At 67.8% G+C, this 56,755-nt stretch carries 55 protein-coding genes and 1 pseudogene (2 of these 56 running past the window's edge); 32 read left to right on the top strand and 24 right to left on the bottom strand.

Annotated features, from left to right (window positions below; genetic code table 11):
• From ABIB25_RS07445 to ABIB25_RS07435, 3 genes are all read right to left on the bottom strand, one after another.
• Positions 1 to 159: the start of an ABC transporter permease gene (locus ABIB25_RS07445; protein ID WP_354527793.1), read on the bottom strand. The gene continues 831 nt to the left of window position 1, outside the view; only the first 159 of its 990 coding nucleotides appear in the window; it begins with the start codon at positions 157 to 159; its stop codon lies off the left edge, out of view.
• A gap of 97 nt (positions 160 to 256) precedes the next feature.
• Entirely contained in the window at positions 257 to 2,002 is a 1,746-nt protein-coding gene (locus ABIB25_RS07440; protein WP_354527792.1) for an ABC transporter substrate-binding protein, read from the bottom strand.
• Positions 2,003 to 2,084: 82 nt separating this feature from the next.
• Complete coding sequence (locus ABIB25_RS07435; RefSeq protein WP_354527791.1) at positions 2,085 to 3,023, bottom strand: ROK family protein; 939 nt, start codon at positions 3,021 to 3,023, stop codon at positions 2,085 to 2,087.
• Positions 3,024 to 3,236: 213 nt separating this feature from the next.
• Between ABIB25_RS07435 and ABIB25_RS07430 the strand changes: the two genes are divergently transcribed.
• Positions 3,237 to 4,409: an ROK family transcriptional regulator gene (locus ABIB25_RS07430; protein ID WP_354527790.1), complete on the top strand. Its 1,173-nt coding sequence runs from the start codon at positions 3,237 to 3,239 to the stop codon at positions 4,407 to 4,409.
• On the opposite strand, the gene ABIB25_RS07425 is transcribed toward ABIB25_RS07430, so the two are convergent.
• A complete protein-coding gene (locus tag ABIB25_RS07425) occupies positions 4,369 to 5,643 on the bottom strand; it encodes a 6-phospho-beta-glucosidase (RefSeq protein WP_354527789.1) in 1,275 nt (424 codons plus the stop codon). The two genes, ABIB25_RS07430 and ABIB25_RS07425, sit on opposite strands and share 41 nt — an antisense overlap.
• Positions 5,644 to 5,656: 13 nt before the next feature.
• The gene (locus tag ABIB25_RS07420; RefSeq protein WP_354527788.1) at positions 5,657 to 7,024 is read right to left on the bottom strand and encodes an ROK family transcriptional regulator; all 1,368 of its coding nucleotides are present in this window, start codon (positions 7,022 to 7,024) and stop codon (positions 5,657 to 5,659) included.
• A 198-nt stretch (positions 7,025 to 7,222) separates the two neighbouring features.
• Here ABIB25_RS07420 and ABIB25_RS07415 point away from each other — a divergent pair, with 198 nt between their 5' ends.
• The gene (locus ABIB25_RS07415; RefSeq protein WP_354527787.1) at positions 7,223 to 8,206 is read left to right on the top strand and encodes an N-acetylglucosamine kinase; all 984 of its coding nucleotides are present in this window, start codon (positions 7,223 to 7,225) and stop codon (positions 8,204 to 8,206) included.
• A 161-nt stretch (positions 8,207 to 8,367) separates the two neighbouring features.
• Positions 8,368 to 9,336 carry a putative endonuclease domain-containing protein gene (locus ABIB25_RS07410; RefSeq protein WP_354527786.1) on the top strand — a complete coding sequence of 323 codons (969 nt, stop codon included), beginning with the start codon at positions 8,368 to 8,370 and terminating at the stop codon, positions 9,334 to 9,336.
• 64 nt (positions 9,337 to 9,400) lie between these two features.
• On the opposite strand, the gene ABIB25_RS07405 is transcribed toward ABIB25_RS07410, so the two are convergent.
• The 7 genes and pseudogenes from ABIB25_RS07405 to ABIB25_RS07375 form a co-directional block, all read right to left on the bottom strand.
• Positions 9,401 to 10,078, bottom strand: a complete 678-nt coding sequence (locus ABIB25_RS07405; protein WP_354527785.1) for a heme-binding beta-barrel domain-containing protein — start codon at positions 10,076 to 10,078, stop codon at positions 9,401 to 9,403.
• A gap of 288 nt (positions 10,079 to 10,366) precedes the next feature.
• Entirely contained in the window at positions 10,367 to 10,663 is a 297-nt protein-coding gene (locus ABIB25_RS07400; RefSeq protein ID WP_354527784.1) for a DUF1416 domain-containing protein, read from the bottom strand.
• A gap of 58 nt (positions 10,664 to 10,721) precedes the next feature.
• Positions 10,722 to 11,549, bottom strand: a complete 828-nt coding sequence (locus tag ABIB25_RS07395) for a sulfurtransferase (protein WP_354527783.1) — start codon at positions 11,547 to 11,549, stop codon at positions 10,722 to 10,724.
• Positions 11,550 to 11,734: 185 nt separating this feature from the next.
• Positions 11,735 to 11,830 (bottom strand): putative leader peptide, encoded by a 96-nt coding sequence (locus ABIB25_RS07390; RefSeq protein ID WP_354527782.1) that lies wholly within the window; start codon positions 11,828 to 11,830, stop codon positions 11,735 to 11,737.
• 97 nt (positions 11,831 to 11,927) lie between these two features.
• Complete coding sequence (locus tag ABIB25_RS07385) at positions 11,928 to 12,620, bottom strand: LmeA family phospholipid-binding protein (RefSeq protein WP_354527781.1); 693 nt, start codon at positions 12,618 to 12,620, stop codon at positions 11,928 to 11,930.
• 46 nt (positions 12,621 to 12,666) lie between these two features.
• Entirely contained in the window at positions 12,667 to 13,518 is an 852-nt protein-coding gene (locus ABIB25_RS07380) for an alpha/beta hydrolase family protein (RefSeq protein ID WP_354527780.1), read from the bottom strand.
• Between the two features lie 107 nt (positions 13,519 to 13,625).
• Positions 13,626 to 13,967, bottom strand: a pseudogene (locus tag ABIB25_RS07375) (winged helix-turn-helix transcriptional regulator); the annotation flags it as partial.
• A 68-nt stretch (positions 13,968 to 14,035) separates the two neighbouring features.
• On the opposite strand from ABIB25_RS07375, the gene ABIB25_RS07370 reads away from it, so the two are divergent.
• From ABIB25_RS07370 to pstB, 7 genes are all read left to right on the top strand, one after another.
• Positions 14,036 to 14,659: a malonic semialdehyde reductase gene (locus tag ABIB25_RS07370; RefSeq protein ID WP_354527778.1), complete on the top strand. Its 624-nt coding sequence runs from the start codon at positions 14,036 to 14,038 to the stop codon at positions 14,657 to 14,659.
• Positions 14,660 to 14,881: 222 nt separating this feature from the next.
• Positions 14,882 to 15,583: a winged helix-turn-helix transcriptional regulator gene (locus tag ABIB25_RS07365; protein WP_354527777.1), complete on the top strand. Its 702-nt coding sequence runs from the start codon at positions 14,882 to 14,884 to the stop codon at positions 15,581 to 15,583.
• Positions 15,580 to 16,467, top strand: coding sequence for a mycothiol synthase (gene mshD / locus ABIB25_RS07360; protein WP_354527776.1), 888 nt, complete (start codon positions 15,580 to 15,582; stop codon positions 16,465 to 16,467). Before ABIB25_RS07365 ends, mshD begins: the two co-directional genes overlap by 4 nt.
• Before the next feature lie 225 nt (positions 16,468 to 16,692).
• Entirely contained in the window at positions 16,693 to 17,985 is a 1,293-nt protein-coding gene (gene pstS, locus ABIB25_RS07355; protein ID WP_354527775.1) for a phosphate ABC transporter substrate-binding protein PstS, read from the top strand.
• 113 nt (positions 17,986 to 18,098) lie between these two features.
• Positions 18,099 to 19,262, top strand: coding sequence for a phosphate ABC transporter permease subunit PstC (gene pstC, locus ABIB25_RS07350; protein ID WP_354527774.1), 1,164 nt, complete (start codon positions 18,099 to 18,101; stop codon positions 19,260 to 19,262).
• Positions 19,262 to 20,335 (top strand): phosphate ABC transporter permease PstA, encoded by a 1,074-nt coding sequence (gene pstA / locus ABIB25_RS07345; RefSeq protein ID WP_354527773.1) that lies wholly within the window; start codon positions 19,262 to 19,264, stop codon positions 20,333 to 20,335. Before pstC ends, pstA begins: the two co-directional genes overlap by 1 nt.
• A 61-nt stretch (positions 20,336 to 20,396) precedes the next feature.
• Entirely contained in the window at positions 20,397 to 21,176 is a 780-nt protein-coding gene (gene pstB / locus ABIB25_RS07340; protein ID WP_354527772.1) for a phosphate ABC transporter ATP-binding protein PstB, read from the top strand.
• Between the two features lie 151 nt (positions 21,177 to 21,327).
• Here pstB and phoU read toward each other — a convergent pair whose 3' ends face one another.
• The 5 genes from phoU to dusB form a co-directional block, all read right to left on the bottom strand.
• On the bottom strand, positions 21,328 to 22,011 hold the full coding sequence (gene phoU / locus ABIB25_RS07335; RefSeq protein ID WP_354527771.1) for a phosphate signaling complex protein PhoU: 684 nt from the start codon (positions 22,009 to 22,011) through the stop codon (positions 21,328 to 21,330).
• A gap of 107 nt (positions 22,012 to 22,118) precedes the next feature.
• Complete coding sequence (locus tag ABIB25_RS07330) at positions 22,119 to 23,501, bottom strand: LCP family protein (protein WP_354527770.1); 1,383 nt, start codon at positions 23,499 to 23,501, stop codon at positions 22,119 to 22,121.
• Positions 23,498 to 26,071 (bottom strand): LCP family protein, encoded by a 2,574-nt coding sequence (locus ABIB25_RS07325; RefSeq protein WP_354527769.1) that lies wholly within the window; start codon positions 26,069 to 26,071, stop codon positions 23,498 to 23,500. The genes ABIB25_RS07330 and ABIB25_RS07325 overlap by 4 nt, the downstream gene beginning before the upstream one ends.
• A 255-nt stretch (positions 26,072 to 26,326) precedes the next feature.
• Positions 26,327 to 26,671: a hypothetical protein gene (locus tag ABIB25_RS07320; RefSeq protein WP_354527768.1), complete on the bottom strand. Its 345-nt coding sequence runs from the start codon at positions 26,669 to 26,671 to the stop codon at positions 26,327 to 26,329.
• A 247-nt stretch (positions 26,672 to 26,918) separates the two neighbouring features.
• Complete coding sequence (dusB, locus tag ABIB25_RS07315; RefSeq protein ID WP_502919761.1) at positions 26,919 to 28,127, bottom strand: tRNA dihydrouridine synthase DusB; 1,209 nt, start codon at positions 28,125 to 28,127, stop codon at positions 26,919 to 26,921.
• A gap of 76 nt (positions 28,128 to 28,203) precedes the next feature.
• Between dusB and ABIB25_RS07310 the strand changes: the two genes are divergently transcribed.
• Positions 28,204 to 28,737: a YbaK/EbsC family protein gene (locus ABIB25_RS07310; protein ID WP_502919760.1), complete on the top strand. Its 534-nt coding sequence runs from the start codon at positions 28,204 to 28,206 to the stop codon at positions 28,735 to 28,737.
• Positions 28,738 to 28,839: 102 nt separating this feature from the next.
• On the opposite strand, the gene ABIB25_RS07305 is transcribed toward ABIB25_RS07310, so the two are convergent.
• Together ABIB25_RS07305 and ABIB25_RS07300 are read right to left on the bottom strand one after the other, a co-directional pair.
• Positions 28,840 to 29,796 carry a TIGR03560 family F420-dependent LLM class oxidoreductase gene (locus ABIB25_RS07305; RefSeq protein WP_354527767.1) on the bottom strand — a complete coding sequence of 319 codons (957 nt, stop codon included), beginning with the start codon at positions 29,794 to 29,796 and terminating at the stop codon, positions 28,840 to 28,842.
• Between the two features lie 324 nt (positions 29,797 to 30,120).
• Entirely contained in the window at positions 30,121 to 30,462 is a 342-nt protein-coding gene (locus ABIB25_RS07300; RefSeq protein WP_354527766.1) for a hypothetical protein, read from the bottom strand.
• Between ABIB25_RS07300 and ABIB25_RS07295 the strand changes: the two genes are divergently transcribed.
• The 5 genes from ABIB25_RS07295 (at position 30,461) to ABIB25_RS07275 (ending at position 35,345) form a co-directional block, all read left to right on the top strand.
• Positions 30,461 to 31,453, top strand: a complete 993-nt coding sequence (locus tag ABIB25_RS07295) for an ABC transporter substrate-binding protein (protein ID WP_354527765.1) — start codon at positions 30,461 to 30,463, stop codon at positions 31,451 to 31,453. The genes ABIB25_RS07300 and ABIB25_RS07295 overlap by 2 nt on opposite strands.
• A 37-nt stretch (positions 31,454 to 31,490) precedes the next feature.
• A complete protein-coding gene (locus ABIB25_RS07290; RefSeq protein WP_354527764.1) occupies positions 31,491 to 32,402 on the top strand; it encodes an ABC transporter permease in 912 nt (303 codons plus the stop codon).
• On the top strand, positions 32,399 to 33,295 hold the full coding sequence (locus ABIB25_RS07285; protein WP_354527763.1) for an ABC transporter permease: 897 nt from the start codon (positions 32,399 to 32,401) through the stop codon (positions 33,293 to 33,295). Before ABIB25_RS07290 ends, ABIB25_RS07285 begins: the two co-directional genes overlap by 4 nt.
• Positions 33,296 to 33,459: 164 nt before the next feature.
• Positions 33,460 to 34,437 carry an ABC transporter ATP-binding protein gene (locus ABIB25_RS07280; RefSeq protein ID WP_354527762.1) on the top strand — a complete coding sequence of 326 codons (978 nt, stop codon included), beginning with the start codon at positions 33,460 to 33,462 and terminating at the stop codon, positions 34,435 to 34,437.
• A 125-nt stretch (positions 34,438 to 34,562) separates the two neighbouring features.
• The gene (locus tag ABIB25_RS07275; RefSeq protein ID WP_354527761.1) at positions 34,563 to 35,345 is read left to right on the top strand and encodes an inositol monophosphatase family protein; all 783 of its coding nucleotides are present in this window, start codon (positions 34,563 to 34,565) and stop codon (positions 35,343 to 35,345) included.
• A 7-nt stretch (positions 35,346 to 35,352) separates the two neighbouring features.
• Here the strand turns inward: ABIB25_RS07275 and ABIB25_RS07270 are convergent, their stop codons facing one another.
• Positions 35,353 to 35,913 carry a neutral zinc metallopeptidase gene (locus ABIB25_RS07270; RefSeq protein WP_354527760.1) on the bottom strand — a complete coding sequence of 187 codons (561 nt, stop codon included), beginning with the start codon at positions 35,911 to 35,913 and terminating at the stop codon, positions 35,353 to 35,355.
• A gap of 10 nt (positions 35,914 to 35,923) precedes the next feature.
• Here ABIB25_RS07270 and ABIB25_RS07265 point away from each other — a divergent pair, with 10 nt between their 5' ends.
• Positions 35,924 to 36,619, top strand: coding sequence for a hypothetical protein (locus tag ABIB25_RS07265; RefSeq protein ID WP_354527759.1), 696 nt, complete (start codon positions 35,924 to 35,926; stop codon positions 36,617 to 36,619).
• Positions 36,620 to 36,637: 18 nt separating this feature from the next.
• Here the strand turns inward: ABIB25_RS07265 and ABIB25_RS07260 are convergent, their stop codons facing one another.
• Positions 36,638 to 38,155: a glycoside hydrolase family 1 protein gene (locus ABIB25_RS07260; RefSeq protein ID WP_354527758.1), complete on the bottom strand. Its 1,518-nt coding sequence runs from the start codon at positions 38,153 to 38,155 to the stop codon at positions 36,638 to 36,640.
• A gap of 3 nt (positions 38,156 to 38,158) precedes the next feature.
• Positions 38,159 to 38,662, bottom strand: coding sequence for a SixA phosphatase family protein (locus tag ABIB25_RS07255; protein ID WP_354527757.1), 504 nt, complete (start codon positions 38,660 to 38,662; stop codon positions 38,159 to 38,161).
• Between the two features lie 250 nt (positions 38,663 to 38,912).
• On the opposite strand from ABIB25_RS07255, the gene ABIB25_RS07250 reads away from it, so the two are divergent.
• Positions 38,913 to 39,941, top strand: coding sequence for a sigma-70 family RNA polymerase sigma factor (locus tag ABIB25_RS07250; RefSeq protein WP_354527756.1), 1,029 nt, complete (start codon positions 38,913 to 38,915; stop codon positions 39,939 to 39,941).
• 6 nt (positions 39,942 to 39,947) lie between these two features.
• Here the strand turns inward: ABIB25_RS07250 and ABIB25_RS07245 are convergent, their stop codons facing one another.
• Positions 39,948 to 40,682, bottom strand: a complete 735-nt coding sequence (locus ABIB25_RS07245; RefSeq protein WP_354527755.1) for an ANTAR domain-containing protein — start codon at positions 40,680 to 40,682, stop codon at positions 39,948 to 39,950.
• A 245-nt stretch (positions 40,683 to 40,927) separates the two neighbouring features.
• Between ABIB25_RS07245 and ABIB25_RS07240 the strand changes: the two genes are divergently transcribed.
• The 7 genes from ABIB25_RS07240 to ABIB25_RS07210 all read left to right on the top strand — a co-directional run bounded on the left by ABIB25_RS07240 (position 40,928) and on the right by ABIB25_RS07210 (position 45,533).
• Positions 40,928 to 41,455, top strand: a complete 528-nt coding sequence (locus ABIB25_RS07240; RefSeq protein WP_354527754.1) for a septum formation family protein — start codon at positions 40,928 to 40,930, stop codon at positions 41,453 to 41,455.
• Positions 41,456 to 41,514: 59 nt separating this feature from the next.
• The gene (locus ABIB25_RS07235) at positions 41,515 to 41,904 is read left to right on the top strand and encodes a DUF4280 domain-containing protein (protein WP_354527753.1); all 390 of its coding nucleotides are present in this window, start codon (positions 41,515 to 41,517) and stop codon (positions 41,902 to 41,904) included.
• A gap of 380 nt (positions 41,905 to 42,284) precedes the next feature.
• A complete protein-coding gene (locus ABIB25_RS07230) occupies positions 42,285 to 43,850 on the top strand; it encodes a phage tail sheath family protein (RefSeq protein ID WP_354527752.1) in 1,566 nt (521 codons plus the stop codon).
• Positions 43,851 to 43,916: 66 nt separating this feature from the next.
• Positions 43,917 to 44,396: a phage tail protein gene (locus ABIB25_RS07225; protein ID WP_354527751.1), complete on the top strand. Its 480-nt coding sequence runs from the start codon at positions 43,917 to 43,919 to the stop codon at positions 44,394 to 44,396.
• Positions 44,393 to 44,884, top strand: coding sequence for a hypothetical protein (locus ABIB25_RS07220; RefSeq protein WP_354527750.1), 492 nt, complete (start codon positions 44,393 to 44,395; stop codon positions 44,882 to 44,884). The genes ABIB25_RS07225 and ABIB25_RS07220 overlap by 4 nt, the downstream gene beginning before the upstream one ends.
• Positions 44,885 to 44,890: 6 nt before the next feature.
• Positions 44,891 to 45,064 carry a DUF6760 family protein gene (locus ABIB25_RS07215; protein WP_354527749.1) on the top strand — a complete coding sequence of 58 codons (174 nt, stop codon included), beginning with the start codon at positions 44,891 to 44,893 and terminating at the stop codon, positions 45,062 to 45,064.
• On the top strand, positions 45,051 to 45,533 hold the full coding sequence (locus ABIB25_RS07210) for a phage tail protein (protein ID WP_354527748.1): 483 nt from the start codon (positions 45,051 to 45,053) through the stop codon (positions 45,531 to 45,533). The genes ABIB25_RS07215 and ABIB25_RS07210 overlap by 14 nt, the downstream gene beginning before the upstream one ends.
• A gap of 3,204 nt (positions 45,534 to 48,737) precedes the next feature.
• On the opposite strand, the gene ABIB25_RS07205 is transcribed toward ABIB25_RS07210, so the two are convergent.
• The gene (locus ABIB25_RS07205; RefSeq protein ID WP_354527747.1) at positions 48,738 to 48,995 is read right to left on the bottom strand and encodes a hypothetical protein; all 258 of its coding nucleotides are present in this window, start codon (positions 48,993 to 48,995) and stop codon (positions 48,738 to 48,740) included.
• Between the two features lie 685 nt (positions 48,996 to 49,680).
• Between ABIB25_RS07205 and ABIB25_RS07200 the strand changes: the two genes are divergently transcribed.
• From ABIB25_RS07200 to ABIB25_RS07170, 7 genes are all read left to right on the top strand, one after another.
• Entirely contained in the window at positions 49,681 to 50,403 is a 723-nt protein-coding gene (locus ABIB25_RS07200) for a hypothetical protein (RefSeq protein ID WP_354527746.1), read from the top strand.
• A 121-nt stretch (positions 50,404 to 50,524) separates the two neighbouring features.
• Entirely contained in the window at positions 50,525 to 51,184 is a 660-nt protein-coding gene (locus ABIB25_RS07195; protein WP_354527745.1) for a CIS tube protein, read from the top strand.
• 49 nt (positions 51,185 to 51,233) lie between these two features.
• The gene (locus ABIB25_RS07190) at positions 51,234 to 52,994 is read left to right on the top strand and encodes a phage baseplate assembly protein V (RefSeq protein ID WP_354527744.1); all 1,761 of its coding nucleotides are present in this window, start codon (positions 51,234 to 51,236) and stop codon (positions 52,992 to 52,994) included.
• A 57-nt stretch (positions 52,995 to 53,051) separates the two neighbouring features.
• Entirely contained in the window at positions 53,052 to 53,501 is a 450-nt protein-coding gene (locus ABIB25_RS07185; protein WP_354527743.1) for a GPW/gp25 family protein, read from the top strand.
• Positions 53,501 to 55,465 (top strand): putative baseplate assembly protein, encoded by a 1,965-nt coding sequence (locus ABIB25_RS07180; protein WP_354527742.1) that lies wholly within the window; start codon positions 53,501 to 53,503, stop codon positions 55,463 to 55,465. Before ABIB25_RS07185 ends, ABIB25_RS07180 begins: the two co-directional genes overlap by 1 nt.
• 46 nt (positions 55,466 to 55,511) lie before the next feature.
• Entirely contained in the window at positions 55,512 to 56,372 is an 861-nt protein-coding gene (locus ABIB25_RS07175; RefSeq protein WP_354527741.1) for a phage tail protein, read from the top strand.
• A protein-coding gene (locus ABIB25_RS07170; RefSeq protein WP_354527740.1) for a hypothetical protein crosses the window boundary here: on the top strand, positions 56,369 to 56,755 show its 5' portion. The gene runs 813 nt beyond the window's last position; the window shows 387 of its 1,200 coding nt (coding positions 1-387); the start codon lies at positions 56,369 to 56,371; its stop codon lies off the right edge, out of view. Before ABIB25_RS07175 ends, ABIB25_RS07170 begins: the two co-directional genes overlap by 4 nt.

The raw sequence follows: 56,755 nt of genomic DNA, 5'->3' as shown, positions 1-56,755 counted from the left end.
CATCTCCTGGAGCGCGGCGGGCGAGAGCTTGTCCTTCGTCCGGACGCGAAGGGCGTCCAGTGGACTGCCCGGCATGAAGCGCGGGATGAAGAAGTTCAGGGTCAGGGCGGCCCAGAGGGTGATCAGGAAGAAGCCGAGACGTCTCACCACATATCGCATGACGATGCCTCTCTTCCGCTCTCGGGGCCGCCACTGATCCTGCTGTTCATCCGTGCAAACTACCGGCGCGCCGGCAAACTACCGGCCCGTCGACGATTCAGTTCTGGGCCGACTTGGAATAGATGGTGGTCAGCACCTGACCGACGTCGGGCACGTTGAATGCGGCCGGCTGCGAGTAGGGGTTGTCCGGGGTCGGCCAGCCGTCGATGTCCTTGGTGTTGTACTGGAACCAGTCGACGTTCTCCGTCATCGGGATGACGGGTACGTCCTTGATCATCGCCAGGCTGATCTGCTTGATGATCGACACCTGGGTGGCGTCGTCCGCAGCCGGGTACTGGTCCATCAGCTTGTCGACGGCCGGGTTGCTGTAGCGCTCGAAGTTCGTCGCGGCGGTCTTGCCGATCGGGGCGGAGTTCTTCGAATACAGGATCTGCCGTAGTTCCTGGTACGGCGTCGGACCACCCGCACTCCCGTAGTAGGCCAGGTCGAAATCGCCGGTGTAGAGCTTGGTGTTGTAGCTCTGCTGGGCGAGATCCTCGACGGTGATGTTGATCCCGATCGGTGCCAGCTGCTGCTTGATGACAGCCAGCGAGGCATCCCAGTCGGTGTAGCCGGTGACCGTGATGACCGACAGGTTCAGCGGGTTGGACGGGGAGTACCCCGCCGTGGCCAGCAGGGCGGCGGCCTTGGTGGCGTTCGGCTTGTCGTAGCCGGCGGCTGTGACAGCTGCTGCGTCGTAGTACTTCTCGAAGGTCGGAAGGACGATACCGCTCTGGTTGGCGGCCGGCTGCTGGCCGTTCTCACCGATGGCCGCGACCTGGTTCCGGTCGAGGGCGAGGGCGATGGCCTGACGGACGGCCAGTTTGCTGGTGGCCGGGTGCGACGGGTCGTTGTTCGGGTAGAGCGAGACGTTGCTCGTCGGGGGCGACCAGGTGTGGTTGTCGGACGACTTCGCCAGGTAGAACGTCTTGATGCTGGGGATGAACTGGCTGCCCCACTGGGCTTTTCCGTTGGCGAGATCGAGGTTGGCCGGTCCGTTGTCCAGATAGGCGGGGTACTGCACCTTCTGGATGTACGGCTTGCCCGTCTGCCAATAAGTCGGATTGGCCAGGTACTGGATGTTGTTCGCCGAGCACGGGCTGACGGTGAACGGGCCGGTGCCGACCGGGTTGGGGTCGGCCCAGGTGTCCGGGGCGGCTGCGCCGGCGCCAGTGCCGAAGATGTGCTCGGGCACGATGCCGACCTGGTTCGCGAAGTTGAAGAAGTAGGTCGTGGCCGGCCCGGCGAACGTCATGGTGACCTGATTGCCCGCTGCCGTCACGCTTTTCATCCCGGCGCCGGTCCACAGGGCGTACAGGTCGGTGCCAGGGTACTTCTTGAGCAGGTTGAACGTGAAGGCCACGTCCTTGGCAGTGAACGCCTGGCCGTCGCTCCACTTCACACCCTGGCGGATGTCGAAGACGATCGACGTCTTGGTCGCGTTCCACTTGTAGGAGGTGGCCAGCATCGGCGTCTCGGCCTGGTTCTTGAGGACGTTGACGAAGACCAGCGGCTCGTAGACGAAACCGAGGGCCTGCTGGTTGACAGCGGGGTTGAACGGGTTGAACTGGCAGGACCAGGTCTGACCACCGACGTTGGCGATGGTCACCTCGCCGCCCTTCTTGTGCGCCGCGCCGGTGGCGGAACCGCTGGTCGCGGTCCCCGAACCGACAGCCGGCGTCCCGGCCCCGGCTGAGGCGGACGACGATCCGGTGCTGGTCGTGCCCGCCGTCGATGCGCTCGAACATCCAGCCGCGAACAGGCTGACCGCCAGGAGTACTGCGATTGATCCGCCACGCTTCATCTGGAACAACCCCTTTCTCTCTCGGAATGCAATTGCCCGGTTGGTTCCCGACCTCGGCGAGATCGTCGGTGCGACTGGAATTTCAGAGGCTGACCGCAGGCTCTGCGACCGTCACGGTCCGGCCTCGGGCGGCGGCCACCCCCAACGACATCGCACCGCGGAGTGGTGCGTCGAACGGGAACCGGGCCAGGGTCAGCTCCGGCGGGTAGGGCACCGCGGCGTCAAGGGCCCGACGCAGACCGCCGTGCAGCAGGTCCCACGCGGCGGTCATCCCGCCACCCACGACGATTCGTGCCGGGTCGATGGCGATGGTCAGATTGACCAGATGGAAGGCCAACTCCGCGACGAAGTCCGCGATCAGGTGGTCCCACCTGGGGTCGCCGACGGCCTCCGTGAAGACCTGCTCGGCACTCACGAGTCGACCGGCGATCGTCGAGGCCAGGTTGGCCAGGGCCATCCCGCTGACGGCCTCCTCCAGCATGATCCGCGCCCCGGAGGGCTGGGCGACATCGGCGAGATACCTTAGTCCGTAGCCGATCTCGCCGGAGGCACCGTGCCGCCCGGTGATCACTGTGCCGTCGGCAACGATGGCCACGGCCAGGCCGGTTCCGAGGTTGAGGTAGAGACCGGGGTCGCAGCCGACCAGGGCGCCGGTCTCGGATTCCGCCTGCGCCGCTGCCTTGACATCGGTGGCCAGGGCGATCGGGACACCGTCGAAGGCCCGGTTCAGTTCCAGGTCGAGACGGAGGCTGTCCCAACCGGGGATCGCCGGGGCGAGTTCGACCCCGCGGTCGCTGGGGATGCCGAAGGTGGAGACGCCGACGGCGACCAGCCGTGGACCACCCAGTGATCCGAGAAGAACCGAGGCTGCGGTGATTCCGCGATGGAGGTTCACCTGGGCACCGTCGAGCGGAGCAGTCGGGACGACGGTGTCGGCGAGCCGGTTGCCGTCGAGGTCGCACACGGCCGCGGCGATCTTGCTGCCACCGAAGTCGAGACCGAGAACGACGGGTCCTCGCATCGATCCGCCCATACCGTGCACGAGACCTCCCTTCCGGGTACTGTCCGAGTGGTTGTTAGTAAAGTAACCTACCGACCAGTTCGTGACAAGGGCTGGAGCGATGACGATCGAGAAACGTAGGTTGATCGGTGCCGTTGATCTCGCAGAGGAGAACGCAGGGTGAGACTTCCCCAGGCTGCCCGTCTGCCAGCCCGTCCGCAGTCCATCCGGGCGATGAACGAGACTCTGCTGCTCGGCGAGATCCGGTTGCAGCACAGCATTTCGCGGGCCGAGCTGGCGCGGACATGCAACCTGTCGAAGCCGACGGTCTCGGTGGCACTGGCCAACCTGGAACGGGCCGGCCTGGTCAGGGCGTCGGGGGTACGGACCGGTCTTCCGGGTCCGGCCGCCGTCCTCTACGAGATCGACCCGGAGGCGCGTTACGTGCTCGCCCTGGACGTCGGCCGCCAGTACCTGCGTGGGGCCATCGCCGATTTCTCCGGCGTGGTGGTGGCACGGTCGTCCGTGAAGGTCGGTGCCCGGACCGGCCACGCCCAGGTCACCGAGCTGATCGCGTTGGCCGACAGTCTCTGCGCCCGAGCGGGTATCGCCCGGGCGTCGATCGACCAGAGCGTCCTCGGGAGCCCGGGAGTGCACGATCCGCGTCGGGACGTGCTGACGCTGGCCGGAAAGCTGACCGGGTGGGACGCGCCGCTCCTCGCCGACCTGCGGGTGGCGTTCGGCGCCTCGCTGATGATCGAGAACGACGTGGACGCAGCAGCGCTGGCCGAGCAGGAGCACGGACACGGACGCGAGTTCGAGAGCTTCGGGTTCGTCTCGATCGGTACCGGAATCGGCATGGGCCTCGTGCTGGGCGGCCGCCTGCACCGGGGCCACCACGGCGCCGCCGGCGAGATCGGGTATCTCCCACTGGAACACGAGCCGAGTTCCAATGCTCTGGACGCGCGTCGGCGAGGTAGCCTCGAGGCTGCGGCATCCGCCGCCGGCATCGTGCGCTCGGCCCGCCACGCAGGGATGGCCGGCCCCCTCTCGGCGAGACGGGTGTTCGCCGCCGCGGCGGGGGGCGACGAGCGCGCGGTCCTGGTGATGGCCCAGGAAGCCACTCTGGTGGCCAAGGCGATCTGCTCCGTGGTGACTGTCGTCGACCCCGGATTGATCATCCTGGGCGGCGGTGTCGGACGGGCCGATGGCTTCCTGGAACTCGTGGCCGAGGAACTGGCCCACATCGCCCCGGTGCTGCCGGAGTTGCGGGTCAGCGCCCTTGGCGATGACGCCGTGACCGACGGCTGCCTGGCGGCCGGCGCGGACCGCGTGTGGGCCGCGGTCAACGCGGCGCTGTCCGACGTCAGCCAAGGGGGAAGAACGCCGGTAGGAATCGGCGGTTGACGGTCAGCAGCTCCTCCAGCAGCGGTTCGGCGATCTCCCACTGGCGCACCAGGGGGTGCGCCAGCATGGCCCGCTGCGCGACCTTTCGGTCACCGGTGACGGCTGCTTCCACGGCGAGGATCTCGTAGGCCGTCACCGACTGGACGAGGCCGAGCATCTCCGGCGGCAGGGCCGGTACCTCGGTCGGATGGACCCCGTCGCGATCGACGAACGCGGGCACCTCCACCACGGCGTCGTCGGGCAACCCGTCGATGACGCCGTCGTTCCGGACGTCGACGTAGTGGTGGGCGCCGTCGCCCGTGAGCAAACTGGTGACCAGCGCAGCCGCGGCTTCGCTGTAGTACGCGCCCCCGCGCTGCTCGAGCAGCGCGGGTTTCTCGTTCAGCAACGGGTCCCGGTACATCTCCAACAGCTCGGACTCGATGGCCTGCACGGCTTCTGCCCGGTGGCCGCCGGATTGCTGCTGGTTCCGGAACTCCTCGTCCGTGCAGTAGAAGTAGTGCAGGTAGTAGGACGGGATCGACCGGGTGGTGGCCAGCAGCGTGGCCGGCATGCGGACCTCAGTGGCCAGCTCGACGAGCGAATCCCCTTCCAGCATCGAGGGCAGGCGCTCCTCTCCGTCCAGCAACACCGATCGGATCCACGAGAGATGGTTCAGGCCCGCATGTCCCAGGCGGACCCGGTCCGGCTCGACACCGAAATCCTTGGCCAGCCGCCGCTGGAACCCGATGGCCACGTTGCAGAGCCCGACCGCCCGGTGCCCGGCGTGCTGCAGAGCTCTGGTGACGATGCCGACCGGGTTGGTGAAGTCGAGGATCCAGGTGTCCGGTCCGGCGAGCTCGCGGATCCGCTCGGCGATGCCGAGCACCACCGGCACGGTCCGAAGGGCCTTCGCGAACCCACCGGGGCCGGTCGTCTCCTGGCCGATGATGCCGTACTTGTTGGGCACGGTCTCGTCCGTCAGCCGGGCGGCCTGCCCGCCGATCCGCAGTTGGATCAGGACGGCCGCGGCTCCGGTGACCGCGGTGTCGAGATCGGTGGTGAGCAGCAGCTTTCCGGTGAAACCGGTGCGGGCCAGAATTCGCCCGGCGAGGCCGCCGACGATGTCAAGCCGTTCCTTGTCGATGTCGTACAGCACCAGTTCGGTGAGGCCGAGGACGTCCGCCCGACGGGCGAAACCCTCCACCAGTTCCGGGGTGTAGGTGCTGCCGCCGCCGACGACGGTGATCTTCACAGCTGTTCTCCTGTCACGTTCTCGGTGTTTCCGGGGCTGGGTGGGTGTTCTGACGACGGATGGCCGGTCGCGGCGCTGACTTCAGGAGCGGACGGTGCGGTCGGCCGGCGGTGTCGTAGGCGGCCGCCCGGGCGCGGTCAACGGCCATGGCCGTCGCGCCGATCAGGACGGCATCGGCGCCGAGGTGCGAGGTCTCGATGCGCGGCCGCAGTGGGGTGAGCTCGCCGAGGTGCTCGATCACCCGGCCCTGCAACAGGTCCCGGTTGGCCCCGATCGCTCCGCCGAGAATCACCAGAGGCGGATCCAGGATGGGGGCGAAACAGGCGATCGTGTAGGCGATGGAGTCCGCGGTGTCACGGACGATCGCCCTCGCGATCTCGGAGCCGGTCCGTGCGGCGTCGAACACGCCGCGCGGGGACACATCGCCGGTCATCCCGGCTTCCCGCGCCCGAGCCTCGATGTAGGCCGAACCGATGTGCTCGTCCAGTTGGGGGTGTGCGGCGCCGATGCGGCTGTGCCGGGTGGACGGCAGGTGTCCCACCTCGCCGGCCGCGCCGGCCCGGCCGCGGTGCAAGGCGCCGCCGATGACGATGCCGAGCCCGACGCCGTGGCCGAGGGCGAGAAGCACGAAGTCGTCGACGTCGATAGCCAGCCCAGCTGACCGCTCGGCCAGCGCGGCCAGGTTGACGTCGTTCTCCAGCATGACCGGATGGGACAGCGAGTCTGCCAGCGTCCGGCCGAGATCACCAGCGTCCGAGGGGATCCCGCCGGCATAGGTAAGGCTGAGACCGTCCGTCCCGACTGCTCCCGGCACTCCGACCACCGTCTGGGCGAGGTCGTCGGCCGACCGGCCGATCTGTGCCGCCGCGGTGTCGATCAGGTTCCTCACCTGATCGGCGAGATGGGGTGCACTCCGATCGAGGGCCTCTCGTCGGTGCGCTCGCACGACCCCGGTGATGTCCGCGATGTTGACCTTGATCCAGTCGTGACCGACGTCGACGCCCGCCGCGAACGCCGCTTCGGCGCGGACGCTGTAGAGCGTCGCCACCGGTCCCTTGCGGCCGGTCACCGTTCCGGTCTCCTGCACCCACCCGCGCGCGGTGAGGTTGGTCAGGGCCAGTGCGACGGTCGGCTTGGAAAGTCCGGTGCTGGCAGCGATGTCGGCCCGGGTGGCACTCCCGACGCGGTCGATCTGCTCGAGGACCGCTCGCTCGTTGATCGACCGCAACAGGCTCTGGTCCCCGGCTGGGAATTTCGAGAGGGACTTGTCGCCGTCGGGGACTGTTGGTGGGTCTTGGTTGCCGGCAGAGAACCGAGGGAGGGACTTGTCGCCGTCGGGGAGTGTCCGTCGGTCCTGGTCGCCGGCAGAGGTGCGCGCCATGACACCTCCTCGTCCGTCGACTATCATCAAAAAGGTAGGTTTCCTTTCTATTGCAGAATTGGTGAGCCCGCAAGTCGGAGGGTCGGTGACGTCAGCATCCCGGACGGGCCGGATGTGGCTGAAATGATGGTGTTGCAACGCCTTCCGACCGCCGGGCGACACCATGCCCGGCTCCCTCCTCGACGACAGGACCACGCGATGATGTTCGACGGCCCCACTGTCCTGGCCCTGGACGGCGGGAACAGCAAGACCGACGTCGCGCTGGTCACCGCGGCCGGCCGGATCCTGGCCCGGGCGCGGGGCGGCGGGTTCCGCCCGAACCAGGGCAAGGCGGCGGCGCTGGCCGTCATCGGGGGACTGGCAAGATCGGTGCTGGACGAGGTGGGTCTCGAACGTGCCACCCTGCTCTCGGCGTGTCTGGCCAACTCCGACCTCCCCCGGGAGGACGAGGAGTACGGAGGCTGGCTGTTCGGCCAGGGGCTGGCCGAGCGGGTCGAGGTCACCAATGACGTCTTTGCGTTGCTGCGCAGCGGAACCCGGGCCCGGGCCGCAGTCACGGTGGTGTGCGGCGCCGGGATGAACTGCGTCGGCGTCGCGCCGGACGGTTCGGTGGTGCGGTTTCTCGCATTGGGCACCTTCACCGGCGACTGGGGCGGCGGCGGAACCCTCGCCCGCGAGGCCATGTTCTGGGCCATGCGCGACGAGGACGGCCGGGGCGGACCGACCGGTCTGACCCGGGCCGTTGCCGAGCACTATGGACGCTCCTCGGCGCACGCGGTGGCGGAAGCGATGCACCTCGGCGAGATCGACGGCGGGCAACTCCACGAACTGGTTCCGGTGCTGTTCGCGGTCGCGACCGCAGGCGATCCGATGGCCCTCGCTGTCGTGCAGCGTCAGGCGGAGGAGGTCATTGCCTTCGCGATGGCCGCCCTGCGCCGGCTTGATCTGCTGGCGATCGACACCGAGCTGGTTCTCGGCGGGGGAGTCCTGGCGGCCCGCGAGCCCGTGCTGCTCGACCCGATCCTGTCCGCACTGTCCGCCCAGGCGCCACGCGCGCATGTCACGATCCCGGAGATCCGGCCCATCGTCGGGGCGGTCCTCCTCGGCCTGGAGCATCTCTCCGGTGGGGCTCCGGTTGCGGAGGCGACCGAGCGTCAGATCCGCGCCGACTTCGGCGACTGACGCCCGCAGCGTCCTGCGCCCGCCCGCTGCGTCCTGCACCCGCACCCGCTGCGTCCTGCAAAGTGCTCGCAATAGCGAGCACTTTGCAGGACGTTGTGGACGGCTGAGCGCCTTTGTGGATAGACCGGACCCGAAATCGCCGGATTGGCGATCATCGACCGATGGGAACGTCGGCACCTTGGCCCCGGGAGGCCACCGCCCTCTACCGGCACCGGCGTAGAACGTACGTCGCGCGCATCGCCCTTGGTCAGGGGGGATCGATCTCGCGCCGCCAGCTCTACCGGGCCGGGCTCACCCGTTCCGAGGTCTCCGCGGAGGTCAGATCGGGCCGCTGGCAGCGGCTGGGTCGTCAGACGATCGGCATCGGCGATCGGTCCGAACTGGGTCTGTGGTGGCGAGCGCTGCTCGAGGTCGGAGCCGATGGCGCGTTGGACGGTGTCACCGCCCTCGTAGCCGCGGGTCTGCGCAATTTCGAGGATGTCGTTCATGTCTCGGTGTCCAAGGGCACCCGCTATCGGCGGGCGGCCGGCGTCATCGTCCACGAGACGCGGCGTCGGCGGCCGGATGATCTGGTCGAGGGCACTCCACCCAGAGTGCGTCCGGAGATCGGGGCCGTTCGCGGCGCGCTCTGGGCCCGGTCCGATCGGCAGGCGGCGCTCGTGATCGCGATGTCTGTGCAGCAACGCCTGACGACCCCGGCCCCGCTGTGGGACGCGGTGGAGTCGGTCCGGCGGGATCGGCGGCGCACCCTGATCAGGTCCGTCACGGAGGACGTCCTGAATGGGGCGGAGTCGTTGGGGGAGTTGGACTTCGCCCGCATGTGCCGTCGCGCCGGCCTACCGGCTCCTGACCGCCAGGCGGTCCGGGCCCTTCCGGGTGGCAGGGCCTACTTGGACTGCCGCTTCGATCGCTACGCGGTGGTGGTCGAGATCGACGGCATCCACCATCTCGAACCCGACAACTGGATCGCCGATGCACTGCGGCAGAACGCGGTGACGATCGGTTCGGACAGCGTGCTGCGGATCCCCGTCATCGGCCTGCGGGTTCTGGGCGAGGAGTTCATGGAGCAGGTACGCCAGGCGCTGGTGTCGGCGGGTTGGTCGAAAACCCCGTTGCGTCCTGCAAAGTGATCGCAATAGCGAGCACCTTGCAGGACGCAAGCCTCGGTCAGCCCGGCGAGCCCGGCGAGCCGGGTCAGCCGGCGAGGCGCTCGAGGGCGGCGCTTGCGTGGGGGGACAGCTCGATGTCGGTGTGGGCGCGCTCCTCGACGTAGGCGAGGCGGCCGTCAGGGGTGATGCCGTACAGGCGGGTACTGCCGACGACGGGCGGGGCGGTCGGCGTACGCCAGGTCGCATCGGTGGACATGGCCCAGCTGGTCAGCGAGCGGGCCTGTCCGTAGAAGACCTCGATCCGGCCCTCGGCGTGGGCCAGCAGAAGTTCCACCGAGCCGTCGGGCTGCGGTCGCCAGAATCCGACCTCGCGAGCGGCGGGCCGACCCGGGCCGCCGTCGGCATCGAGCAGCCAGATCACCGACTCGTACTTCAGGAACGGCCGGCCGTCGTGGGAGATGATGATGCGTTGCCCGAACTGGGGCTCCTGCCGACCGGGTTCGTTGCCGAACGTCCCGGTGCCCTGCCAGACACCGACGAGCGGCAACAACGACAGGCAGGCGTGATCGATCTCGGGGCCGAGCCGGACGTTTGCGGTGTCAGGGGCAATCGGGACCGCTGGAATGGTGTCGAGGTTCAGTGTCCGGGTGTGCGCGGCTCGCTCGTCCGCGGCCTGCACGGCGGCATCTCCGCTCCCACGGACCACGTCGGGACCGCTCGAAGCAAGAGCTGGGTCAGTGCGGCCGTTGGACGGCTCGTTCACCGATCCTCGTGCAGCAGCCGGTACACCACGTAGAAGGCGAACCAGGTGATGACGGCGCCGACCACTACCAGCAGGGCGGTATAGAAGAATTCCAGCACGACACCACCATAACCCGGCAGTCCCGCGACCGAACCCGGGCAGGTCAGGCCGGCTGCGAATCACACCGGTTGCGCGCCAGAGCACCAATCGAGAATGACAGGGCCAACGAACGGCAGCGGCACCTGACGGTCGTCGTCCGACCACCAGGTGCCACGTCCAGCGAGCAACAGCCGACGAATGGACCAGCCGTCAGGCGACCTGGACGTCGATGTGGTGAATGCCGATCTGCGAGGTCACCGTCTCGGTCCCGTTGCCGGAGCGGGACAGCGCCCGGACGGTCCAGTCACCCGGGGCCGCGAAGAAGCGGTAGTAGCCCTCGGGTGAACTGACCACCTCGGCGGTGAATTCACCACTGCCGTCGAGCAGCCGGACGAACGCGCCGGCCACCGGGCCGTTGTCGCCGAACACGGTGCCCTGGATGATCGAGGCGTTGGTGGTGTCGACGCCCGCGGGCAGGTCGACGGTCTGGGTGGGGGATCCGCACATGGTGGTCTGGTCCTTCGAGTCGAGTCGGGTGGGTGAGCCGGCCGGGCAGGTGTGGCGGTCAGGAACCGATGGCGACGGGCACGCCGATCAGCGAGCCGTACTCGGTCCAGGAGCCGTCGTAGTTCTTGACGTTCTTCTTGCCCAGCAGCTCGGCCAGCACGAACCAGGTGTGGCTCGACCGCTCGCCGATGCGGCAGTAGGCGATGGTGTCCTTGCTGTCGTCGACACCGCTGTACAGCTCGGTCAATTCAGCATCGGAACGGAACGTGCCGTCCTCGTTCGCAGCCTTGGACCACGGCACGTTCACCGCGGTCGGGATGTGTCCGGCGCGCTGGGACTGCTCCTGCGGCAGGTGGGCCGGCGCCAGCAGCTTGCCGGAGAACTCGTCGGGGGAGCGGACGTCGACCAGGTTCTGCACACCGATCGCAGCCACCGTCTCGTCGCGGAACGCGCGGATCGAGAGGTCCTGATCCTTTGCCACGTAGACGGTCTCGACGCGGTCGGGGACCTCGGTGGTCAGCGCGCGACCGTCGAGTTCCCACTTCTTGCGGCCACCGTCGACCAGCTTGACGGCGTCGTGACCGTACAGCTTGAAATACCAGTAGGCGTAGGCGGCGAACCAGTTGTTGTTGCCTCCGTAGAGGACCACGATGTCGTCGTTGCTGATTCCCTTGCTGGACAACAACTTCTCGAAGCCGGCCTTGTCGACGAAGTCGCGACGCACCGGATCCTGCAGGTCCGTCTTCCAGTTCAGCTTGACGGCTCCGGCCAGGTGGCCGCCGTCGTAGGCCTTGGTGTCCTCGTCGACCTCGACGAAGACGAGGCCGGGGGTGGACAGATTCTGCTCTGCCCATTCGGTGGTGACGAGGGATTCCTCGCGGCTCATGATTGCTCCTTGTTTCGATGGCGGTGCACGTGGGTGGCGGTGCTGGGAGGGCTGGAGAGCGGTACCGGGAGCACGACTTGCGGGCTGCCGGCGGCCGGGCCGTCACGCAGCCGGAACCGAGCTGCCGTGACAGGAGGGCCGGGGTGCGGCGGCGGAACCGTGGCGCTGGCGGGAAGGTGAGACAACTACCGCTGCGCGCGAGGGCACCCGGTGACACAACACAGCGCGCTGCCGACCCGAACCAGGTCGACCGCTCGCCGGGAAGTCAGCATTGGGCCCATAACGCCCACGGTAGCAGCCGCGAGGTCCCCCCGGTTGCCGCGATCAGAGCAGGTTAGGACATCCGCCCGGCGCGAAGGGGCGCGAGAAGGCCTGGCTCTAGGCCACCGATCCGATCCGGATGTCGTTGGCCGATGCGGTCAGCACGAGGTTGGCCCCCGACGACACCAGGGTCGCGGCCTGTACCGCGAACGGGAGGTCCTTGAGTGGCAGTGCCAGCGACAGATTCCGGGTCAACTGCGCGATGTTCGGGACCGCTACACCGGCGGCGGTCAGATTCGTCGCGTCCAGTCGGAGCGTCCCGGCGGTGAAGGACGGCACCAGGGTCGCGGTGACCGGGACCCGCGTGCCCGCGATGTCCACCGTGGCCGCCACCCGGATCGCTCCGCCCGGTCCCTCGCTGATGGTCGCGCCGGACTGGGCCAGCGCCGCGGTGACCTGGGAATCGGGGATCACGCCCGTCACGTGTGCCTGCGCCGCCGTCAGATTGCTCGTGTCGCCCTTGACCGCGTCGCCGATGGGGAAGTTCACGTCGTACAGATCGATGGTGACGCCGATCCCGCTGATCGGGCCGGCGGTGACGTCGGACGAGGTCAGGGTGATGTTGGAGTACTTGCCCCGCAGCGCCTGCACCAGGAACGAGAAGCCGTGGATGTCGACGGACGGAGCGGTCGTACCCGTCTGGATCGCGATCGCCTCACCGGCCTTGGACTCGGCGAAGGCACGACCGCCGATGTCGATACCCACCACCACGATGATCAGGATGACGAGGAAGACCAACAGTTTTCGCACGGTTCCGATTGTCCATGCCGTACCCCCTCGGCGGAGGCGGTTCGGCTCAGACGGCAGCTGAGGGAGCGCTGAGAGCATGCGCCCAGCGGGCGATCCGCTCGATCAGATCGGGTCCGGAACCGGATTCGGCGTGGGCCATGCCGTCCTCGATCCACAATTCCGCGTGCCCGGCGCTCGCTGCCTTCAGTGCGAGAGCGTGCGCCGGGGAGAAGTAGTGGTCGGCGGTGCCGTGGACCAGCAGCAGCGGGGTGGAGTCGATGCGTTCGATCAGTTCGAGCGGTGTACCGGGGATGTCGGTCCACGCCTCGCCGAGCCGGACCCCGAGCAGCCGGCCGACCGTAGGCCCGAGCGGGTGTTCCAGCAGCCAGTGCACCCGGCGCATCGGCGCGCTGTCCCGGATGTACCAGCGTGACGGGCTGGAGACCGACACGACCGTGTCGGGGAGATGGTGTACGCCTTCGCCCGTTCGGCCGGCGAGGGCCGCGTGGCGGAGCGCGACCGACGCGCCCATCGAGAACCCGACCACGTGGACCGGACCGTGACCTTCTGATCGGGCCCAACCCACCGCGGCATCCAGATCCAGGATCTCGTCGCGGCCGACCGAGGCCAGCCCGCCCGACCGGCCGTGGCCCCGGAAGTCCAGTGCCACAACGGTTTCGAAACCCGCCAGAAGGTCGATGACGGCGCGGGTGGAGGGTTTCGCAGTCGAGTTGGTGAAGCCGTGACAGACCACGAAGACCGGCCCGGCGCCTTCGTTCCGGACGTGCGTCCCGGCATCGAGGCCGAAAGTGTCCCGACAGGGAACCCGTAACCCCCGCAGCGTCACGCCGTCGGAAGTGGTCACCGTCAGCGGACGGCCCGGATCGGCGAGCGGCGCCCGGGTGCGAGGTCCGAACATGCCAGGACGATTCAAAGCTCGGCGCGGACGGGTTCGGCGCGGACGGGCTCGGCGCGGACGGCGTCGGAAGAGACCGGCTCGGCCGAAACCGGCTCGGCCGGGACCGGCGGCAGGTTCTCGTTCGCCCAGGTGGTGAGTTCCCTCATGGCGGGCAGCAGAGCCTGACCGGCCTCGGTGAGCTGGTAGACGACCCCGACCGGCGGCCCGTCGTGCACCGTGCGCTGCACGACCCCGGCCTTGGCCAACTCGGTGAGCCGTTCGGAGAGCACTGAATCGCTGATGCCGGATACCGCCCGTCGCAGCTCGGAGAAGCCCGCCGGCCCGGCCGTCAGGGTTCCGAGAATGACGCCGTTCCAGCGCTTTCCGAGAAATCCGAAGGCCCGGGCCAGCGCTCCGTCGCAGGCTCGTGGCTCGTGGCACGGATCACTCGGGCTGGGCACGGTTCCCATCCTAGCGGAGTGCTAGGTTCGCCATGGTAGCTTCGATTTAACTAGTAGCAATGAGAAAGGAAGTCGCTATGACGCAAGTTGTCGCCAATCCGACCCGCGTGCACCTGGGGGCCCTCGACGACGCCGGGGTCTCCGCGCTGTTCACCGACGCCCGCACCGCCAACAGCTTCGACCGCACCCCGGTGACGGACGCCCAGCTCGAAAAGATCTGGGACCTGACGAAGTGGGCTCCGACTGCGGCCAACTTCCAGCCGCTGCGGGTGCTGTTCGTCCGCGGCGAGGCCCGCGCGCGCCTGGCCGTCCACATGGCCGACGGCAACAAGGAGAAGACCGCCGCTGCTCCCGCAGTGGCCGTGCTGGCCCTCGATTCGCGCTTCCACGAGCACATCCCCACCGTGATGCCGTTCAAGCCCGAGCTCAAGGACGTGTTCGAGGCCAATGAGGCCGCCCGCCTCGGCACCGCCGAGTTCAACTCCGCACTGCAGGCCGGCTATTTCGTGCTCGCAATCCGCGCGCTGGGTCTCGCCGCCGGTCCGATGAAAGGTTTCGACCCGGCCGGGATCGACGCCGAGTTCTTCCCGGACGGTCGGTGGCGCTCGATCTTGGTGGTGAACATCGGCCATCCTGCCGACGACGCGTACCACCCGCGCCAGCCCCGGCTGGATCACGACGACGTCATCGCCTGGGCCTGAGGGGGGCCGGCGCCGGAGCCCGAGCCCGAGGACGGAGCCGGAGGGCCGGAGCTTGAGCCTGGGCGTGAGCCTGAGCAGGTGCCTGGCCATGATCACCAGCGCGTGACCGGCGCGGGCGTCTTCGGGTACCCGTCTTGGTGAGAGCCCACACCTGCGGACGTTAGGATCAGCGGAGATTGGTGATGTGTACACCGGTGCCGGCTGAAGGCGAGGAAGCGATCCATGGATCTGCTGTTGCTCACCGCTGATCCTCTACCGACCACGGTGCTACCAGCGGTGGATCTGCTCCCGATCAAGGTCCGCGCCGCCGCCCCGGAGGCAGCCTCTCTGGTCACCTCCGGTCCGTACGATCTGGTCCTGCTCGATGCACGCCACGATCTGGCCGCCGCGCGGACCCTGTGTCGGCTGCTCGGGTCCGACGGATTGGCTGTCTCGATCCTGGCGATCGTCACCGAGGGCGGCATGGTCGCCATCGGCCCGGAGTGGGGCGTGGCGGACGTGGTGCTGGCCAGCGCCGGCCCGGCCGAGGTCCACGCCCGATTGCGGCTGCTGGAGTCCCGGACGAACTCGTCGGCGAACTCCGGCCTGATCAGCCTGGGTGAGCTGACCATCGAAGAGGACACCTACACCGCCCGTCTCCGCGGGAGGCCGCTGGAACTCACCTACAAGGAGTTCGAGTTGCTCAAGTTCTTGGCGCAGCATCCTGGTCGGGTGTTCACCAGGGAGCAGCTCGTCACCGAGGTCTGGGGATACGACTTCTTCGGCGGCACCCGAACGGTCGACGTGCACGTCCGTCGGCTGCGGGCCAAGCTCGGTCCGGAGCACGAGGCGCTGATCGGGACGGTGCGGAACGTCGGCTACAAGATGGTGCCGCCGGCCCGGTCCGCCCTCCGTGACGGGTCGAGCAGCACCTCCGGTCTGTGACCTGGATCAGCCGTCTGAGCCCCGACACCGCGAAAGCGGTGCGGGCGCTGGCCGAACGAACCGCTCGGTCGGATGGCACTGCACCGCTGTCCGGTCACATCCTCGAAGGTCTGTCGAGCCCTGGCGACTCCTACATCCTCGCGACGGTCGGAACACAGCTGATCGGTCTCGCGGTGTCCCACGCCGACGACCCGGTTGAGCTTTTCGTCGACCCGGCGCATCGTCGGGAAGGCCTCGGCACCGAGCTGCTGCACACGGCGCTGGCCCGGGCCGGTGCGGCGTGGGCGCACGGGGACCTACCGGCAGCCGCTGCCCTCGCTGCGAAAACAGGGCTGGTCAGGGCCCGCGAGCTCCTGCAGATGCGGCGCGAGCTCGACCCTGGCTGGGCTTCCGAACAGGTTGCCGCAGCGATGATCCCGGCGGGCGTCCGGCTGCGGACCTTCGTGCCGGGACAGGACGAGGAGCAGTTCCTGGGAGTCAATGCCCGAGCCTTCTCCTGGCACCCGGAGCAAGGTCGGCTGGACCTGGACGGGCTGCGGGCCGAGATGGCTCAGCCGTGGTTCGATCCGCTCGGCTTCTTCCTGGCCGTCGACGTGCACGACACGGTGCTCGGATTCCACTGGACCAAGGTGCACGTCGACACTCCGAACCCACTCGGTGAGGTGTACGTCCTCGGCGTGGATCCGGACGGGGTGCTGCTCGGCCGGCCCGTCCGGGGGTTGGGTGCACCGCTGACCGCAGCGGGTCTGCGCTACCTCGCCGAGCGCGGGCTTCAGGCAGTGATGCTCTACGTCGAGGGCCACAACGACCGGGCCCTTCGGCTCTACCAAGGCCTCGGATTCGAGACGTTCGCCACCGACGTCGTCTATCGCGCCCCTCGCTGAATCGCCTCTGGGCTGCTGTTTTGCTGCTCTAACCATCACCGGGGCACCGACCGCTCGCCCCCCGTTCACCTGGCGTTCATCCAGTCCGGCCCGAGTGTCCATCCGGCGCCCCTACCGTCCGAGATGCGTCACCGTCGTGATGCACCGTGCCGCCTTTGGTGTTCGTTCACCGAAAACGGCTGCCCGGATGACGATGAAGAAGTCCGAACCTCGAGAGGAAACAGCGTGCAGATCACGCGTACGAGTGGCCTGGTGGCGCTCCTTGCCGTCGGAGCACTCACCCTGAGTGCCTGTGGCAGTGACAGCAACACCGCCGCAACGCCGAGCACGAGCTCGTCGACCAGTTCCAGCGCAGCCGTCGTGGCCCCGTCCTCGACCGCGCCCTCCAGCAGTGCTCCCGCCATGTCGTCCGGGCCGGCCACCTCCGCCATGACGTCCGGGCCGGCCACCTCCGCCATGACGTCCGGGCCGGCCACGTCCGGTGCGATGACCTCCGGCGCCAGTTCCTCCGCCGCCCCCACCGGCGGCCTGACCTTCGCCGGCTCCGGCTTCACCTGCGCGACCGGCAGCCTCCGCTCGTCGGGCTCCACCGCGCAGGGCACGGTCATCGCGCAGTGGATCAAGGACTACAACGCCAAGTGCGGCGCCACCATCAACACCTACGGCGGTGGCGGCTCCGGCAAGGGCGTCACCGACTTCACCAGCAACCAGACCGACTTCGGCGGCAGCGACTCGGCCCTCAAGACCGCCCAGTTCGCCGATGCGAAGTCGAAGCGCTGCAACAACAACGACGCCATCGACCTCCCCATGGTCACCGGCCCGATCGCGCTGAGCTACAACCTGTCCGGTGTCAGCAAGCTGATCCTGACGCCCGCCGTCCTGGTCGGCATCTTCGGCGGCAAGATCACCAAGTGGAACGATGCGGCCATCGCCGCGATCAACCCGGGCACCACGCTGCCGGACCTGGCCATCGCCACCGTGCACCGAAGCGACAGCTCGGGCACCACGGACAACTTCACCAAGTACCTGACCGCCGCCGGCGGATGGACCTTCGAGGGTGGCAAGTCCTGGACCGCTCCGGGTGGCACCGGTTCCGCCGGCAGTGACGGCGTGGCGAAGTCGATCGGTTCGACCACCGGTGCCATCGGCTACGTCGAGTGGGGCTTCGCCCAGAGCAACAAGCTCTCGATCGCCGAGATCGACAACGGCGCCGGCGCCGTCGAACTGACCGCCGAGACCGCGGGCAAGGCCGTCGCCGCTGCCAAGATCGTCGGCACCGGCAAGGACCTGACCCTCAAGGTCGACTACGCGGCCAAGACCGCGGGTGCCTACCCCGTCATCCTGGTCACCTACGAGGTCGTCTGCTCCGCCGGCAACGGCGACAAGGCCGCACTGCTCAAGTCCTTCCTGGGCTACACGGCGACCGACGGTCAGACGTCGCTCGCCACCATCGGTGCGGCCCCGCTGCCGGCCGAGATCCAGGCCAAGGTCGTCGAAGCGGTCAAGACCCTCGCCTGATCGATGACGAACCGGCCAGGCCTCCCTTCGTGGGTAGGGCTTGGCCGGTTCGTCGTCATCGGTCACCATTCATCCATGACCTATTCGCGGCCCCGAGGCCGCAGTGAGGCATCATGTCGATCAACCCAGGCGGCGGACCGGTGACTGACGAACAAGAACCGGTGGATGCTGCGGCCAAGCTCGAGGAGATGGCCGAGAAGCACATCACGCCGGCGACCGAGGCGGCCAAGAAGCGGCTGGTCGGTCTCGCACGGACCAACTCCCAGATCCACGCGGAACCCCGGCCCGGGGTGTCGGCCTCACCTCACGGTGTGAGCATCAGCGGCCGGGCCGTCCGGCGCGGGGACGTCATCTTCCGCGGCCTGGCGACCGGCTCCGGAGCCCTCCTGCTGGTGGTCATGGCGCTGATCGCGGTTTTCCTGGTCTGGAAGGCGATCCCGGCTTTCACCGGCCCGAACAAGGGCAACATCTTCACCACCCAGTCGTGGCTGTTCCCCTCCGACGACCCGGCGGACGTCCCGACGTTCGGTGTGGCGGCGCTGTTCTTCGGCACCGTCGTCTCCTCGGTGATCGCGATGATCATCGGGGTGCCGATCGCGGTCGGCATCGCCCTGTTCATCGCGCTCTACGCCAAGCGTCGGCTGGCCACCATGCTCGGCGGCGTCATCGACCTGCTGGCCGCGGTGCCTTCCCTCGTGTTCGGTATGTGGGGCCTGTACTTCCTGGTGCCGTCCACCCGCGGGTTCCAGAGCTGGCTCTCGGAGTACTTCGGCTGGCTCCCGTTCCTGCACAACCGGACGGCGACCGAGGCGAGCCAGTTCGGCCAGAGCCTGCTGATCGCCGGCGTCGTGCTGGCCATCATGATCATCCCGACGGTGTCGGCCGTCACCCGTGAGGTCTTTCTGCAGGTACCGGGCGAGACCATGGACGCTGCTTGGGCTCTCGGTGCCACCAAGTGGGAGATGGTCCGGACCGCGGTGATCCCGTTCGGCCGCGCGGGCATGATCTCGGCCGCCATGCTCGGCCTGGGACGCGCCCTTGGCGAGACCATCGCCGTCGCGTTGGTGCTGAACTCCGGCTTCATCATCAACGGGCACATCACCGAGCCCGGTGGCGACACCTTCGCCTCCACCATCGCGCTGAAGTTCGGCGACGCAGCCTCCAACAATCTCGGGATCCCCGCGCTGATCACAGCCGGCCTGTTCCTGTTCGCCATCACCCTGGTCGTCAACTCGATCGCTCGTCTGGTGATCGCCCGCAAGAAGGAGTTCTCCTGATGACGACGATCACCAGATCCGCCAGTAGGGCCACACCGTCAGCATTGGTCGGGGCCCGGCTGCCCAAGATCGCGCCGGCTGTCTCGGGGGCAGCCGGCGTCGTCCTCGCCCTGGTGGCCAAGTTCGCGCTGGGCTGGACCGGCTGGCTGACGGCCTTCTTCTCCGCGGCCGTGCTCTACGTCGTGGTGCTGACCGTCTGGTCCTTCATGGTGGAGGGCAAACGCCGCGCAAAAGACCGCTTCGCCTCGACGCTGGTCTACTCCAGCTTCATCGCGGCGCTGGTGCCGTTGATCCTGATCCTCGGCTACATCCTGTACCGCGGGCTGCCGGCCTTCAACATCAACTTCTTCACCCACTCGATGAACGGTGTGACGGCCACCGATCCCGGCGGCGGTGCCTACGCGGCGCTGATCGGGACGCTCGAGCAGGTCGCCCTGGCCGCCGTCGTCGCACTGCCCATCGGGCTCTTCACCTCGATCTACCTGGTGGAGTACGGCAAGGGCACCTTCGCCCGGCTGGTCACCTTCTTCGTCGACGTCATGACCGGGGTGCCGTCCATCGTGGCGGGGCTGTTCGTCTACACGTTCCTGCTGCTGGGCACCGATACCCGTCCCTTCGGCGCCGCGGGCTCGATCGCGTTGGCCATCCTGATGCTGCCGGTGGTCGTCCGCTCGTCGGAAGAGATGCTGAAGCTGGTCCCGCGCGAACTGCGCGAGTCCAGCTACGCGCTGGGTGTGCCCCGGTGGCGGACCATTGTGAAGGTCGTTTTGCCGACGGCGCTCTCGGGCCTCATCACCTCCGCGCTGCTGGCCATCGCGCGGGTCGCCGGTGAGACAGCGCCACTGATCCTTCTCGTCGGCTACGCGGACCGGATCAACAACACGCCGTTCAGCGGCGACCAGGCGGCGCTGCCGATGATGGTCTGGGACCAGCTCGGCAAGCGCACCGGCGCCGGCGGGCCGTTCGGGGACTCCCGGGCCTGGGGTGCGGCGCTCATGCTGGTGCTCCTGGTGCTGATCCTCAACCTGGCCGCCCGGCTGCTGGCCAGGCTTGCCCGGCCCAAGTCGCGCTGACCCTTCTCGCATTCGCCCGCCGCACCGATCCACTTGTTCATACTGAAAGGGCTTGCCTGACATGGCCAAGCGCATCGACGTCGAAGACCTCAACGTGTACTACACCGATTTCCTGGCGGTGGAGGGTGCGTCGATCAACATCGCCCCGCTGACCGTCACCGCCTTCATCGGCCCGTCGGGCTGCGGCAAGTCCACCTTCCTGCGCACCCTGAACCGGATGCACGAGGTGATTCCGGGGGGTCGCGTCACCGGAAAGGTCGAGTTGGACGGCGAGGACCTCTACGGCCCCGGTGTTGATCCGGTGAATGTGCGTCGTACCGTAGGAATGGTGTTCCAGAAAGCCAATCCATTTCCGACGATGTCCATCTACGACAACGTCATCGCGGGTTACAAGATTGCCGGGACCCGAAAGTCGAAGAATGATTTCGACGACATCGTGGAGCGTTCGTTGCGCGGCGCAAACCTCTGGGAAGAGGTCAAGCAGCGCCTGAACCGGCCCGGCGCAGGGCTTTCCGGCGGTCAGCAGCAGCGTCTTTGCATCGCCAGGGCCATCGCCGTCGAGCCCGAGGTGCTGCTGATGGACGAACCCTGCTCCGCCCTCGACCCCATTTCCACCCTCGCGATCGAAGATCTGATCAGCGAGCTGAAGACTAGCTACACCATTGTCATCGTGACCCACAACATGCAGCAGGCGGCCCGTGTCTCCGACCGGACCGCATTCTTCAACCTCGCCGGCGTCGGGCAACCCGGCAAGCTCGTCGAATACGACGAGACCGCCAAGATCTTCTCCAACCCGGGCCAGAAGGCCACCGAGGACTACATCTCCGGCCGCTTCGGCTGATCTGGCGGGTGCCCGGGCCGGACCATCTGCGGCGTTGTCTATTCTCTCGACCACATCACCCGCCCACGCACGCCGCGGCGGTACCCGCTGCGTCCTCCGCCTTGCATCTGGCGCACCTGTAGCCCCCGCAGGCGCGGCGGCTCCAGACGGGTCAGCGCTCGGGGGGGGCCAGCACGACGGGGGTGGTATCGCCGCCGACGTTCTCGCCCGTCACCAGGAACACCACGCGGCGGGCGACGGCGACGGCGTGGTCGGCGAAGCGCTCGTAGAACCGGCCGAGCAGCGACAGATCGACCGCCGGCTCGACACCGTGCGACCACTTCGGCGACAGCAGGGCGGCGAACATCTCCTGGTGGAGGTCGTCCATCAGGTCGTCCTCGGACTCCATCACGCGGGCCAGTTCGACGTCACGGTCCAGCAGCACGCGGGCGGCCTGGTCGGCGAGATGGACGCCGACCCGTCCCATCCGCTCGAAGATCGGCCTGACCTCGACCGGGATCACCTGGGCCGGGTGGCGGCGCCGGGCCGCCTTGGCGACGTGCATGGCCAGCGCCCCCATCCGCTGGAGGTCGGCGACGATCCACAGCGCCGAGACGACGGCCCGCAGATCGGAGGCGACCGGAGCCTGCAGAGCGAGGATCTCGAAGGCCACAGCCTCTGCGCTGGCACGCATCTCGTCCAGCTGGACGTCGGTCGCGATGACCTTCTCGGCGAGCGCCAGATCGGCGTTCAGCAGGGCGGTGGTGGCGTCGCGAAGAGCGTCACTGGCCACCTGGCACATCCTGGCGCCGTGGTCCCCGAGGTCGTTGAGTCTGATCTGATAAGCCTGGCGCATGTGGACAGGATAGAACCGTCAGGCGAGTCCCCGCCGGACGGCGGGTGGACGGGCGGTGAACGAGAGGTGTCGGGTCGCTCGGGGCCGGTCCCCGAGGACCGGTTCGACTACTCGTTGCCCGGCCCGGCGCACTGGTTCGTGCCGGCGTTGACCGACTCGATGGTGCTGGTGGCAGAGCGTCGGCTGGACGTCGTCGCCGAGGTGGTCGGCGCTGCGGCCGTCGCCGTCGAGCGAGCGCTGGTCCGCGGAGTCGCCGCCGTGGTCGGCGGCGGGGTATCGGTGGCCAGCGGCAGATCGGACCGGAGGGCCGAGAAAAGGTTCGCCGCAGCAGGTTCGGAGATCTCGAGGGCTCCCGGAGTGATCGTGCTCGAGTACGTCGGGAGCGTGTAGAAGGTCACGACTCCGGGGCTGAGGTTGCCCAGCGAACCGGCCAGCATCACCAGGTCGTCGATGGAGACGTTGTCGGTGACGGTGTTCTTCACGAAGGCCTGCAGGAAGCCATCCAGCTTGCCGGGGTTCAACAGGGTGCCGGCCGCCGTCACCTGCCGCAGGATCGACGACAGGACGATCTGCTGTCGTCGGATCCTGGCCAGATCCGACGAGGTGTCGCCGACGACGTCCCTGGCCCTGACCAGGTTCAATGCCTCGATGCCGGTCACCTGTTGGACCCCAGCCCTGGCGACGACCGTGCCGAGCACCGTGTCCACCACCGGTGCGCAGATGTCGACGGTGATGCCGCCCAGCGCGTCGACCATGGCCTGGAATCCGACGAAGTCGATGCCGATGTACCGGTCGATGTGCAGCCCGGTCAGACTCTGCACCTCCGTGACCGTGCACTGCGGCCCGCCGACCGAGTAGCCGGCGTTGAAGTGGAACCGTTCCCCCGGCGAGGGTTTGTAGACCTGGTTCGACAGCACTCCGGTGGTCGCGTTCCACTGGCGGCAGGAAGTGGGCGCGGGAATCATCGTGTCCCGGGGAATGGAGAGCACGGTCACGTGCTGCCGGTCGGCACTGATGTGGGCGATCATCACCACGTCGGAATTGGCGACGCCGGCGGTGGAGGCGTCCACACCGATGGCGGCGTTGGTGCCGGAGCGGGTGTCCGATCCCAGCAGCAGGATGTTCTCGGCCTTCTGGTTCGTCGGCACGGCAGTGGTGCTGGGCGTCGTCGCCGCCGCCGCGGTGGTGCTGGGCACCGGTGTCGCCCCGGTGATCAGCGAAGTTGCCACCGTGCTCTCCAGCGTCTGGGAGGTGGTGGCGGGCGGCAGGGCATCAACGCGGCGGCCCTGGAGACCACTCTCGGCGCGATTCTTGATCTGCCATTCGAGTCCAACGCCGAGCAATACGAAGACGGCCAGTGCCGCGGCCACCACCCGGACGACCCAGTATCCGGTTCGTTGCCGGGAGTGACGGCCTGCAGTCAGTCGTCCAGGATGCGCCGTCGACGGGGCTGTCGGGTCGATGCCCTCACCGTCCGGCGCGTCCGTCATGCGCAGGTTCCGGCGGCGGCGTTCACCGACGTGAGGTCCGTGGACCCGAGGGTGGTGGCCGGCGTCGACGCGGTGGGCGCGACGGACGGGCCGGTGCTGACGGCAGTGGCCAGCGAGGCCGGCGCCTGTCGGCCGAGCGTCACCGCGCTGATCGTGCCCGAGTAGGACGACCCGAGCCGCAGCCGGACCGTCGTGCCGAGGCCAGGGGTGACGACCAGGCTGGAACCGGGAACGGCAGCGGCGACGGTCAAGGCCGCCGCCCGGTTGGCCGGGGCGTAGAGCACGGTGGTGCCGGTCTGCGTGTCCGTGTCGAGCTTGAACAACTGGGCGTCCGTCACCTTGAATCCGACGGCGTTGAGCTTCTCCTGGGCGGTGGTGGCGACGTTGGCCTGGCCGGTCACGTTGTAGATCTCGAGCGCGACCTTCGACGGATCGACCGTCAACTTCAGGCTGGGCGCCGTGGTGGACGGTGCGGGGGTCACCGGCGTCGCACTGGGCTTCGGGGTCGCGGCGGCCTGCTCACCGGGCAATGGGAGATCGTTGATCAGCGCATCGAAGACGGCGGGTGTCTTGGAGGTGTCGGGGTCCAGCGCCCCGTCGATCTTCGTGCTGTTGACGGTGGGCATCGTGTAGAAGGTGACATGCGCGGGGTCGAGTGATCCGAGCGAACCGGCCAGGGTGGCGAGAGAGGTCAAGGACACATTTTCGGTGAAGGTGTTCTTGGCAAAGGCCTGCAGGAAGGCATCTAGCTTGGCGGGGTTGAGCAGGGTCCCGGCCTGGGTGACCTGCCGCAGGATGGCCGACAGCACGATCTGCTGACGGCGGATCCGGGCGAGATCCGATCCGGTGTCACCCTGGACGTGCCGGGCCCTGACCAGGCTGAGAGCCTCGCCACCCATCACGATGTGGACGCCCGCTGCGTCGGCGACGGTCCCCAGTTCGCTGTCGATGATCGGGGCGCAGATGTTGATGCTGACGCCGTTGAGGGCGTCGACCATGGCCGAGAAACCTTGGAAGTCGATCCCGATGTAGCGGGAGATCCCGATGCCGGTGAGGGACTGCACGCCGGCGACGGTGCAGGTCGGCCCGCCAACGCCGTACAGGGTGTTGATGTGCGAGTAGGTGCCACCGTGGACGGACGGGGTGTCCTCGACGAACTTGCCGGTCTTGAGGCTCCAGGCGCGGCAGGCGGGAGTCGTCACGATGGTGTCGCGGGGGATCGAGAGGATGGTGACGTGCTGTCGGTCGCCCGAGATGTGGGCGATCATCAGGGTGTCGGAGTTGGCGCTGTCCGCTGTCGAAGCGTCGGTTCCGCCGAGTGCTGCGTTGCCACCTGCTCTGGTGTCCGAACCCAGCAGCAGGATGTTCTCCGGCTGGTAGGCCGTCGGCGCCTTGGCCGACTCGGTGACCTTGACACCCCTCGAATTGGTGGTGACCACCGGGGCTGTCCGGGCGGTGGAGATGTGCGTGTCCTGTGTGTTGAGGGCTTGGACCCGGTTCTTGATGATGCTGGTATCCGCGCGGTCCATGACCTTCCACTCCACGCCCACGCCCAGCAGGGTGACAAACGCGACGAGCGCGGCGATGGTCCGGCCGGCGTAGAGGAGTCCACGTCGACGGCGGGGTGGCTGGGCCGAGGACGACGCCCGCGGGGTGTGTCTTCCCGGTGGTGGGCCGCTCGGCGCGTACGCGGCCGGAACGGCGCCGGAATCGAGCGCGCTCTGCCGGTGCAGGGCCGCTCGGATCGAGTCGGCCTCGGCGAGATCCGCTGCGGAGCCGGTGATCTTGGGGATGTAGTCGGTGCGCGAGTTGGCGTCGCTCAGGTCGCGGATCGGGGGCCGTTCGCCCGGGCCGACCCGCGGCGGCAGCAGCACCGTGTGATCACTGTCTTCGCCGTTGTCCTGATCCGCCGTGTTCCACCCGGCGGCCAGGAACTCGGTCCGATCGTCCGACGGGCCGGTCCGGGCGGGCGCCGTCGGGATCTCCGCGGGAGCCGTCGGGCTGGCAGCGGGAGCCTTCGAGATGGCTGCGGGGGATGGGATGGCCTCCGGTGCCGGGGTGATTGTGCTGGGCGCAGTGATTGTGCTGGGCGGGTTGACTGCGGTGGGCGCGGTGACTGCGGGCGACGGCGGCGCGGCGGCCGGGCGAGCTCCAGGGCCGGAAGCGGGAGGCGTCGGAGGTACTTCGTCGCTGGCGGAGAGAGCTGCGATCAGATCGCTGGCCGGCACTGCATCGTCGGCCGCGCGGCGTCGACGACGGTTCTCCGGTGGGGTGTCGTCACTTCCGAGGCGGGCGAGCAGGTCATCGACCCTGGTGGCATCCAGCGACTGCTGGTTCCAGCGGCGGGGACGTTCCCACGGTGCCGACACGTCACGGGCCGACGCCTCACGTGCTGACGCTTCGCGGGCCGCCGCGTCGCGGGGGGTCGACTGCGGGGGGTCGAGCCCATGGGCTGGGGAGTCAGGGGACTGGGTGGTCTCGGGGCTGATTCCGCCCGCGGGTTGCCCGGTGGATCCGTCCTGGCCGTGATCGGCACCATCGCTGGCGCCATCGCGCGGCTCGTCGCTCACGCGACCTCCCTGTTTTCTGCTCCTGTCGGAGTGACGGCCGCACCGGTGGAGCCATTCGGGTCATGTTGTCCCGAACGAACCCTCGCCGACCGAGGCGGGTGCGATTCCTGCATCTTAGAGAAGCATCCTGAGTCGGCCGACCCGCGAGCGAGCGACAAGCGTCATGGATGCGCTGACGCTCAGCGAGAGACGTTCCTCGTGAGCTTGCGTTGCCTCCCCGAACGGGGGAATCGTCCACGTACGGCACCCGGCAGTTCAGGTCAGGCACAGCGCCGGCAGGCCTGCGACACCGCTGTCGATCGTCAGGTGGAGGTCGGTGAGATCGGTGCCGACGATACGGTCGCCGCGGTAGATCCGGATCAGCGTGGGCAGGGCGTAGACCGTTCCAGGCAGGGTGCCGCTGGTCGGCTTCCAGCCCGGCGCCACCGCGAGTCGGCTGTAGACGGGATCGAAGCTGATCGTGCTGGTGGCGGTCGGACACCGGCGCTGGACCGCCTGTTGGCCGCTCGAGACCAACCGGCCGAGCACCGCTTGTTGCGCCGCAACCGATCCGCCCGCCGTGCGGTTGAACGCATCGATGACCAGCTGTGCCGCGACCACCGGCTGTGGCCAGATGGCGGGCGAGGTAGCAACGGTCGGGCCGGCCGATGCGCCGATCGTCGGCCCGCTGGAACCTCCAACCGTCGGCCCGCTGGAACCTCCACCCGTCGGCCCTGCGGACGAGGAAGCTACGAGAGTCGTTCCCGACGACACAACTGCGGGCGCAACAGATCCGCGTGGCGGGCCCGCACCACTGGCGACGAAGAGCAGCAGTAGACCCATGATCGGTGACCGCCACGGGGCCACCTCAGCCGCCGCCCGCATCCAGTTCGGCGTCGGCCGGGACGATCATCTCGTCGGGATCGTCGAGCCAGCCATAGGGGAGGACGACCCGGCCCTGCGGCGAGCCCTGTCGACCGCGCGGGCCCTCGGCAGCGTCCGGGAACGGCTGATCCAGGTCCAGCCGGTTCAGCAGACCACGAAGTTGGTCGAGGTCGGACACCATGCCGAGGTCACGGCGGATCTCCGATCCAGCCGCGAAACCCTTGAGGTACCAGGCGATGTGCTTGCGGAGATCGCGGATCCCGCGGTCGGGTCCCATCTCGACGCAGAGCAGTTCGGCGTGCCGGACGAGGATCGCGGCGACCGCGCGCAGATCGGGCGGGGTCGGCAGCGGGCGACCGTCGAAGGCAGCGGCCAACTCGGCGAACAGCCACGGGCGACCTTGGCAGCCGCGACCGACCACCACTCCGTCACAACCGGTGGAGGCCATCATGTCAAGTGCGTCCGAGGCGCGGAAGATGTCCCCGTTGCCGAGCACCGGGATGTCGGTGACGACCTCCTTCAGCCGTGCGATCGCGGTCCAGTCGGCCTTGCCGGAGTAGTGCTGGATGGCGGTCCGGCCGTGCAGCGCGACGGCGGCAACGCCCGAGTCCTGGGCAATCCGGCCGGCGTCGGTGAAGGTGATGTGCTCGGGATCGATGCCGATCCGCATCTTGACGGTGATGGGAATACCGGCCGGCTCGGCCTCGCGGACAGCGGCCCGGACGATCGACTCGAACAGCCTGCGCTTGTACGGCAGCGCGGACCCGCCGCCCTTGCGTGTCACCTTCGGGACCGGACAGCCGAAGTTGAGATCGATGTGGTCGGCGAGGTTCTCCTGCACCACCATGCGGACGGCCTGCCCGACGATCACCGGATCGACCCCGTAGAGCTGGAGCGACCGGGGATTCTCGTCAGGAGCGAACCTGATCATCTCCATGGTCTTCCAGTCGCGGGCGACCAGGGCGCGGGTAGTGACCATCTCGCAGACGTAGAGGCCGGCGCCGAACTCGCGGCACAGCCCCCGGAACGAGGTGTTGGTGATGCCCGCCATCGGCGCCAGCACCACCGGCGGCCAGACGTCGAACGGGCCGATCCGCAGCACGTCGGCCTTGGCGCCGACCGGGGAAGTCGCGTGCGCACGCTCGGCGACGACCGGTTCGGTGGGGGCGGTTGCAGTACTCACGCGCTCCATTCTCCCGCGACATCCCAGTAGAGGCGAATTTCCGGCCGTTCGAGGGCGGGCGAACAGCGGATGGGACAGTGGAGGAGTGACTATTCCGGTGCTGGGCACCCTCGAACTGACGGCCGCCGATCCCTCGCTGTTGGCCCCAGCGGTGGTGGCTGCGCTGTCCGCACGGCCCGGATGGGCCGTCTACACCGCGGCGATCGATCCTGACCTGTCCGACACAGCTGCGTTCTGCGCGCACTACGACGTGCCGCTCTCCGTCTCCGCCAACTGCGTCGTCGTCTCGGGCAAGCGCGGGGGCGAGGTGCGCTTCGCCGCAGCCGTCGTGCTGGCCACCACCCGCGCGGACGTCAACAACGTGGTCCGCCGCCTGATGGACGTCAGGAAGGTCTCCTTCGCGCCGATGGACGAAGCCGTGAACCTCACCGGCATGGAACACGGCGGGATCACCCCGATCGGGCTGCCGGACGGCTGGCCGATCCTGGTGGACTCCGCGGTCGCCGCTGCCGGCCCGGTGATCATCGGCTCCGGGGTGCGTCGCTCGAAGATCGTCATCGACGGCGCGCTCCTGGGCGAGCTTCCCGGTGCGCAGATCGTCGAGGGCCTGGCCCGCTGAGTCCTCCAGCTAGGTCCGCGCTGATCAAGTTGGACGTTTTGGGACGGGAGGGGCACGAATCGACCCGATCGTGAGCGCCGTCGAAGTTGATAAGCGCGGGGGCTATAGGGCGGCGACGTGGGGCAGGACGTCCGCGCCGAGGAGGGCGACGTGGTCGGTATCGGCCAGGTCGAGCACCTGCAGATAGGCGCGCTGGGTTCCGGCCGCCGCGAAAGTGCCGAGCTTGTCGACGATCTCGGCCGGTGATCCGGCAAACCCATTCTCCCTCAGGTCCTCGACATCCCGCCCGATCGCCGCAGCGCGGGTGGCGAGTTCCGCAGGAGTGCGGCCGCAGCACACGGGAAGCGCGACCGAATAGACGATCTCGCCGGGATCACGGTCGATCGCGGTGCAGGCGGTCCTGACCCGGTCGTGGGAAACGGTCACGGCCTCGAGATCGGCGAAGCCCACGTTGAAGTCGTCGGCAAATCGAGCCGCCAGCGCTGGTGTGCGCTTGGGGCCACGTCCGCCGAGCACCAGCGGCACCTTCGGCCGCCCGGCAAGGTCCCGCTGGATCGGCTTGGGCAGGCCGGGGGCATCCGTCAGGTCGAAGTGCCTGCCGTGGTGGCTGAAGGTTTCGCCGATGGGTGTCGCCCACAGGCCGGTGAGGATCTCCAGTTGCTCGGTGAGCCGATCGAACCGCTCGCCGAACGAGGTGCCGAAATTAATGCCGTAGGCCTTGTGCTCGGCGTCGAACCAGCCGGCTCCCATACCGAGATCCAGTCGCCCCCCGGAGATGTCGTCGATCGTGGCCGCTCCGATGGCCAGCATCGACGGATGGCGGAAAGTGGCCGCGGTGACCAGGGTGCCGAAGCGGATGTCCGGCACCTGCGCGGCCAGTGCGGCGAGACTGGCGATCGAGTCGGACGGTCCGGGCAGGCCGGTGCCCCCGCCCATGGCCAACAGGTGGTCGGAACGGAAGAACGCGCTGAAGCCGGCCGACCTGGTGGCCTGCGCAACGGCGAGGAGATCTGCGTGCGAAGCGCCCTGCTGGGGTTCGGTGAAGATTCTGAGGTCCATGGGCAAACCCTAGGACGGGACCGATGCCGCGCCGCAGCGGGTCAGGACCGCGGATCGATTACCCCGACGCCGGCGAAGCCACGCTCGGCCGAGCGGACGACGAGCGCGCCCGATTGTTCCGTCTTGAGCACTTTCGGATCACCCGGAGTGATGAATGAGCGTCAGGTGCTCGGATCGTTGCGCATGGTGCAACCAGTTGCGTAATCGAAACATTTACGGCATTCCCACAGCGGAATCCCCTTGCTACGTTCTGCATCAGTTCACCATTCGGATGCCCGTCCAACGTTTTTCCGTCACCTTCGGGCGTGACGCTCCGCAAGTTACCTATGTCCTTAAGGAGGATGAAGTGCGAGTAGTCACCACCCGCAGCGCTTTGAGCCGTACCGGCGTCATCGCAGGTCTTGCAGTGCTGGCCCTGACGGCCAGTGCCTGTGGTTCCAGCAGCACCACCGCCACCGCCCCCACCACTTCCAGCAGCTCGAGCCCGGCCGCCGCCAGCGCCCCGAGTGTGGCCTCGTCCAGCGCTCCTTCGGCGAGCAGTGCCGCCCCCAGCAGCGCCGCCAGTAGTGCAGCGCCCGGTTCCAGCACGGCACCCGGTTCCTCCAGCGCCAGCGGCACCCCGGGCGACTCCAAGACCGCCACCTCGCTCGCCGACTTCGGCGGCATGGACAAACTCGTCGCCGCGGCCAACAAGGAGGGCGCGCTCAACGTCATCGCGCTCCCGCCGGAGTGGTCGGACTACAAGGAGGTCATCGCCGGCTTCCAGAAGAAGTACCCGGGAATCAAACTGACGTCGCAGCAGCCCGACATCAGCTCGGCCCAGGAGATCCAGGCGGCGGACACGACCAAGGGCACCGATCAAGCACCCGACGTGTTCGACCTCGGCGCCGCAGTCACGCTGGCGAACCTGGATCATTTCGCGCCGTACAAGGTTGCGGCCTGGAACGACATCCCCGCGGCCAACAAGGAGGCGACCGGCCTCTGGTTCAACGATTACACGGGCGTCATGACCGTCGGTTACAACTCCGATGCTCTCGGCAAGGACATGACTTCGTTGGAAGACCTCAAGGATCCGGCGCTCAAGGGCGCGGTCGCCCTCGACGGTGATCCGACACAGGCAAACGAGGGTCTTCTGGCTGTTGTTTTCGCCTCGGTCGCCAACGGCGGATCGCTTGACGACATCTCCAAGGGGGTGGACTTCTTCAAGTCTCTCAAGGCAGCCGGCACCCTCTCCACTGCAAAGGCCAGCCTCCAGCTGGTCTCGGCCGGGAAGATCAATGCCATCGTCGGCTGGTCCTTCAACCAGCTGCCCATCACCGCGGCAGGCACGGCGAACGGTTTCACCTGGAAGACCTTCACCCCCAAGGGCGTGAACCTGGGCTCCTTCTACAACCAGGCGATCAACAAGGACGCGCCGCACCCGGCGGCGGCCCGCCTGTGGCAGGAGTACCTCTACACGGCCGAAGCGCAGAACTTCTGGATCAAGGGTGGCGCGCTGCCGATCCTGTACAGCTCGATGCAGAAGGCCGGCACCATCGACACGACCGCGGCCAAGAGCCTCCCGGTCATCGAGGGCGAGATTGCTCAGATGACGTCGGATCAGACCACCAAGGCGAATGCGTACATCAAGGCCAACTGGGCCAAGGCGATCAGCTGATCCGCGTAGCCACCAATAGTTCAACGAGCGGATTGCCTTGAGCGCAACCGTTGTCGCCCCGCCCGCCGTCGCCCCCCGCTCGGGGGGCGACGGTCGGCTGCGGCGGATGAAGCCATTACTCGGAGTCGCGCCCTTCCTGCTCTACACGGCGTTGTTCCTGCTGGTTCCGACGGCGATCGTGGTCATCGGGGCGTTCCAAGGTGATGGAGGCAGCTTCACCCTCGCCAACTTCTCTGCGCTGTTCGGCCAGTCGGTCATCCTCGAGGCCCTTCTGCGATCGATCGTCTTGTCGGTCGTGTCAGCAGTCATCGGGGCCGTCGTGGGCGCTGTGGTGGCCTACTTCCTCTCGACTGCCCCGCCAAGCGGTCTCCTGCGCAAACTCGTCACTTCGGCGTCGTCCGTCCTTGCCCAGTTCTCGGGCGTCATGTTGGCATTTGCCTTCATCTTCTCGTTCACCGGCCGCACGGGGCTGGTCAGTCGGACGCTGAACAGCTGGTTCGGTGTGCCGGAACCTGATGTCAACTACTTCGCCAGCCTGATCGGGCTGATCATCGTCTACGCCTACTTCCAGATCCCGCTGATGGTGATCATCTTTCTGCCCGCCGTCGATGGTATTCGTCCCCAATGGAGGGAGGCGACGGAGAGCCTTGGCGGTTCGACCTGGGTTTTCTGGCGACGTGTGGCAGGACCGCTCTTGACTCCATCGTTCTTGGGCGCTCTTCTGCTGTTGTTCGCCAATGCGTTCTCCGCCTTCGCAACGGCGGCCGCTCTTGTCGGACTTGGATCGCCACTGATCACTCTGCAGATCAGCAACGCTCTCACCTCCGAAACCGGGCTTGGTGCTCCCAACCTGGCCAAAGCCGAGGCGTTGATCATGGTGGTGATCGTGGCCATCGTGATGGCCGGCTACTACTGGATCCAGAAGCGGTCATCAAGGTGGCTGGGATGAGCGCCCTGGATGCCGCGATTGCTCCGGTAGTCACCGACCCGGCTCTTGCGACCGCATCGGAGCGCCAGCCACGCAAACTTCGCGCAGCCGCACGCCGCAAGCAGACGATCGTCAGGTGGATCGTGCTGGGCTTGGTAGCGATCTTCATGATCCTTCCGCTGGCGGGGCTGATCGACTTCTCCACGCGACTGCTCAACGGCAAGCGGACAGGACGGTCATGGGCGACTGTCATCGACCTCGATAAACTCAATGCCGCAGCCCCAGATCTTGTCGAGGGCTTCAAGGTCACCATCGCCCTCTGTCTGGTGACAGCAGGGCTTACCGTGCTCTTGCTCGTGCCGACGATGACCTGGATTCGTCTGCGGGTGCCGCACGTGTCCAAGCTGGTGGAGTTCTTGTGTCTGCTGCCCTTGACCATCCCGGCGATCGTGCTGGTAGTGGGCCTCGGGCCCATCTATCGCGGTATCGCGCACTTACTGGGCACCGGCAACATCTGGTTGACCTTCGTCTACGTCATCTTGGCGTTCCCCTACGCGTACCGCAGCATCGATGCAGGTCTGGCTGCTATCGACGTGAAGACACTGTCGGAGGCCGCTCGCACCCTCGGCTGCTCGTTCCCGGCGGTGATCATGCGGATCGTGCTGCCCAACATCCGGGCCGCAGTGCTGGGCGCCATGTTCCTGACGATCGCGCTGTGCCTCGGCGAATACACGGTGGCGTATCTGCTCAGCAAGAACAACCTCTCGGTCGCCCTGTTCAACCTGGGCCTTTCGGCCAGCGGTGATCCCCGTCTGACGGCGGCGGTCTCACTGATCCTTCTAGTTTTCGGTTTCCTGGTGATGTTCGGATTCAGCTTCCTCGGGAACACCCGACGCATGAAGAAAGGCAAGTGATGCAACCGATCTCATCTGCGGTCGACGATGGCACTGATTCGGCACGGACACCCGGAATCTCGGCGAGCACCGGTGCATCTGCGGTGCTCGGGACTTCCGCCGGCGTCGGTGTGGAACTTCGAGGGCTTCGCCGGTCCTACGGAGACGTACATGCGCTGGAAGGCATGAGTCTGAACATGGCACCGGGTGAGATGGTCGTGTTGCTCGGGCCATCCGGTTGTGGGAAGACTACGGCGCTGCGTGTCTTGGCGGGCCTCGAGGACGCCGATGCCGGCCAGGTCATCGTCGCAGGTAAGGACATTTCGTCCGTGCCAACTTCCAAGCGGGACATGGGCATGGTGTTCCAGGCCTACTCGTTGTTCCCGCACATGACGGCCAGGGACAACGTCTCGTTCGGGCTGCGGCTTCGAGGCAAGGGCGCTGCCGAGCGGAAGAAAATTGCCGAGAACTATCTCGAACTGGTCGGTCTGGACCACCACGCCGACCGGTACGCACACCAGATGTCCGGCGGTCAGCAGCAACGCGTCGCTCTGGCCAGAGCCCTGGCCATCCAGCCCCAGGTTCTGCTGCTCGACGAACCGCTATCAGCCTTGGACGCCAAGGTTCGCGTGCAGTTGCGCGACGAGATCCGCCGGATCCAGCTCGAGGTCGGTACTACGACACTGTTCGTCACTCACGACCAGGAAGAGGCGTTGGCGGTCGCTGACCGGGTAGGGGTGATGCGGGCCGGGAAGATCGAGCAGATCGACAAGCCTGACGTCATCTACTCCGCGCCGAAGACGGCCTTCGTGGCTGGCTTCATCGGTCTGACGAACAAGATGCGGGGGACGGCATCCGGGGGAATGGTGTCCGTGCTGGGCAGTACCGTGCCGTTGCTGCCCGGTTCGCCGACTTCGGGCTCGGTGACCGCCCTTGTGAGGCCCGAAGCCCTCCGCTTCACGTCCGGCACCTCCAGCAACGGGCTCGGAACGGCCACGGTGGTGGCCACCAGTTTCCTCGGGGCGCACGGTCGGGTGCAGGCCCGAATCGAAGACGGGACGATTCTGCTCGCCCAGATGTCCGTCGGAGAAACCGTGGCATTGCAACCCGGAGAGATCGTCGACGTCGCGATCGCGCCGAGCCCGGTGTTGGCCACCGCCTGAGTTCTACTGGTTTCCCGGCCCGTATGACCGTCCCACTGCACGTCTGACGCTCGAGGGTCGGACCAGGGCATCGGCCGTCATACGGGTGGGCCGGACCGGTCGGCGCGTGCGGGAGGATGGGCGGTATGACGACTGCGCCCCCGGACACTGCCGCCCTCCTCGACCTCGCGATGCGGGCAGCGCGCGCGGCCGGTGCCGAGTTGCTGCGCCGTTACGGCAACGTCGAGGGTTTGGATACGAAATCGTCGGCCACCGACCCGGTTTCGGATGCAGATCGGGCATCGGAGGTGCTGATCGTCCGGATGTTGCTCGACGAGCGGCCCGACGACGGATTGATCGGCGAGGAGGGCGCGTCCCGGCCGTCGGGATCCGGGATCACGTGGGTGATCGATCCCCTGGACGGAACCGTCAACTACCTCTACGAACTGGACAACTTCTCGGTCAGCATCGCCGCCGAGGACCTCGACGGTGGGCTGGTCGGCGCTGTCTACGACCCGGTGATGGATCGGATGTACACGGCGGTGCGGGGCGGCGGCGCGTTCGTCGACGGTCGACCGCTCCTGGTGAACGAGCCGGTCTCTCTGGACAGAGCTTTGCTGGCAACGGGTTTTGGCTACGGCGCAGAGCGACGTGCGGCCCAGGGCGCGATCATCGGACGGCTGCTGCCGCAGATCCGGGACATCCGCCGGGTGGGCTCGGCCGCGCTGAACCTGTGCGAGGTGGCCGGTGGCCGGCTCGATGCATTCTGGGAGGAAGGCGTCCAGCACTGGGATGTGGCTGCCGGTGGGCTGATCGCGGTCGAGGCCGGCGCGCTGATGACCACCAGTTCGCTGACCGACGCCCCGACCGGCTGGCTCGTCGCCGGGCCGTCCCTGCACGCCGCGCTGACGACCGCCTTGGCCGGATGAGCGCCCGTCAGGAGAAGGTGGCCAGGCCGCAGTCCTGCGGCCTGCCGCCGGACAGGCCCTTCAGGATCGCGGCGGCCCGTTGATCGGGGGTGCCGTGCGTGGCGATCTCGGCGTTGCTGCTGACGTCGGTGATCACCGCCTTCGCGACCGTCTCGAACTTCCTGGTGTCCAACCGGCCCTTGACCGAGACCGAGTAGGCCCACACGCCGGAGAGGCAGTCGGCCTGCTGCTCGATCTGCCGCGACAGGGCGTCCGAGCTGCCGGACTTGTCGTAGCCGGGCTGGGACACCGCTGCCTGCACCACATGTCCGATCTCGTGCGAGACCACCGAGGCCAGCGCGTAGGGAATGTCGGCGGACCCGAACTGCTCGGTGATCATCGTCAGGAAGCTCTGGTTGATGTAGACCGTGTCGTTAACCTGGCACGTGAAGGCCGGTGTCGACGTGAGGCCGGGGCGGCAGTCGGCCGGCACCTGGCCCGCGGTCGGATTGACGATGACGTCCTGGTCGACCGTCTCGTTCAGTTGACCTGACCAGAAGTCCGAGACCGAGCTCCGCAGGCAGCTCACCACCGCACCGGTGTTGCTCGGGGCGACCCACGGGCAGACCGGGAACCCGCTCGGGGAAGTCGTTCCCGGTGGGCTGGTGGCCGGCTCGGTGCTGCTGCTGCTGGTGCTCGAGGGAGGGGGGGTGGTGCGGGGCGCTGTCGGCGTTGTGCTGAATACCGGGGTGGTGGTCGCCGGTGTCTGGATGCTGCTGGGCGGGGTGGGAGGGACGCTGGACGTGGGCAGGGTGGGAGGGACGCTGGACGTGGGCGGGGTGGGTGTGTTCGACGTGTCGGTGCTCGCCGGCGGGCTGCTATCGGCCGATGTACTGCTGTCGGGCGCCAGGGTGCTGGCCGGTGCGGGCAGGGTCCGCGGCACGGATGAGCTCGAGCCCGACGATTCGGCCGGTCCGGAGGCAGCCGTGACGGCAGTGCCGCCCTCGGTCGAAGAGCACGACACGCAGGCGGTCAACGCGGCGACGAGTACCAGCAGAGCGATTCCGGCCCGCCGCCGGCGCCCGGTCACACTCGGCGCCCGGTCTTGCTCGGCGCCCGGTCTTGCTTGGCGCCCGGTCTTGCTTGGCGCCCGGTCTTGCTTGGCGCCCGGTCTTGCTTGGCGCCCGGTCTTGCTTGGCGCCCTGTCATGGTTGGCGCCCGGTCATGCTTGGCGCCCGGTCATGTGGGAATGCCTGTCATATCTGGAACCGTACGTCCGAAGTCTCCGGCCGTGAAGCACCGACCACCGCGAGTCACCCGGTGCGGCGGCGATGCGCAGCGATGACCTCTCGGAAGTAGTCGAAGGACGCGCGTGGGGTGCGTTCCAGCGTTTCCCGATCGACCCGGACGAGCCCGAAGTGACGGGTGAAACCCTCGGTTCCCTCCCAGGCGTCGGTGAGCCCGCGGTGGAAGTACCCCCGCACGTCGACCCCGGCAGCAACGGCGGCATCCACTGCGAGCAGGTGGTCCCGCAGGTACGCGATGCGGTCGGTGTCCGGGGCCGGCGCCCCGGCGATTCCGTCCTCGAAGGCGTCTCCGTCTTCAGCAGGGGCGACTCCGCCCTCCGCAGCAGAGCCGGCGGCACGATCCGCGTAGGCGGCACCGTTCTCGGTCACCATTAGCGGCGGCAGCCGGGGATAGCGACGGTGCAGGTCGGTCAGGACGGTCGTCAGCGATGGGGCGTCCACCGGCCAGTCGAAGTCGGTGACGGCCGCGCCGGGGCTCTCCACGAGCGCGAACGGGATCCGGTTGTTGTCAGGGGCGGCAGCGACCACCGTCGGATGGAAGTAGTGCACGCCGTAGAAGTCGATCGGCGCCGAGATCGCTTGCAGGTCACCTTCTTCGACCATCTCCGGGAACCGGTCGAGCAGTGGTTCCAGCAGGCGGGGATAGCGTCCCAGCACGACCGGATCGGTGAACTGCCGGTTGTGGTAGCTGTCGTACAACGCGGCAGCGCGTCGGTCGTCGACCGTGTCGCTGGCCGCCGTCACTGCGGTGTGGTGCAGGGAGATTCCGATCTTCGCAGATCCACTCCCGCTGGCGAACAACACATCCCGCATCCGGGCGTGGGCGAGCAGTAGGTGATGGGTGACCGGGAAAGCTTCGTCGAGAAGCGTCAGACCCGGTGCGTCGATGCCGAGCGCATGACCATAAGCCATGTGCGACAACGGGTCTGCCAAAGTAGTCCAGTACTGCACGCGATCACCGATCCGCCGGGCGACCAGTGCGGCGAAATCACCTGCTGCGTCGGCGGTGTCGCGATCGAGCCAGCCGCCGCGCAGCATCAGCGCCACCGGCAGGTCCCAGTGGTAGAGGGTGACCCAGGGCCGGATGCCCTTGGCCAGCAACTCGTCCACCAACCGGTCGTAGAAGTCCAGCCCCAATTCGTTGGCCGGGCCGGACCCGTCGGGCTGGACCCGTGACCACGACACGGAGAATCGGTACGCGTCGACGCCGAGAACGGCCAGCAGGGCGGCGTCGTCCCGGTACCGCTCGAAGTGTCCGACGGCGACCGAGCCGCTACTGCTGTCGGCGATGCGCCCGGACGCTGCCGCCACCGCGTCCCAGATCGACGGTCCGCGGCCATCGGCGTCAGCCGAGCCCTCGATGCCGAACGCCGACGACGAAACGCCGAATTCGAAATGGTCCGGTAGGTGGCTCAGATCCGGCAGGTGCGTCAGATCCGGCAGGTGCGTCAGGTCCGGTAGATGGCTCGCGGATGACGAAGCCGGCGCGCGGTCGTCGCCGGGTTCGGGCGGGTGCGGGGCCAAGGGTCAGTCTCGGGGGATGTGGAAGGCGACCAGACGCGAGTCGCCGAGGTCCAGTTCGGACCACGGCGTCTCCGACTCGAGCACGGCGATCGCCGCCGTGGGGAAACGGGACCGGAGACGATCGAGCGCCGCGGTGTCCGACCCATCGCCGGCGAGCTCCATCGCAAGGCCCGGCATGGCCGGGGCGTGGCCGACCACGAGCAGTGTTCTCACGGTGTCCGCAACGGTTCTGACCTGCTTGAGGACCTCGTCCGGGGTGGCGTCGTAGATCTCGGCCGACAACTTGACCGGTGGGACCAGACCGGTCGCCGCCAGCGTCTCCGACGTCCGCGTTGCGGTCGAGCAGAGCACTTCGTCGATCGTGGCGAAACGGGCAGACAACCACTGGCCGGCAAGGCCGGCTTCGCGGCGGCCGCGATCCGCGAGCGGACGGTCGTGGTCGCGGACCCCACCGGGATAGGCCGACTTCGCGTGCCGCATCAGGATCAGCGTGCGGGTGGTCGGCATCGGGGTCTCCTCGTCCGCCCACCGGGCGATCAGTCCGGGCGAGATCAGGTCGGGCGTTCAACAGCGCAGGACCCATCATCCCCTTCCCCGCGCATCACCACTGTTTCCCTCCTGTTTGCGCGATGTCGGCCCGGGGGGGGTAAGGTCGTGGTCAGCTAGTGGACGTGCCGTTGAAAAAACCGCGGCACGCGACACCCATTCTGGTCCAACAGCGGCGCCAGGCGATCCTGCTTTCGGTAGGAGCCCTTCCATGTCCGTTTCCGTTGAGTACACGGCTGTCCCCGAACAGCCCCTGTCGCCGAGATCCCAGCGTCGCGGCGTTGCCAAGACCCTCGAATTCGATGCTCCCGTTCGCGGGGGCCGGACGACTGCGGGCCGGCGCTCCGCTTCGATCACCGTCCTCCATCCGGTTGCCGATCCCCGGACTGACACCACGGCAGACGTGGACGTCGAGGACGCTGCCACGGGCCTGCGGCCCATCCTCGATGACGAGCAGACCGCTTCGTCTGGGGCGGTTGCCACAGAACAGATCACTGCCGCCTCGGAGCGATCGGCCCGGGTCGCGGCCCTGCTCAAGAAGATGGTCGAATGCTCGGACGACAGCGAGCGCAAACGTTTGCAGTCGGCAGTGGTCGTCGAGCACCTGAGCGTGGCCAAGTCGATTGCGTCGCGCTACCGCGGACGCGGTGTTGAGCGCGGCGACCTCGAGCAGCTCGCGTATCTCGGTCTGGTGAAGGCTGCATCGCGCTGGCTTCCGGGCCTGAGCGACGATTTCCTCCAGTTTGCCGTGCCGACCATCTCCGGAGAGATCAAGCGCTACTTCCGCGACCATTCCTGGTTGGTCCGTCCGCCTCGTCGCATCCAGGAGCTGCGGGCCTCGATTGCCCTGGCGGAGAGGGACTTCCAGGACTCCGGCGAGCTTCATCCGACCGACGAACTGGTCGGCCGTCGGCTGGACGTCCGCGAGGTCGACATCAGGGAGGCCAGGGCAGCAGCGGGACTCTGCCGGCCGCCGTCGCTCGATGCGGATTCCGGCGCCGGGCTCTTCATCGCCCAGCAGTACAGCGGCCCGGATCGGACCGGCGAGGTCGACGACCGGATGTCCCTGGATGTCATCCTGCGCACCCTGAGTCCGCGCGAACGCACCGTGGTCGGGATGCGGTTCACCGATGGTCTGTCGCAGGCCAAGATCGGCGAACTGATCGGCGTCAGCCAGATGCAGGTTTCGAGGATCCTGCGGGATGTCGTCGGCAAGCTGCGCGAGCGATGGCAGCTCTAGGGCCACTCAGGCCGTTTCTCCGGTTTCGGTGCCCATCGGGACCGAGCTCGATCCGGGGAGTTCCCCGGTGCGCAGCAGGATCACGGCGACCTCGTGCAGTTTGATGTTGTGCTGCTGCGAGTACCGCTTGAGCACCGCGAAGGATGCCTCGGCCTGCAGCCCGAACCGTTCCATCAGGACACCCTGGGCCTGGCCGATCACATGGCGCGCGTCGACGGCGCGCCAGAGGTTCTGCTCGCTGCGCGAGCGGGCCAGTCCGACCGAAGCGTGGGCGGCCACCACCTGCGCGGCCTCGATGTCGTCCTCGCTGTACTGGTAGGACGGCCGGGCATAGAGGTTCAGGGCGCCGAGCACGTCTCGTTCGGTGAACAGGTGAATGCTCAGGATGCTGTGCAGGCCGAGCGCGGCGGCCCGCGGACCCCAGTTGGGCCAGCGCGGATCGGTGGCCGTCTCCGGGATGACGAAGAGTCCATTGGTCTCGGCTGCCGTCAGGCACGGGCCTTCGGTGAGTTCGTACTGCAGCGCATCAGCCTGGTCGACCACCGGATGCGAACTGGCCACCGTCTCGAGCGTGCCGTCGGCGTGGACCAGGGTCACGCTGGCGTAGTCGCAATCGACGCTGTCGAGAGCCAGTTGCACGATCTGGGCGATCGCCTCGTCCGGCGACTGGTGGGAGGCGATCTTCCGCGCCCGCTCGGCGAAGGAGAGCGCGGTCAGCCTTGGCCTGCTGTCGGTCGTCATATCTGATCTTCTCCCGGTAGTGGGTACCCGACCTCCCGTTGCGGTGAGTACCCGACAATGATGCCCGATGGGGCCCGATCGGTGCATCCCCGCGGGACGCCGACCGTTCCAGTTCCCCCCACGTCACGATTCACCCGGGTGGCGCCGGATTGATGGGTCCCGAAGTGGAGTTGTCCGTTTACCCTCAATGGGTGATCACCAGTGGTGATCGCCCAATGACTGCGCGCAGCGGGAGGAAGTCGGCGATGGCTGGACGAGGGCTTCTGCGTCGGGGAGCGCGCGCCCGGCTCCTTGTGGTCGGCCTCTTGGCGGTCCTGGTGCTGGTCTCCGGCTGCAGTTGGGTGTCTGGCTTGTTCGGTAGCAGCACGCCGACCGAGACCTCCACGCCGGTCTCGGTTTTCGAGGTGGCGATCGGGCAGTGTTTCAATCCGCCGACCGGACCGCCGACGGTCGAACTCTCCGACCTGACCTCCGTGTCCTGCACCGCGCCGCACACCCAGGAGTCCTACGCCAGCCCCACCTACAAGGCTCCGGCGGGTGGGGACGACTCGATCTATCCCGGTGATGCCGCGCTCGTCGCGTTCGCCAAGGGATCGTGCGCCCAATCGTTCACGCCTTACGTCGGCGTGTCCTACCTGGACTCCTCGTTGTTCTTCACCTATCTGCTGCCGTCGGCACGTAGCTGGGAGCAGGGCAAGGACCGCACCGTGCTCTGCTTCGTCACCACCACGGGCAAGCCGCTGACGGCGACCGTCAAGGGCTCGAAGCTGTGAACGGCCTCGATGAAGGAGTGTCAGCGATGAAGGAGTGCGGGCGATGAAGGAGTGCGGACGTGGGTAAGCCCATGGTGGTGACCGGTGCCGCGATCGCGTGCACCTTCGGCATGTCGCCCAGCACGCTCATGGTGGTGGCGCCGCGGCCCATCGTCGAGGGCCGTCCGGCCGCGACGATCACCGACATCGCGCCGATGGTGAACATCGTCCCGTTCGGCATGTGCATGTCGCTGTCCAACCCCACCGTTGCGGCGGCCACCGCCGCAGCGCTCGGGGTGCTGACGCCGATGCCCTGCGTACCGGTGGTTGCCGCGCCCTGGACCCCGATGGCTCCGCAGACGACGATCGGGGGAATTCCTGCTCTCGTCGCCGGCTCGATGTGCAACTGCGTCTTCGGTGGGGTCATCTCGGTGAGCTTCCCCGGCGCGGTCAAGACGCTCGATGCCTGACGTCCACCCGCGCCCGTCGGAGCGTCACCAAGGGGCCGTCGTCAGGCTCCTGCCGGGCAGTCTGCGGGCGTTGCCAGGGGACTCGGCCGGCCGTCGCCCGGTCGGGTGAACGGCATTGTGGTGACTCGGGGTAGTTGATCGTGACCAAAACGTGCTCAGTTGCGCCTTTGCTTGCATAGCTTCGCGGCAATCAGGTGAGAATCACCCCGAATTGAAGATCAGGCTGGCAAACGGGCGATGACTATTCAGGAATCAAGTCGGGAATGTCATAGTTTGTGACGAATGCGCTCGCGACGCGTTCGACCAGATGTGTTCGGCCCCCGACTTCATGGCGACAGCTCGTTCCGATCTGCGCCACAAATCCCTTGACAGGAGTGGGAATGCCCACGTACACCGCACCAGGCGTCTACGTCGAAGAGGTGCCGTCATCGCAGAAGGTGTTGTCGTCCGCACCCACGGCGATCGCTGCGTTCGTCGGCTTCACCGAGTTCGCACCGACCGATGACCCCGCGGATCCCGAAGGCCTGGCGCCTCGGCTGGTCACCAGCTGGACCCAGTTCGAGAATCTCTACGGGAGTTTCACGCCCGGTGCCATCATGCCGCTGTCGGTCTACGGCTACTTCGCCAACGGGGGATCGCTCGCCTACATCGTGCGGGTGCCCAACACGGCCCCGTCCGGCCAGCCGTCCCGCAAGGAACTCCCCGCAGCCGACCGCGCGCTCGGATTGCCGCTGGCGTTCGAGAGCCTGGAGCCTGACGCGGATCTCACCGTCCAGGTGACCAGTGCCGACACCGACGAAGAGGGCCCGAGCCCCTTCAACATCGATCTGCTCTCCGGTGGTGTTGTCGTCGAGTCGTACGAGAATCTCGGCCTCGGCAAGGGCGATCGCAATGTCGCCACGGTCATCAACGCGACCTCGACCAAGGTCAAGGTCGAGGTGCTGCTGGACGCCAAGACGGACCTGTCGAGCCAGATCGAGGTGTTGAAGCCGGGTCTCTACGCACTCGACAAGGTCGCGAGCACCCCGGTGGCCGTCACCGGTCGGAAGTTCGCCGGCTCGGAGTCGTCCCGCTCCGGCATCAATGGTCTGGCGGTGGCCGAGGACGTCACCATCGTCGTCGTCCCCGACCTGATCACCGCGGCGACCAAGGCCGACGGTTCCATCGACCTGGGCCTGTGGAAGGCCGTGCAGACTTCGCTCATCACCCACTGCGAGCTCAACGGCAACCGGATGGCGATCCTCGACGCCCCTCCCGGCATGACCCCGCAGAAGATCAAGGAGTGGCGCAGCGAGACGGCCATGTACGACTCGGCCTACGCCGCGCTGTACTACCCGTGGATCAAGGTCGAGAACCCGATCGGCACGAACGGCGACGCCGAGGTGCTCATCCCGCCGAGCGGCCACATCGCCGGTGTCTGGGCCCGCACCGACGAGACCCGCGGCGTGTGGAAGGCCCCGGCCAACGACACCATCCGCGGTTGCCTGGACGTCGAGTACGGGGTCACCCAGAACGAGCAGGGCGTGCTGAACCCCATCGGGATCAACTGCATCCGGCCGTTCGGCACCAGAGGAATCCGGATCTGGGGTGCACGGACCCTGGCCAGCGACACCGACTGGCGCTACATCAACGTCCGTCGCCTGTTCAACATGGTCGAGGCGACCATCGCCGAGGGCACCCAGTGGGCCGTCTTCGAGCCGAACGACGTCGCCCTGTGGGAGGGCATCAAGCGCACCCTCACCGCCTTCCTCCGTGGGCTGTGGAGTGCCGGCGCCCTCTTCGGGCAATCCGTGGACCAGGCGTTCTACGTCAAGTGCGATTCCGAGACCAATCCGCCGGAATCGATCGACCAGGGTCTGCTGATCGTCGAGGTGGGCATCGCACCGGTCAAGCCGGCCGAGTTCGTGGTCTTCCGCATCGCCCAGCACAAGCAGTCGGCCAACTAGTCCGACGCGTCGAAAACTGCTCGCACCAAGTAGTTTCACACCCACCACTCCCAGGGAGCACACAGCATGCCCAACGATTTGATCAATACCGATCCACTCATCGCCCAGAACTTCTTCCTCGAGATCGACGGCTCCGTCGTCACCATCCTGTCCGGTGTCTCCGGCCTGGATGTCGAGATGGAAGTTGCCTCCACCACGCAGGTGGGCAAGGACGGAAAGCAGTTGCAGGTGAAGACGCTGGCCGGGCGCAACAAGGCCCCTGATCTGAGCCTGACCAGGATGGCGCCGCCGGACTCCACCCAGGACAAGATGTGGGGCTGGTTCAACGACATCTACAGCAAGGGCATCCTGCTGTCCGACCGCACCAACAACCGCAAGAGCGGTTCGGTCGTCATGTACGACTCGACACACGTCGAGGTGGCCAGGTTCAACTTCACCAACGGTTGGCCCAGCAAGATCGCAACCGATGCGCTCTCCGTCGATTCCAACGACCCGGTGAAAGAGACGATCACCCTGACCATCGAGTCCCTGCACCGAGTCAAGTGAGTCTGAAGACCGAGTACGAGTTCACCCTGCCGCGCGGATATGTCGATTCCGGCGGCGGGGTGCACCGCACCGGCGTCATGCGTCTGGCGACTGCTCGGGACGAGCTGGAGCCGCTGCGTGACCCGACCGTCCAAGGTCCCGACGACCCGCGCCTGACGGTGCTCATCCTGGCCCGGGTGGTGCGAACGCTCGGCGATCTCACCATGGTCACCCCGCATGAGATCGAAGGTCTCTTCGCCGCGGATCTCGCGTTCCTTCAGGACTTCTACGGCGTGATCAACTTCGGCGACCAGGAGGAGTACGAGGCATTGCTTGCCGCGCAGGCCAACTCGAGGCCGTTGACGGGTACGGCTCCGAGCCCGCCACCCGCTCCCGCTGCGGCGGTTTCGGCGGACAGCAATGGTCTGGGCGGCAATGTCGATCAGTTCGGCCAGTTGCGTCCGCCACCCAGGACGCGGGTCGAGGAAATTCCGCGCAGTCAGGGTTGATCGACTGTGCTCCGCTACCCCGTCGATGCGATCTGGCAGGAGATCGCCTATCTGGCATACCACGTGCATTGGCCGCTGGACGATCTCCTGGACCTCGAGCACATGGACCGGGTCCGGATGGTCAGGGCCGTCGCCGGCCTGAACGAACGCGCATGGGAGGCGGTCCGTGAGTTCGCCTGATGCCATGACGCTTCTCGGCACAGAGCCCGCTCTGTCGTCGAGATTTCTGTTCGAGGTCGACGGTGTCGAGATCGGGTTGTTCGCCTCCGTCAGGGGGTTGGCCGTGTCGTCGCAGACCGAGGACGTGAAAGAGGGTGGCCAGAACGGATTTGTCCACCACCTGCCCGGTCGGCTGGAGTGGCCGAACATCGTCTTCAGCCGTGGGCTCACCCAGTCCGACGCTCTGTTCACCTGGATGAACAAGACGGCCGGCGAGGGGTTCGCGGCGAACAGCAACAAGATCGTCCGTGCGACCGGCGCCATCACCGCCATGTCGTCGGAGGGCCTACGACTGCGGAGTTGGTCGCTCGACAGTGTTTTCCCGGTGCGCTGGAAAGGACCCGACTTCGACGGATCGACCGACACCCTCCTGTCCGAAGAACTGGAAGTGGCCCATCACGGTTTCAAGGCCAGCAACGTGACCGGGTGATCTGGCAGTGAGCGAGGAAGTCGAGACCGCAGGACCCGATCCCTCCGGGACCGGGCCTGCTGCTGTCTCCGGAAGTGCACGGCCGCCCGGTCCTGCGGTGGGGCTCGGTCGGCTTGCGGCGCGCAGATGGTCCCGACCGGGGCCTCCCGGACGAGCAAGGCCGGCGCCGCTGGGGAGCGTTGCGGCTGCGGCGGTGCGGTTCTCGGCCGGGCTGGCGCGGCCGCCCCAGGTCCGCCGCCAGTTGGCCGGGCCCGGCGAGATCCGGACGACCAAGGTGCCGGAGGCGATGCGTCCGCCACGCTGGTGGTCGCCTTCGCCGCCCGTTGAATCCGACAAGCTAGCTGCCATTGCCGTCCCGTCCCGCATGCCTGCTGTGGGGTGGGTTGGCGTCGCGGGTCCGGTATCCGCGTTGCCGCAGCGCGGACTTCGCCGGGCGGCCAAGGCGGTCCCCACCGAGTCGACCCACGTGCCCGGCGGCATGGCGGTCGGCATGGCCGGGTCAGCGGTCCCGGTCAGACGGTTGCCGGACGTCAAGGCTGCCGGCACGATGAAGGATGCCGCGAAGAAGCTCCTGGCGCCGCGGGTCACGCCAGTTCCGGCGACCCCTGGTTCTGGTCAGTCGGCGGGTAGATCGGGCGCGAGGGGAGTAGTTGGTCCACCGGGGGCGGTCACGGGGGGCGGCGACATCCGGCGTCGCGCCGCCGTCCCCCGTGCCCCGGTCGGCAGTACGCAGATGACGAATGCGGGTACCCGACCGTCGGGCGCCGGCCTGCGGAGTCCGGCCGGAATTCTCGGTTGGGCTGTCCGACGCCGGGCAGTCCAAGCCTCGGCGTCCACTCCGACATGGGGTCCTGCCTCGCCGGGGAATCCATCTGCCGCAGTAGGTTCTGGGTCTGCCACCGTTCGTGGCGCTCGGCCGGCCACAGCTCCCTCGGCTCTCCGGCAGTCCTGGGCGCGGCCGCCGGCGGCACGCGCGGCCGCGGTCGGTCCGGTGGCCGGGGCCGTCGCTGCGGTTGCGGGAACCGACGAGGCCGTCGCTGCGGTCGCTGGTGCTCACAAGGCGGCTGCGGCCGCCGGCGATCCGGCGGATTCTGGTGCGGGCGCGTCCCTTCTCGCCGGGTCCCCTTCTGCTGATGGGCACACCTTGCGACGTCAGACGTCGCCTGAGCGAGTGCACTCTGCCGACGCCGAAGGACCTGGCTCGACAAGTTTCTCCGCTCTGAGCGGCGCACCGTCCGCACTCCCAGGTGGCACGGTCTCCGGCCTTGCGTCTGCGCAGTCGATGCAACCTGGCGGGGTGGGCGACCTGATCGCTCCCGTCGTCGGTGCCGACCGTGGAGCGTCCACTGGACCGGATCTCGACGGCCCTCGGGTGGGTGGCGGATTGATCAGCGCCGTTCGTCGTTCCCCGGCTGCAGTGCTTCCCCGCGCACTGGGCCGGCTGCCCGGACCGGAGAACGCGTCTGACCTTCGTCGCGCCGCTGGGGCGCCCACGCCGATCAGGGCCGCCGGCGCCGGATCGGCCACGGCACGACCACCGGCGCTGCTCTCCCGCAGTTCGTCCGACGAGACCGGATCGGTGGCCAATACCCCTTCGATGCCCTCGGCTGGACCGTCGGCCCCCTCCGCCGTCCGATCCGTCGTCAACGGGACTGCCGGTTCAACGTCGTCAGGGGCAGAAGTTCTGCGACGCACGGAGTTCGAGAGCCCGCCGCCCTCCGTGTCGTCCGCCGTCATTTCGCCGGGTGCGACTTCGCCGGGCTTGACTTCGCCGGGCGTGACGGCGCCCGCTGCGACTTCGCCTGGTGCGACGGCGTCCGCTGCGACAGCGCTGCCGGGCGTTCCCGCACCGCCGGCGCACCTGCCGGCGGCAGTCGCGGCCCCGTCGCTCTGGGTCGAGCCGGGTGCGGTCGTGCGCCGCGACGCCCCGCCCACAGCAGGTCCGGCCGCGACCGCCACATCGCTTCCGGGGCCGGCCGGTGCTGTGCCCGCGCCGCCCGGTGCGTCATCATCGCCATCGACGCCGTCCGTCGCCTGGCAGGGAGACGTTCGCACTGCTGATGCCGGAGCGGACCAAACCTTGGCTTTCGCCATCCCCGACCACGGCCGTGTGAGCGAGCCGGTTGGACCGACTCCGATGCGCCGACGGAGTGCCGGTCCGGTGGTCCTGCGATCCATGGCGGGGCCGGCCCGAAACGCCCGAGAGAGCAGTGATTCCGAGTCCGATGCCATCGGTCGGGTCTCGGCGATGCGGGGCGGACTGCACGGATTCCGGCTGCGCCGGGCGGCCGTGCTCGGTGAAAATCTGCCCAAGAATCCCAGTGTCGGTGGCCCTTCGGCCGTCGGTAGGCTGATGGCCGGTGCGGTCGGATCCGACGTGTCGGTCGCTCGCATACCTGCTGCTGTCAGGCCCTCAGCCGCGGGTGTCGCCGGTATCAGGCGTGTGGAAGATCCGTCCACGACTGCTGCGGTGGATCGCTTCTCATCCGGTGCGCCGAGCAGTCGGAGCGCGTCGGCTGCGCCCGTGGCGGCTGCGGCCGCCGGGCCCTCGTCGGCTGCGGCTGCCTCAACGTCGGCGCCGGCGGGCCTGGCGTCGACTGGGCAACGGGGCGCACAAGCGGCGGCATCGCCACCGGCGCCCGTGGGACGGATTTCAGCTGCAGCACAGGGGATTCCGTCCGTCCGGCCGGCAGAGGCTCCTGAGATGGGGCATCAGCCGACTACGGCAGCGAACAAGCCGTCCGAGGCGGGCAACGCTGCCGTGATGGGTCCGACCGAACCCGTCGTCTCTCCGCGAATCCTCGGCGCCACCGGCGGTCGGCCCACGCGCCGATTTGCCACCGGAGGTCCGCTGCGCCGAGCGGCGTTGCAGGGCAACGGTTCTGAACGAGGCCGCGTCCTGGTATACCAACCTGGGCGCGGTCCAGGTGCGTCGCCGGACGGCGGGCGTCCGGCTGCCGCGCAGCTCGGCCACTCGCACCTCGGCCATGCGCCGCAGACGACGGGTCAGCACACGACGGGTCAGCACACGGCTGGATCCTTTGCTGGCGCAACATCCTTTGCTGGCGCAACCCTTCCGAGACCAGGCCACCTCGCTTCGCTCGTCAGTCCCGGCGGAGGTGATCTCTTGGCCGCCGTTGGCCAGGACACCCCCGGCGTGCGGTCGTCGTCGCTGCGCCGCAGCCTTGGTATGCCTCAGGTGGCTCACGTCAGGAGCGGAGGGCCGTCCCCGGCTGTCCGAGCCTCGGCGCTCTGGATCGGCGGCAGCCGCGCCTCCGCGATCGGGTCGGCGACGGCCGCGGTGGTATCGGAGACGGCCGTGGGCCGCGCATCGGTGGTCGGGCAGACTCCGCCGGTCCGGCGGACCGCCGTCGCGGGGCACGCTTCGATGGTCGGACCGGCGACCACGTTCCGACCGGCGACCACGTCCGGACCGACGACCACCTCTGGGCCGGCAACCACCTCCAGACGGGCACCAGTGGCGGGGCGCGCAATGTCCGGGACTTCATCGTCGGGACAGTTCTATCCGGGCTCGGACGCGGTCGCGGGGGGAAGTTCGCCGCTGGGAACGGTTCACCCCGGACAGCTCGGCCTGGCTCGCGCGGTCGGCCCCCTTGGGTCCCCGCGGCGGTCAGCAGCGCCGATTGCTGTGGCGGCTGCCTCCCTGGTCGGGGTCGGCGGCCCCGTCAAACCGATGATCGGGCTCAACCGCGGCCCGACCAGCGGTTCCCCCACGAGTGGGTCCGGTGGCTCGGCCGCACGTGGGTCCGGTGGGTCCGCCTCGCGAGGGTCTGGTGGTCCGCCCGCCGGCAGTTCCGGCGGCCCGGGTAAGAACGGGATCCGTCGATCCTCTGCAGCGCCCGGGTTTTCGGCGTCGGGCTCGACCTCGTCCGGACCCAGCTGGTTCGCCGGCGGTATCTCGTCGCCGATCCAGGTCGCTCGGGTCGAAGCAGTCCCGGCGCCGGTCGGAGTACCGGTGCGGCGACGGGCGTCCGACGCCGACCATCGCAACGGCCCCACTGTCACCGGCCGGGCAACGCCGACGGTTCCGAGAGTCGCGTTCGGTGATTTTGCCCGCGACACCACTGCGAGGACAGGCCATGCCGGCGCGACCTCCGCATCTGCATCCGCATCTCCAGCCGCAAGGATGGGCTGGGTCGGCGCCCCGCCGTCATCCGGAACGGGACCGGCGCTTCCGGGTTCGGTATCAGCCTTCTCCACCCCCTCCGCCGGAACCGGAGCCGGCACCGCCCCCGTCGGCTTCGGGGCGCCGGCCCAGGGTTCGACCATCCGCCGGTACCCCGCGCACCCCGAGCGGTGGATCGAGCCGTCCACCACCAACCTCCTGCGGAGCCCGAGCGTCGCCCCGCCGCGGTCCGCACCGCGGCCCCCCGCTCCTGGTGCCGCGGCGGCGGCCGCCGTGTCGAGTTCCGAACTGCGCCGGTCGACGACGGCCGCGGTACCGGCGCCGCCGTTCGCTCCCGGAACCCAGGCCGGCGGTCCGGCGGTACCGCAGGTGGCACAGAGAGTTTCGGCCGAAGGTGCCAACGGCCAGGCCGGTAGCACCATTCGCCGGTCGAGCCTGCTCGACCAGGCACCGGCGTCATTGTTCGACCGGGCCCTGGCCCAGATCGTCGGCGGCGCCAACGAGGGCCGTTCACCGGCCACGATCAGAAGGGGGACAGTGATGGGTAGCTCCGACATCGGGATGCTCGGACATCAGGAGGAGTCGAAGCCGGGGTCGATCGCCGCCTCCCTGACGCCCCGCGAGTGGGACCAGCTGGTCGACATCATCGTCGAGCGACTCGAAGACCGGGTGTCGGACGAGCTGGCTCGCCGTGGCCGACGCTTCACTCCTGGGGTGATGTGACAGTGTCCACATCCGATGTGACAGTGGACGAACTGCGGCGCTCCCTCCCGCGAATGACAGCCGTCCCGACATCCACCCTGCACGACGCACAGATCGACCGCATCCCACGACGGAGGACCACATGCCGCTGACCGAGAAGGCGTTCCTGGAGATCGAGGGCACGGCCGACACGATTCCCTGCATGTTCAACCCGTCGGAGTTCTCCGTCTCCCGCAGCAACAGCTGGTCCGGCAATTCCCTTGCCGGCCAGGGTGTCCCGCAGCTGCACTACCAGGGGGCGACCTCCGGATCGATGACGCTCGAGCTGACCTTCGACACCACCGACACCGGCCAGGCGGTGACCACGCACACCGGCAAGGTGCTGTCGCTGATGGATGTCGATGCAGCCCTGCCCGGCACGGACGCCCAGTCCAACAACGCCCGTCCGCCCTACGTGGTGTTCCACTGGGGCAATCTGCATTCCTTCAAGGCGGTGGTCGCCAGCATCAATCTGCAGTTCACCTACTTCTCCTCGACCGGGGTGCCGCTGCGGGCGAAGGTGTCCTTGACCCTCACCCAATACCAGGAGTCCGCCGCGTTCGGCCCGCAGAACCCGACTTCGGGAACACCGAAACCCCACCGGGTGCACCGGGTCCAGCCGGGCGAGACGCTGGATCGCATCTCCGCCAAGTACTACGGCGATTCGACCCGATGGCGACAGATCGCCGGCGCCAACGGCATTTCCGATCCGCTGGCGATCCGCAGCGGTTCGCTGCTGTCCATCCCGAGGTTGCAGAACTGATGAGAGCGCGACACGCGAGCAGCTGCGCGACGAATCAAGAGGATTGAACATGACCGCACCGAGCATGGGCGCGATCGCGCCCGACGTCCTGGTCAACGGCAGTGCCATGTCCGAGGTACATCTGAACCAGCTCACCGGCCTACGGATCAGGACGGCACTCGGGCTGCCGGGCCGGGCAACACTGCGCTTCGACGATATCGGGTACGCCATCGCGGCCGGCAACACGTTCGCCATCGGTGCTCCGATAGAAGTGCAGATGGCCCAGGGGCAGACCCTTTTCAGCGGCGAGGTCACCGGGATCGATCTGCAACTGGACCAGGGTGTTCCGGACTTCGTGGTCATCGCCGACGACCTCTCGTACAAGATGGCACTTGGTAACCGGGTCGAGACCTACACGCAGATGACGTTCAGCGACATGGTGCGGAAGATCGGCGGCCGTAGCGGTCTCAGCGTCAACGCCGACTCCACCACCATCCAGTTCGAATACACCATGCAGACCGACTCGGATTTTGGCTTCCTGAGCGAGATCGCGGACCGGACCGGCTACGACTGGTGGGTCGAGGGCCGCACACTGTCGTTCAAGAAGCCGAATCCGGCCGCCACCGGCCCGATCCTCACCGTCGGCGAGGATCTGCGTCAGTTCTCGGTCCGGGCCAGCGCGCTGCACCCCAGCACCACCAGCGTGACCGGGTGGTCGCCCAAGCAGAAGCAGGCCACGGTCGGGAAGGCCACCGCATCCGAGTACAACGTCCTGCCGACGGCCAATCTGGTCAGCGGGTACGCCAAGGTGGCGAGCCTCAACACCAGCGGCGCCGTGACCAGTTCGACCGACGCTCCGATCGGCCAGGAGGAAGCCACCGAGCTGGCCAAACGTGCGGTGACCTCCTGGGCCACCGCAGCCGTCGTCGCCCGAGGGACGACGCTCGCGAACTCTTCGATCAAGATCGGCGGATCCGTGCAGGTAGCCGGGGCCGGGCCGGCTAACGGCAAGTATTTCGTCACCGAGGTCGAGCACAGCTATTCCGATCGTGGATTCGAGACCCGTTTCACCGCAGGGGATCGACGACCCAATGGTCTGGTCGACACGCTCACCGCGCAGAAGCAGTCCAGTTTCCGTCGGGACGGGTTGGTGGTCGGGGTGGTGACCGCGATCGGCAACACCCAGGGTTCGCCCGGGGACATCAAGATCAAGTACCCCGGTGTGTCCGACACCCTGGAAAGTGCCTGGGCCCGCATCCTCTCGGTCGGCGGCGGCCAGAAGAAGGGCATCACCTTCATGCCGGAGGTCAACGACGAGGTGGTGGTCGGCTTCGAGAACGGTGATCCGCGCCGGCCGGTCATTCTGGGGGCGCTGTTCAACGGCAAGGACGTCCAGCCTGCATTCCTCAAGACCGGCAGCCAGGTCGATTCACGGCAGATCACGTCGCGGCTCGGCCACGCAATGGAGTTCGGCGACGGCACCGCACCGGACAAGAAGTACATCTCCCTGACCCTGGCCGGTCATCAGTCGTCGGTGATGCTGTCGGACAAGGAGTTCGCGGCCACCGTGCCGGCAGGGCACCCGGTGTCGATCACCTCCGGATCGGCCTCCTTCAAGATCGACGCGCAGGGCGGCATCACCATCAGCGGCAGCAAGATCACCCTGAAGGCCGATACCGATGTGGAGATCTCCGGGCTGAACGTGACCACCAAGGCGTCGGTCAAGAGTTCCACCAGCGCCGCGATGGTCGAGGTGAAGGCCAATGCCACTCTCGACATGTCCGCCAGCGGCCCGTCGATGCTCAAAGGCAACCCGGTGATGATCAACTGATGGCTGCAGCAGCGTACGTCGGTCCAGGATCAAGGAATCAGGGGAGAGGTGAGGGCGATGGAGGAGATCGTGCTGCCGGCAACTAACTCCGCCGGGCCGGCCCACTACGACGCGACGTTCATCGGCCGTGGGTTCTACTGGCCGATGCAGGTCGATCACACCGGCTCGATCCGGCTGACCGATGGCGCTCCGGACCTCGACCGATCGATGGCCGTCGTGCTGGCAACGGCGCCGGGTGAGCGGGTCATGCGCCCTCAGTTCGGTTGCCGCATCTGGGATCTGCTGTTCGAGCCGGTCACGGCCAACCTGCTCGGTCTGATGGCACAGTCGGTTCGCGACGCGCTGGCCCAGTGGGAGCCGCGGGTGATCGTCGAACAGGTCGACCCCGTACCCGACGGTGACGACGCTGCCCTCGTCGTCATCAACGTCACCTACCGGGTCAAGGCGACCAACGACCGGCGCAACCTGGTGTACCCGTTCTACGTCATTCCGCACGAGGAGAGCTGATGGTGCTGCCGGCCCCGAACCTGGACGATCGGACCTTCCAGGACATCGTCGACGAAGCCAAGCGGCTCATTCCGCGCTATACACCGGAATGGACCAACCACAACGTCTCCGATCCCGGTGTTGCCCTCATCGAATTGTTCGCCTGGATGAGCGAAATGGTGCTGTACCGGGTGAATCAGGTCCCGGACCGGCTGTTCGTGCACTTCCTGAACCTGGTCGGCATCGAGCCGTTTCCGCCGTCGGTGGCCAGGGCCAGGGTGACGTTCTGGCTCTCCGCCGTGCAGGACGTGCCGGTCACCGTACCGGCCGGATTGCAGGTGACGACCACCGGAGATCGGTCCGGCGGCGACACCGCCGTGGTGTTCTCGACCGTCGACGAATTGATCATCCGGCCGCCGGTGCTGGTCAGTGCGCTGACGTCCGATGCGAAGTCCGAGCGGATGACGGCGGTCTTCGACGATCTGCGATTCGTCGGGTCGTCGGTCGCCTGTTTCACCACGACCGATGCGTCCGGCCGGCTGGCGCCGGGCAACGTGCTGCTGCTCGGCTTCGCCGAGTCGTTGGCGGGCATGGCGATCCGACTCTCCGTCCAGGCGCATGCGCAGGGGATCGGTGTCGATCCACGCAATCCTCCACTCGCCTGGGAGGTCTGGAACGGCGAGGCCTGGATCACCGTCGACGTCTTCTCCGATACCACCGGTGGACTGAACCGGGCCGGTGAGATCGTGCTGATGATCCCCGCAGAGCACGACTTCCTCACCCTGGGCGACACTTCCGCCTACTGGCTGCGGGTCCGGCTGCTCACTCCCGTCCCGGGCCAGCCTTCGTATCAGGCGTCGCCACAGCTGGATTCGCTCGAGGTCGCTGCCTTGGGTGCAACGGTGGAAGCCGAACATTCCTCGACCGCCGGCACCGAGGTGCTCGGACGGTCCGATGGCAGTGCAGGTCAGGAGTTCCGGGTCGGCTTCCCGCCCGTGCTGCCGCGTCGCGGCACTGAAACGGTCCGCATCAGCGACGCCGGCGGCAAGGCGGAATGGACGGAGGTGGCGGACTTCTCGACGTCGACGGCGTCCGATCCGCACTTCGTCTGGGACTCTGCGTCAGGCGTGGTGCGGTTCGGTCCGCGCGTTCGTTACCCCGACGGAGCGGTTCGCCAGCACGGCCGGATTCCGCGGGACGGCGCCGAGATCGCGGTGACCGGATACCGGTACGGCGGCGGCGCCCAGGGCAACGTCGGCGCCCGGACCCTCACCGTGCTGCGGTCGGCTGTGCCGTACATCTCCGGGGCGGTCAACCTGCGACCCGCTGTCGGCGGTGTCGACGCGGAAACCATCACGGAGGCCAAAACCCGTGGGCCACTGACGCTTCGCACCGGCTCGCGAGCTGTGACGGCCGGCGATTTCGAGCGGCTGACCATGGAGTCGTCGATCGAGGTCGCACGGGCGCGGTGTCTGCCATCGGCGGACGGCCGCGGCCCGGTCCGGATGCTCGTGGTTCCGCAGGTGCGCACCGACATCAGGACGCATGCGCTCGACGATTTTGCGATCACCGCACCGTTGATGCGCAGGGTTTCCGAGCATCTCGATGCGCACCGGATCGTCGGGACGGCGGTGGAAGTGGGAACGCCGTACTACCAAGGTGTTTCGGTGGCGGCGCTGGTGCACGCACCGGCTGGGCGGCCGCTCGCCCTCATCCGTCAGCGCGCCGTCAACGAGCTGACCAGGTACATCCATCCGCTGGTCGGTGGGGCCGACGGCAGCGGCTGGCTGTTCGACGGCGATCTGAACGCGGCCGCGATTGCCCAGTTGCTGGAGAGTGTCGAGGGGGTGGACCGGGTCGACGAGGTCCAGCTCTTCGAGTTCGATCTCCGTTCCGGGCAACGGATCGGCGCCGGCCGGGACGTCATCCGGTTGGATACGCATTCCCTGTTCCTGTCCGGTGCGCACCGGGTCGTCGTCCGATGACGTCGGAATTTGCAGTCTCCTTTGTGACAACGGCGCGGAGTTCGCCGTGACCGGCCCTGGGGACGGCGGCTGGCAGTTGCCCGGCGCCGACCACGGAGGCGATGTGGACGGCACTGACGGCGCAGGTGAGGTGGACGGTGCACCCGGGGCGTCGGTCGACCTTCCGGACGAGGAAGCGAGGTCGTCTTCGGAGCCGGAGCAAACGGTCGCGCTGGTGCCCAGGGCCGGCTCGTCTGCCGCGGTCTACGGTGCTGCTGACTCCCGTGCTGCTGACTCCCGTTCTGCTGGAACAGATGTCGTAACGGCCCCGACCGGTATGGTACGGACGGTGCGGCACGTAAGGCGTGATTCGCGGGTCGGCCCACCACCCCGCCACCCGCAGTGGCTGATCAACCAGCTACCGGTGGGCATGCTGCAGAGCGACTTCTTCGTCAGGTTCGTGTCGATCTTCCAGGAGCTCGGCAGCAAGCTGATGGACGACGCGGATCTGGTGCAGCACATCGCGGATTCGACGGTGACGCCGGTTCCGATGATCAGTCATCTGGCGAGCTGGATCGGTGTGGACACGATCGACCGGTCACTGCCGGAACCGTTGCAGCGGGTCATCCTGGCCAGCTCGGCGAAGGCGCTCGCCCATCGCGGCACGCTGAAGGGACTCCGCAACTACCTGGAAATGCTGTCGGGCGGGCCGGCCGAGGTCCTGGACGGCGGCGGTGTCTGGCCGGAGGGTGCAGCCCCCGGGGACGTCGCCTGGGTGCGGATGACGGTGCAGAGCACCGGTCATCTGTCGGAGGACGAGTTCGTGGCGATGGTCCGGGACGAGGTCCCCGCCCATGTTCGTGCGGAATTGTGGATCGATGTGCGCAGGGTGCTGTCGACGTCGGAGCGGGGATGGACAGGACGATGAAGAGAACCAGACGTTCGGAGGCCGCGCTTCGCGCCGCTGGAGACCGTGCCTACCTCGAGCAGGTGAAGGGTGAGGATGGGCAGGGTCCGATGGCGCCGAAGTCGATGCCGGTGGCACCCGCGGACGCCGCGTTGACCCCGACCGAGGAGATGCCACATGTCCCGACCGCGGCACCGCTACCGCCGCTTGGGGTTTCGCCCATCCTGGGAGAGGATCACCCGCAGAGCGCGCCGCCGGTCGGTTCGTTCCAGCAGCCGGCTGTCGGACCGCCCGGCCCCGCGTACGTGAGCAGATCCGCAGCCCCCACCGCCGGCTGGCCGCAGGCACCGGACGATTCGCCCCCCTCGGCGCGCTCGATGCCCTCGGCGAATGCCGCGCCGTGG

This window comes from Nakamurella sp. UYEF19 (assembly GCF_040546275.1).
GTDB lineage: Bacteria > Actinomycetota > Actinomycetes > Mycobacteriales > Nakamurellaceae > Nakamurella.
Note: the sequence above shows the minus strand (reverse complement) of the source record. Positions and strands in the feature narration are given on the sequence as shown.

Bases quoted from the DNA above. Each gene is read 5' to 3' on its own strand.
- ABIB25_RS07285 (WP_354527763.1), top strand. From the start codon at position 32,399: ATGAGCGCCCTGGATGCCGCGATTGCTCCGGTAGTCACCGACCCGGCT.
- ABIB25_RS07185 (WP_354527743.1), top strand. From the start codon at position 53,052: ATGGAGGAGATCGTGCTGCCGGCAACTAACTCCGCCGGGCCGGCCCAC.
- ABIB25_RS07305 (WP_354527767.1), bottom strand. From the start codon at position 29,796: ATGGACCTCAGAATCTTCACCGAACCCCAGCAGGGCGCTTCGCACGCA.
- ABIB25_RS07400 (WP_354527784.1), bottom strand. From the start codon at position 10,663: ATGTGCGGATCCCCCACCCAGACCGTCGACCTGCCCGCGGGCGTCGAC.
- ABIB25_RS07420 (WP_354527788.1), bottom strand. From the start codon at position 7,024: ATGGCGCGCACCTCTGCCGGCGACCAGGACCGACGGACACTCCCCGAC.
- dusB (WP_502919761.1), bottom strand. From the start codon at position 28,127: ATGGAGCGCGTGAGTACTGCAACCGCCCCCACCGAACCGGTCGTCGCC.
- ABIB25_RS07415 (WP_354527787.1), top strand. From the start codon at position 7,223: ATGATGTTCGACGGCCCCACTGTCCTGGCCCTGGACGGCGGGAACAGC.
- ABIB25_RS07300 (WP_354527766.1), bottom strand. From the start codon at position 30,462: ATGCCGCCGAAGTCGGCGAGCGAGGTGGCGGTCTTGGAGTCGCCCGGG.
- phoU (WP_354527771.1), bottom strand. From the start codon at position 22,011: ATGCGCCAGGCTTATCAGATCAGACTCAACGACCTCGGGGACCACGGC.
- ABIB25_RS07430 (WP_354527790.1), top strand. From the start codon at position 3,237: ATGAACGAGACTCTGCTGCTCGGCGAGATCCGGTTGCAGCACAGCATT.
- ABIB25_RS07225 (WP_354527751.1), top strand. From the start codon at position 43,917: ATGCCCAACGATTTGATCAATACCGATCCACTCATCGCCCAGAACTTC.
- ABIB25_RS07295 (WP_354527765.1), top strand. From the start codon at position 30,461: ATGGACAAACTCGTCGCCGCGGCCAACAAGGAGGGCGCGCTCAACGTC.
- ABIB25_RS07435 (WP_354527791.1), bottom strand. From the start codon at position 3,023: ATGCGAGGACCCGTCGTTCTCGGTCTCGACTTCGGTGGCAGCAAGATC.
- ABIB25_RS07365 (WP_354527777.1), top strand. From the start codon at position 14,882: ATGGATCTGCTGTTGCTCACCGCTGATCCTCTACCGACCACGGTGCTA.
- ABIB25_RS07250 (WP_354527756.1), top strand. From the start codon at position 38,913: ATGTCCGTTTCCGTTGAGTACACGGCTGTCCCCGAACAGCCCCTGTCG.
- ABIB25_RS07255 (WP_354527757.1), bottom strand. From the start codon at position 38,662: ATGCCGACCACCCGCACGCTGATCCTGATGCGGCACGCGAAGTCGGCC.
- ABIB25_RS07275 (WP_354527761.1), top strand. From the start codon at position 34,563: ATGACGACTGCGCCCCCGGACACTGCCGCCCTCCTCGACCTCGCGATG.
- ABIB25_RS07180 (WP_354527742.1), top strand. From the start codon at position 53,501: ATGGTGCTGCCGGCCCCGAACCTGGACGATCGGACCTTCCAGGACATC.
- pstB (WP_354527772.1), top strand. From the start codon at position 20,397: ATGGCCAAGCGCATCGACGTCGAAGACCTCAACGTGTACTACACCGAT.
- ABIB25_RS07195 (WP_354527745.1), top strand. From the start codon at position 50,525: ATGCCGCTGACCGAGAAGGCGTTCCTGGAGATCGAGGGCACGGCCGAC.
- ABIB25_RS07230 (WP_354527752.1), top strand. From the start codon at position 42,285: ATGCCCACGTACACCGCACCAGGCGTCTACGTCGAAGAGGTGCCGTCA.
- ABIB25_RS07440 (WP_354527792.1), bottom strand. From the start codon at position 2,002: ATGAAGCGTGGCGGATCAATCGCAGTACTCCTGGCGGTCAGCCTGTTC.
- pstC (WP_354527774.1), top strand. From the start codon at position 18,099: ATGTCGATCAACCCAGGCGGCGGACCGGTGACTGACGAACAAGAACCG.
- ABIB25_RS07240 (WP_354527754.1), top strand. From the start codon at position 40,928: ATGGCTGGACGAGGGCTTCTGCGTCGGGGAGCGCGCGCCCGGCTCCTT.
- ABIB25_RS07370 (WP_354527778.1), top strand. From the start codon at position 14,036: ATGACGCAAGTTGTCGCCAATCCGACCCGCGTGCACCTGGGGGCCCTC.
- ABIB25_RS07190 (WP_354527744.1), top strand. From the start codon at position 51,234: ATGACCGCACCGAGCATGGGCGCGATCGCGCCCGACGTCCTGGTCAAC.
- ABIB25_RS07390 (WP_354527782.1), bottom strand. From the start codon at position 11,830: ATGGGCCCAATGCTGACTTCCCGGCGAGCGGTCGACCTGGTTCGGGTC.
- ABIB25_RS07280 (WP_354527762.1), top strand. From the start codon at position 33,460: ATGAGTCTGAACATGGCACCGGGTGAGATGGTCGTGTTGCTCGGGCCA.
- ABIB25_RS07395 (WP_354527783.1), bottom strand. From the start codon at position 11,549: ATGAGCCGCGAGGAATCCCTCGTCACCACCGAATGGGCAGAGCAGAAT.
- ABIB25_RS07410 (WP_354527786.1), top strand. From the start codon at position 8,368: ATGGGAACGTCGGCACCTTGGCCCCGGGAGGCCACCGCCCTCTACCGG.
- pstA (WP_354527773.1), top strand. From the start codon at position 19,262: ATGACGACGATCACCAGATCCGCCAGTAGGGCCACACCGTCAGCATTG.
- ABIB25_RS07380 (WP_354527780.1), bottom strand. From the start codon at position 13,518: ATGTTCGGACCTCGCACCCGGGCGCCGCTCGCCGATCCGGGCCGTCCG.
- ABIB25_RS07330 (WP_354527770.1), bottom strand. From the start codon at position 23,501: ATGACGGACGCGCCGGACGGTGAGGGCATCGACCCGACAGCCCCGTCG.
- ABIB25_RS07200 (WP_354527746.1), top strand. From the start codon at position 49,681: ATGGGCTGGGTCGGCGCCCCGCCGTCATCCGGAACGGGACCGGCGCTT.
- ABIB25_RS07245 (WP_354527755.1), bottom strand. From the start codon at position 40,682: ATGACGACCGACAGCAGGCCAAGGCTGACCGCGCTCTCCTTCGCCGAG.